The 45,295-nt window shown below is 72.8% G+C and carries 46 protein-coding genes (1 of these 46 cut by a window edge); 24 read left to right on the forward strand and 22 right to left on the reverse strand.

Annotated elements, in window-relative coordinates:
* Window positions 1–523: the 5' portion of a WD40 repeat domain-containing protein gene (locus ACZ7JA_RS21735; RefSeq protein WP_470809822.1), read on the reverse strand. The gene continues 443 nt to the left of window position 1, outside the view; only the first 523 of its 966 coding nucleotides appear in the window; its start codon is at window positions 521–523; its stop codon lies beyond the left edge, outside the window.
* An 88-nt stretch (window positions 524–611) separates the two neighbouring features.
* Here ACZ7JA_RS21735 and ACZ7JA_RS21740 point away from each other — a divergent pair, with 88 nt between their 5' ends.
* The 3 genes from ACZ7JA_RS21740 to ACZ7JA_RS21750 all read left to right on the forward strand — a co-directional run bounded on the left by ACZ7JA_RS21740 (window position 612) and on the right by ACZ7JA_RS21750 (window position 3,020).
* Window positions 612–1,295, forward strand: coding sequence for an SGNH/GDSL hydrolase family protein (locus ACZ7JA_RS21740; protein WP_470809824.1), 684 nt, complete (start codon window positions 612–614; stop codon window positions 1,293–1,295).
* A gap of 88 nt (window positions 1,296–1,383) precedes the next feature.
* Window positions 1,384–1,974, forward strand: a complete 591-nt coding sequence (locus ACZ7JA_RS21745) for a Uma2 family endonuclease (RefSeq protein WP_470809827.1) — start codon at window positions 1,384–1,386, stop codon at window positions 1,972–1,974.
* Window positions 1,975–2,027: 53 nt separating this feature from the next.
* Window positions 2,028–3,020: an aldo/keto reductase gene (locus tag ACZ7JA_RS21750; protein ID WP_351665880.1), complete on the forward strand. Its 993-nt coding sequence runs from the start codon at window positions 2,028–2,030 to the stop codon at window positions 3,018–3,020.
* Between the two features lie 141 nt (window positions 3,021–3,161).
* On the opposite strand, the gene thpR is transcribed toward ACZ7JA_RS21750, so the two are convergent.
* A complete protein-coding gene (gene thpR / locus ACZ7JA_RS21755; RefSeq protein ID WP_404028400.1) occupies window positions 3,162–3,734 on the reverse strand; it encodes an RNA 2',3'-cyclic phosphodiesterase in 573 nt (190 codons plus the stop codon).
* Between the two features lie 102 nt (window positions 3,735–3,836).
* Between thpR and ACZ7JA_RS21760 the strand changes: the two genes are divergently transcribed.
* Complete coding sequence (locus ACZ7JA_RS21760) at window positions 3,837–4,424, forward strand: Uma2 family endonuclease (RefSeq protein ID WP_470809830.1); 588 nt, start codon at window positions 3,837–3,839, stop codon at window positions 4,422–4,424.
* A 19-nt stretch (window positions 4,425–4,443) separates the two neighbouring features.
* Here the strand turns inward: ACZ7JA_RS21760 and ACZ7JA_RS21765 are convergent, their stop codons facing one another.
* Complete coding sequence (locus tag ACZ7JA_RS21765) at window positions 4,444–5,781, reverse strand: MFS transporter (protein ID WP_389303172.1); 1,338 nt, start codon at window positions 5,779–5,781, stop codon at window positions 4,444–4,446.
* A 33-nt stretch (window positions 5,782–5,814) separates the two neighbouring features.
* Window positions 5,815–6,252 carry a MarR family winged helix-turn-helix transcriptional regulator gene (locus ACZ7JA_RS21770; RefSeq protein WP_199210975.1) on the reverse strand — a complete coding sequence of 146 codons (438 nt, stop codon included), beginning with the start codon at window positions 6,250–6,252 and terminating at the stop codon, window positions 5,815–5,817.
* Window positions 6,253–6,406: 154 nt separating this feature from the next.
* On the opposite strand from ACZ7JA_RS21770, the gene ACZ7JA_RS21775 reads away from it, so the two are divergent.
* A complete protein-coding gene (locus tag ACZ7JA_RS21775) occupies window positions 6,407–6,589 on the forward strand; it encodes a ribbon-helix-helix protein, CopG family (RefSeq protein WP_097257380.1) in 183 nt (60 codons plus the stop codon).
* Window positions 6,590–6,599: 10 nt separating this feature from the next.
* Here the strand turns inward: ACZ7JA_RS21775 and ACZ7JA_RS21780 are convergent, their stop codons facing one another.
* Window positions 6,600–8,051 carry an NCS2 family permease gene (locus ACZ7JA_RS21780; protein ID WP_351665889.1) on the reverse strand — a complete coding sequence of 484 codons (1,452 nt, stop codon included), beginning with the start codon at window positions 8,049–8,051 and terminating at the stop codon, window positions 6,600–6,602.
* 150 nt (window positions 8,052–8,201) lie between these two features.
* Here ACZ7JA_RS21780 and ACZ7JA_RS21785 point away from each other — a divergent pair, with 150 nt between their 5' ends.
* Window positions 8,202–8,471: a DUF2530 domain-containing protein gene (locus ACZ7JA_RS21785; RefSeq protein ID WP_199210977.1), complete on the forward strand. Its 270-nt coding sequence runs from the start codon at window positions 8,202–8,204 to the stop codon at window positions 8,469–8,471.
* Window positions 8,472–8,573: 102 nt separating this feature from the next.
* Window positions 8,574–10,970: an HAD-IC family P-type ATPase gene (locus tag ACZ7JA_RS21790; RefSeq protein WP_470809837.1), complete on the forward strand. Its 2,397-nt coding sequence runs from the start codon at window positions 8,574–8,576 to the stop codon at window positions 10,968–10,970.
* Window positions 10,971–10,973: 3 nt separating this feature from the next.
* Here ACZ7JA_RS21790 and ACZ7JA_RS21795 read toward each other — a convergent pair whose 3' ends face one another.
* The 5 genes from ACZ7JA_RS21795 to ACZ7JA_RS21815 form a co-directional block, all read right to left on the reverse strand.
* Window positions 10,974–11,804, reverse strand: coding sequence for a hypothetical protein (locus ACZ7JA_RS21795; RefSeq protein WP_389450134.1), 831 nt, complete (start codon window positions 11,802–11,804; stop codon window positions 10,974–10,976).
* A gap of 224 nt (window positions 11,805–12,028) precedes the next feature.
* Window positions 12,029–12,955, reverse strand: a complete 927-nt coding sequence (locus ACZ7JA_RS21800; protein WP_450752743.1) for a hypothetical protein — start codon at window positions 12,953–12,955, stop codon at window positions 12,029–12,031.
* 146 nt (window positions 12,956–13,101) lie between these two features.
* Window positions 13,102–16,248, reverse strand: coding sequence for a sacsin N-terminal ATP-binding-like domain-containing protein (locus tag ACZ7JA_RS21805; protein ID WP_470809840.1), 3,147 nt, complete (start codon window positions 16,246–16,248; stop codon window positions 13,102–13,104).
* Window positions 16,249–16,317: 69 nt separating this feature from the next.
* Window positions 16,318–16,572: a DUF397 domain-containing protein gene (locus tag ACZ7JA_RS21810; RefSeq protein WP_470809842.1), complete on the reverse strand. Its 255-nt coding sequence runs from the start codon at window positions 16,570–16,572 to the stop codon at window positions 16,318–16,320.
* Window positions 16,569–17,414 (reverse strand): helix-turn-helix domain-containing protein, encoded by an 846-nt coding sequence (locus ACZ7JA_RS21815; RefSeq protein WP_470809844.1) that lies wholly within the window; start codon window positions 17,412–17,414, stop codon window positions 16,569–16,571. Before ACZ7JA_RS21815 ends, ACZ7JA_RS21810 begins: the two co-directional genes overlap by 4 nt.
* A 126-nt stretch (window positions 17,415–17,540) precedes the next feature.
* On the opposite strand from ACZ7JA_RS21815, the gene ACZ7JA_RS21820 reads away from it, so the two are divergent.
* Complete coding sequence (locus ACZ7JA_RS21820; protein WP_470809846.1) at window positions 17,541–18,068, forward strand: ATP-binding protein; 528 nt, start codon at window positions 17,541–17,543, stop codon at window positions 18,066–18,068.
* Window positions 18,069–18,223: 155 nt separating this feature from the next.
* The gene (locus tag ACZ7JA_RS21825) at window positions 18,224–19,132 is read left to right on the forward strand and encodes a helix-turn-helix domain-containing protein (protein WP_470809847.1); all 909 of its coding nucleotides are present in this window, start codon (window positions 18,224–18,226) and stop codon (window positions 19,130–19,132) included.
* A gap of 25 nt (window positions 19,133–19,157) precedes the next feature.
* On the opposite strand, the gene ACZ7JA_RS21830 is transcribed toward ACZ7JA_RS21825, so the two are convergent.
* The gene (locus ACZ7JA_RS21830; protein ID WP_470809849.1) at window positions 19,158–19,613 is read right to left on the reverse strand and encodes a DUF3592 domain-containing protein; all 456 of its coding nucleotides are present in this window, start codon (window positions 19,611–19,613) and stop codon (window positions 19,158–19,160) included.
* A 26-nt stretch (window positions 19,614–19,639) separates the two neighbouring features.
* Window positions 19,640–20,566, reverse strand: coding sequence for a DUF3027 domain-containing protein (locus ACZ7JA_RS21835; protein ID WP_389303144.1), 927 nt, complete (start codon window positions 20,564–20,566; stop codon window positions 19,640–19,642).
* Between the two features lie 405 nt (window positions 20,567–20,971).
* Between ACZ7JA_RS21835 and ACZ7JA_RS21840 the strand changes: the two genes are divergently transcribed.
* From ACZ7JA_RS21840 to ACZ7JA_RS21855, 4 genes are all read left to right on the forward strand, one after another.
* The gene (locus ACZ7JA_RS21840; RefSeq protein WP_351665908.1) at window positions 20,972–22,372 is read left to right on the forward strand and encodes an MFS transporter; all 1,401 of its coding nucleotides are present in this window, start codon (window positions 20,972–20,974) and stop codon (window positions 22,370–22,372) included.
* Window positions 22,373–22,434: 62 nt separating this feature from the next.
* Window positions 22,435–22,935, forward strand: coding sequence for a DUF2771 domain-containing protein (locus ACZ7JA_RS21845; protein ID WP_351665910.1), 501 nt, complete (start codon window positions 22,435–22,437; stop codon window positions 22,933–22,935).
* Window positions 22,905–23,654 (forward strand): futalosine hydrolase, encoded by a 750-nt coding sequence (locus tag ACZ7JA_RS21850; protein ID WP_389450149.1) that lies wholly within the window; start codon window positions 22,905–22,907, stop codon window positions 23,652–23,654. The genes ACZ7JA_RS21845 and ACZ7JA_RS21850 overlap by 31 nt, the downstream gene beginning before the upstream one ends.
* On the forward strand, window positions 23,644–24,492 hold the full coding sequence (locus tag ACZ7JA_RS21855; protein ID WP_389303137.1) for a 1,4-dihydroxy-6-naphthoate synthase: 849 nt from the start codon (window positions 23,644–23,646) through the stop codon (window positions 24,490–24,492). The genes ACZ7JA_RS21850 and ACZ7JA_RS21855 overlap by 11 nt, the downstream gene beginning before the upstream one ends.
* 173 nt (window positions 24,493–24,665) lie before the next feature.
* Here ACZ7JA_RS21855 and ACZ7JA_RS21860 read toward each other — a convergent pair whose 3' ends face one another.
* Window positions 24,666–25,049, reverse strand: a complete 384-nt coding sequence (locus ACZ7JA_RS21860) for a cold-shock protein (protein ID WP_143630994.1) — start codon at window positions 25,047–25,049, stop codon at window positions 24,666–24,668.
* A gap of 163 nt (window positions 25,050–25,212) precedes the next feature.
* Between ACZ7JA_RS21860 and ACZ7JA_RS21865 the strand changes: the two genes are divergently transcribed.
* Window positions 25,213–25,476, forward strand: coding sequence for a hypothetical protein (locus tag ACZ7JA_RS21865; protein ID WP_351665916.1), 264 nt, complete (start codon window positions 25,213–25,215; stop codon window positions 25,474–25,476).
* Here the strand turns inward: ACZ7JA_RS21865 and ACZ7JA_RS21870 are convergent.
* A complete protein-coding gene (locus ACZ7JA_RS21870) occupies window positions 25,440–26,069 on the reverse strand; it encodes an HAD family hydrolase (protein WP_351665918.1) in 630 nt (209 codons plus the stop codon). The two genes, ACZ7JA_RS21865 and ACZ7JA_RS21870, sit on opposite strands and share 37 nt — an antisense overlap.
* A gap of 355 nt (window positions 26,070–26,424) precedes the next feature.
* Complete coding sequence (locus tag ACZ7JA_RS21875) at window positions 26,425–27,408, reverse strand: hypothetical protein (protein WP_450753176.1); 984 nt, start codon at window positions 27,406–27,408, stop codon at window positions 26,425–26,427.
* A 123-nt stretch (window positions 27,409–27,531) separates the two neighbouring features.
* On the opposite strand from ACZ7JA_RS21875, the gene ACZ7JA_RS21880 reads away from it, so the two are divergent.
* Window positions 27,532–30,060 (forward strand): helicase C-terminal domain-containing protein, encoded by a 2,529-nt coding sequence (locus ACZ7JA_RS21880; protein ID WP_470809857.1) that lies wholly within the window; start codon window positions 27,532–27,534, stop codon window positions 30,058–30,060.
* 641 nt (window positions 30,061–30,701) lie between these two features.
* On the opposite strand, the gene ACZ7JA_RS21885 is transcribed toward ACZ7JA_RS21880, so the two are convergent.
* Window positions 30,702–31,268, reverse strand: a complete 567-nt coding sequence (locus ACZ7JA_RS21885) for a hypothetical protein (protein ID WP_470809859.1) — start codon at window positions 31,266–31,268, stop codon at window positions 30,702–30,704.
* A 149-nt stretch (window positions 31,269–31,417) separates the two neighbouring features.
* Here ACZ7JA_RS21885 and ACZ7JA_RS21890 point away from each other — a divergent pair, with 149 nt between their 5' ends.
* Window positions 31,418–33,067, forward strand: a complete 1,650-nt coding sequence (locus tag ACZ7JA_RS21890) for a DNA repair helicase XPB (protein ID WP_351665926.1) — start codon at window positions 31,418–31,420, stop codon at window positions 33,065–33,067.
* Here ACZ7JA_RS21890 and ACZ7JA_RS21895 read toward each other — a convergent pair.
* Both ACZ7JA_RS21895 and ACZ7JA_RS21900 read right to left on the reverse strand, forming a co-directional pair.
* Entirely contained in the window at window positions 33,019–34,251 is a 1,233-nt protein-coding gene (locus ACZ7JA_RS21895) for a glycosyltransferase 87 family protein (RefSeq protein WP_470810040.1), read from the reverse strand. The two genes, ACZ7JA_RS21890 and ACZ7JA_RS21895, sit on opposite strands and share 49 nt — an antisense overlap.
* A gap of 52 nt (window positions 34,252–34,303) precedes the next feature.
* Window positions 34,304–34,486, reverse strand: a complete 183-nt coding sequence (locus ACZ7JA_RS21900) for a hypothetical protein (protein WP_351665928.1) — start codon at window positions 34,484–34,486, stop codon at window positions 34,304–34,306.
* 304 nt (window positions 34,487–34,790) lie between these two features.
* On the opposite strand from ACZ7JA_RS21900, the gene ACZ7JA_RS21905 reads away from it, so the two are divergent.
* Both ACZ7JA_RS21905 and ACZ7JA_RS21910 read left to right on the forward strand, forming a co-directional pair.
* A complete protein-coding gene (locus ACZ7JA_RS21905; protein ID WP_389450163.1) occupies window positions 34,791–36,881 on the forward strand; it encodes a HelD family protein in 2,091 nt (696 codons plus the stop codon).
* Between the two features lie 377 nt (window positions 36,882–37,258).
* On the forward strand, window positions 37,259–37,909 hold the full coding sequence (locus ACZ7JA_RS21910) for an LppU/SCO3897 family protein (RefSeq protein WP_470809863.1): 651 nt from the start codon (window positions 37,259–37,261) through the stop codon (window positions 37,907–37,909).
* 146 nt (window positions 37,910–38,055) lie between these two features.
* On the opposite strand, the gene ACZ7JA_RS21915 is transcribed toward ACZ7JA_RS21910, so the two are convergent.
* Both ACZ7JA_RS21915 and ACZ7JA_RS21920 read right to left on the reverse strand, forming a co-directional pair.
* Entirely contained in the window at window positions 38,056–38,769 is a 714-nt protein-coding gene (locus tag ACZ7JA_RS21915) for a copper homeostasis protein CutC (protein ID WP_470809865.1), read from the reverse strand.
* A gap of 91 nt (window positions 38,770–38,860) precedes the next feature.
* Window positions 38,861–39,538: a maleylpyruvate isomerase family mycothiol-dependent enzyme gene (locus tag ACZ7JA_RS21920; RefSeq protein WP_450743343.1), complete on the reverse strand. Its 678-nt coding sequence runs from the start codon at window positions 39,536–39,538 to the stop codon at window positions 38,861–38,863.
* A 50-nt stretch (window positions 39,539–39,588) separates the two neighbouring features.
* Between ACZ7JA_RS21920 and ACZ7JA_RS21925 the strand changes: the two genes are divergently transcribed.
* The 3 genes from ACZ7JA_RS21925 to ACZ7JA_RS21935 all read left to right on the forward strand — a co-directional run bounded on the left by ACZ7JA_RS21925 (window position 39,589) and on the right by ACZ7JA_RS21935 (window position 41,860).
* Window positions 39,589–40,230, forward strand: coding sequence for an HD domain-containing protein (locus ACZ7JA_RS21925; protein ID WP_470809868.1), 642 nt, complete (start codon window positions 39,589–39,591; stop codon window positions 40,228–40,230).
* 33 nt (window positions 40,231–40,263) lie between these two features.
* Window positions 40,264–40,692, forward strand: a complete 429-nt coding sequence (locus ACZ7JA_RS21930; RefSeq protein WP_351665937.1) for a VOC family protein — start codon at window positions 40,264–40,266, stop codon at window positions 40,690–40,692.
* A 91-nt stretch (window positions 40,693–40,783) separates the two neighbouring features.
* A complete protein-coding gene (locus ACZ7JA_RS21935) occupies window positions 40,784–41,860 on the forward strand; it encodes a GNAT family N-acetyltransferase (protein WP_351665939.1) in 1,077 nt (358 codons plus the stop codon).
* On the opposite strand, the gene ACZ7JA_RS21940 is transcribed toward ACZ7JA_RS21935, so the two are convergent.
* Window positions 41,842–42,120, reverse strand: coding sequence for a DUF4031 domain-containing protein (locus tag ACZ7JA_RS21940; RefSeq protein ID WP_351665941.1), 279 nt, complete (start codon window positions 42,118–42,120; stop codon window positions 41,842–41,844). The two genes, ACZ7JA_RS21935 and ACZ7JA_RS21940, sit on opposite strands and share 19 nt — an antisense overlap.
* 7 nt (window positions 42,121–42,127) lie before the next feature.
* Window positions 42,128–42,511, reverse strand: a complete 384-nt coding sequence (locus tag ACZ7JA_RS21945) for a hypothetical protein (RefSeq protein WP_389450176.1) — start codon at window positions 42,509–42,511, stop codon at window positions 42,128–42,130.
* A 55-nt stretch (window positions 42,512–42,566) separates the two neighbouring features.
* On the opposite strand from ACZ7JA_RS21945, the gene ACZ7JA_RS21950 reads away from it, so the two are divergent.
* From ACZ7JA_RS21950 to ACZ7JA_RS21960, 3 genes are all read left to right on the forward strand, one after another.
* Window positions 42,567–43,472 (forward strand): MurR/RpiR family transcriptional regulator, encoded by a 906-nt coding sequence (locus ACZ7JA_RS21950; protein WP_351665945.1) that lies wholly within the window; start codon window positions 42,567–42,569, stop codon window positions 43,470–43,472.
* Window positions 43,473–43,506: 34 nt separating this feature from the next.
* Window positions 43,507–44,430 (forward strand): N-acetylmuramic acid 6-phosphate etherase, encoded by a 924-nt coding sequence (murQ, locus tag ACZ7JA_RS21955; RefSeq protein WP_403681986.1) that lies wholly within the window; start codon window positions 43,507–43,509, stop codon window positions 44,428–44,430.
* Window positions 44,431–44,746: 316 nt separating this feature from the next.
* A complete protein-coding gene (locus tag ACZ7JA_RS21960) occupies window positions 44,747–45,178 on the forward strand; it encodes a hypothetical protein (protein ID WP_351665949.1) in 432 nt (143 codons plus the stop codon).
* The last annotated feature ends 117 nt before the right edge of the window (window positions 45,179–45,295 follow it).

Genomic DNA, 45,295 nt, shown 5'->3' on the forward strand with positions numbered 1-45,295 from the left:
CGAAGAGGTGCCCGCCGTCCTCCTTCTTGTCGATGATGTACACGCGCCCGGTCTTCGGATGGACGAGGAGCGACTCGGCGTTGCGCGGCCCGTCGGAGTACTTCACCACGTACTGCCGCGCCGTCACCGTCTGGTCCTTCAGCACCTTCGGCTCGGGCAGCCGGTAGATCCACACGTACGGCCATCTGCCGTCGAAGTTGTCCCCGATGTCGCCCACGTAGATCTCGTTGTGCGGGCCGATGGAGATGGACTCCACGTCGCGCGGGGAGCCGATGCCGCGCAGGGTGACGGTCGCGACCGTGTTGCCGGTCCTGCTGTCCACGGCGTAGATGTACGGACCGTCGTCGCTGTCGTTGTGCGTCCAGTAGATGCCGGGGTGCAGCCGGGAGGCGGCCAGACCGCTGGACTCGGTGATCCTCGGGTCCTTGATGGTGAAACCCTGATCACCGTCGGCGGCATGGGCGGGCAGCGCGCAGGCACCCGCGAGCAGGGCCCCGGCAAGCAGGGCGAACGGTCGACGCATGCCCCAAGCCTGCCATTCGCCCCGTGGCTCCGGTGGACGTGTCGGGCCTCACATCCCACCGGCATCGGTGATCGTCCATCATGAGCGGGTGCTCAGGTTCATGCCCGTGGGGGACTCGATGACCATCGGGAGCGCGGGCGAACACACGTGGCGTTACCGTCTGTGGCAGCATCTGCGCGATTCGTACGGCGGCCCGTTCACCCTCGTGGGCCCGCGCGAGGAGCTGTACGACAAGGCGGCCGAGGCACCGGTGTCGCACGCGTACGCGGACCCCGACTTCCCCCGGGCGCATCTGGCCGGCTGGGGCGAGGGCTGGCTGCACATGGCGCCGCTCATAGGCGAGGCGGCGCGCACGCACCGGGCCGACGTGCTGCTGGTCTCCCTGGGCCTGATCGACCTCGGCTTCTACACCAACGCCGAGCAGACGGCGGAGAACGTCCGGGCGTTCGTCACCGGCGCCCGCGAGGCCCGGCCCGGCATCCGCATGGTGCTGCTGCCGGTGATCCCGAACGTCCGCGCCCGGACGGACGAGGAATTCGCGGCCCAGGTCGACCGGTTCAACGAGCTGCTCGCCAAGACGGTGGCCGACCTGGACGAGCCCCGCTCCCCCCTGCTGCTGGCCTCGCCGCCCGAGGCGTACGACATCGACGCGGACACCTACGACGGGACGCACCCCAACGCGCGCGGCGAACACCGGATCGCCCAGGCGTTCGCCGCCGCGATGTGGGAGGCCTGGGGAATCGGACAGGCGTACGCGGCCGGCAGAGGTTGACCTGATTCCGTCGTCTCCCCGTCACCGTGCGTATCGTTGAACCGCGCGGCTGCTTCTGTCCATGGGGCAGCCGGGGAGGAGCGCCACGATGACCGTCCTCGAAGACAGGATCGCGATGGCCGACGCCGACGCCAACACCCAGCGTTTGGACGACTGGTTCGACCGCCTGGAGCGGATGCCCGTCCCCGAGGGATTCCGGGTCGAGATCGTCGGGGGCAACGTCTTCATGACGCCGCAGCGGGGCACTCATTGGCAGATCATCTTCCGTATCGCGGATGCGGTCGCGGGAAAGCACGGGATGGACAGGGTCTTCTCGGACGTACGCATCGACTTTCCCGGACACGAGAACGGCTTCTGCCCTGACGTCGCCCTGCTCAAGGACTCGGCGAAGCCGGACGACACGGGCCACTGGCGGTATCAGGACGTCCAGTTCGTCGCCGAGGTCGTCTCAAGGGGAACGGCCGCGAACGACTACGGCCCCAAGAGGATCGCGTACGCGGACGCCGAGGTTCCCGTGTACGTCATCGCCGATCCGTACCAGGGGCGTTGCCACGTCCACACCGATCCCAAGGAGGGCGACTACGCCCGGGTGACGCGGGTCGACTTCGGCACCGACGTCGACCTGACCGGCACGGTGGTCGACCTCGTCATGAAGACGGACGCCTTCCCCCGCGACTAGCCCGCCGAGCCCCCCTTGCTTCGAGCGCACTCCAAGCCGTTGGCTAGGACACCATGAAGTACACGCAGCTAGGACGCACGGGACTCAAGGTCAGCCGACTCGTCCTCGGCACCATGAACTTCGGCCCGCAGACCGACGAGGCGGACAGCCACGCGATCATGGACGCGGCGCTGGACGCGGGCATCAACTTCTTCGACACGGCCAACGTCTACGGCTGGGGCGAGAACAAGGGCCGTACGGAATCGATCATCGGCAACTGGTTCGCCAAGGGCGGCGACCGCCGGGACAAGGTCGTTCTCGCCACCAAGGTGTACGGCAACATGGGCGCCGAAGGCGCCGCCTGGCCCAACCACGACAAGCTCTCCGCGGTCAACATCCGGCGCGCGGTGGACGCCAGCCTGAAGCGGCTGCGGACCGACTACATCGACCTCTACCAGTTCCACCACGTCGACCGGAACACTCCCTTCGAGGAGATCTGGCAGGCGATCGACGTGCTGGTACAGCAGGGCAAGATCCTCTACGCCGGCTCCTCCAACTTCCCCGGCTACAAGATCGCCCAGGCCAACGAGATCGCCGCCCGGCGCGGCGGCACCATCGGCCTGGTCAGCGAGCAGTGCCTGTACAACCTCGCCGAGCGCCGCGCCGAGATGGAGGTCATCCCGGCCGCGCAGGAGTACGGCCTCGGGGTCATCCCGTGGTCGCCGCTGCACGGCGGTCTCCTGGGCGGAGTCATCAAGAAGGAGGTGCAGGGCGGGCGCCGTGCCTCCGGGCGGGCCGCCGACACCCTCGCCGACCCGGCCGCCCGCGCGCAGATCCAGTCCTACGAGGACCTGCTCGACAAGCACGGCGTGGAGCCCGGCGAGGCCGCCCTGGCCTGGCTGCTGACCCGGCCCGGCGTCACCGGCCCGATCGTCGGACCGCGCACCGCCGAGCAGCTCGAGTCGGCGATCAGGGCCGTGGAGCTGGAGCTGAGCGAGGAGCTGCTGACCGGCCTCGACGAGGTCTTCCCGGGCCCCGGCCCGTCCCCGGAGGCCTTCGCCTGGTGAGCCGCGCCCGCCGCTGACCGCCCGTGCGGCCGCGCCCAGGCCTCACCTGCCGAGCGCGGCCGCCAGGGCGACGACGGCGAACATCAGCACGAGCACAAAGGCCATGATCCGGTTACGGGTCTTCGGGTCCACGTATCGAGGTTAACCGGCCGCGCCCAGTGCCCAGCGGGCGACCGGCTCGTAGCGGGGCTGCTCGCCGGGCACGCCGGACTTCGGCAGGTCGCTGCGGACGAGGACCAGCTCGTCCACCGTCCAGGTGCGGCTGCCGAAGTCGTGCAGCGCCGTCACGTAGGGCCGTACGTCCACCGTGGACCGGCTGCGGGCCACCGTCAGGTGCGCCTGGTAGCGGCGGTGCTCCCCCATCTCGATGCCGCTCCTGCGCGCCGCCGCCTCCGCGCGCCCGGCCAGCAGCCCCAGGGCGCGCAGGTCGCCGTCCGCGCCCGCCCACAGGGCCTTTCCGCGCCCGAACTGGCCGCCGCCGCGCAGCGCCAGCGGAAAGGCCGCCGTACGGCCCGCCGCACGCTCCAGACGCGTGCGCAGCTCCGGTACCAGCTCCTCGTCGACCTCGCCGTAGAAGGCGAGCGTGAAGTGCCAGCCGGGCCGCCCGGTCCAGCGCAGCCCGTCCGCGCCGGGCAGGTCCCGCAGCGCGGCCACCTCCCGGGCGAGCGCGTCGGCCACGTCGTCCGGGGGCAGCAGGGCGGCGAAGAGTCTCATGCCGCCAGTCTCCCGCGCACGCCCCGGCGTGTCCGGATGACCGTGCGTATCGTTGTACCGCGCGGCTGCGCCCGCTCGTGGGGCCCGGGGAGGAGCGCCACGATGACCGTCCTCGAAGACAGGATCGCGATGGCCGAGAGCGACAACACGACCACGCTCGACGAGATGTTCGAGCGGCTCGAGAAGATGCCCGTCCCCGAGGGATACAAGGTCGAGATCGTCGAGGGGACCGTCTTCATGTCGCCGCAGCGGGACACCCACTGGGAGATCATCCTGGACTTCGTCGAACAGTTGCGCGCCAAGTACCCGCGCAAGCGCGTCAAGTCCGATGTACGCATCGACTACCCGGGCCATCTCAACGGCTTCGCGACCGACGTGACGGTGATGTCGGAGGGCGCCGCGAGGACCGAGGACGGCCGCTGGGACTGCGGGGACGTCGAGTTCGTCGCCGAGGTCGTCTCCCGGGGCACCGCCGCCAACGACTACGGGCCCAAGAAGGCCGCCTATGCCGAGGCCGGGGTTCCCGTCTACGTCATCGCCGACCCCTACCGGGGTGAGTGCCACGTCCTCACCCACCCCAAGGACGGCAGGTACGCCCTCGAGGTGAAGGCCGACTTCGGGGAGGAGCTGGACCTCACGGGCACCCCCGTCGGTCTCGTCCTCAAGACCGGCGAGTTCCCCCGCGACTGAGTCCCGCTCCTCCCCTGCGTCAGGCCGCCGGGGCCAGTTGCTCCCGGGGGACGAAGCGGACCTGGGGGTGGCCGCGGTGCCAGCCGACCGCGAGGCGCAGGCCGCCGATGCGGGCCAGGATCAGGCCGATCGTGGCGGCGGCCACGGCCGAGACCACACCGCCGAGGGCGAAGCCGACCCGGGCGCCGTAGGTGTCCGTGATCCAGCCGACCACCGGTGCGCCGAGCGGCGTGCCGCCCATGAAGACCATCATGAACAGGGCCATCACCCGCCCGCGCATGGCCGGGTCGGTGGCCATCTGCACCGCCGTGTTCGCGGTGACGTTGACCGTCAGGCCGAAGACCCCGATCGGGACCATGAGCAGCGCGAACAGCCAGTAGGACGGGGCCAGCGCGGCCACCGTCTCCAACGTGCCGAAGGCCAGCGCGGCGGCGATCAGCAGCCGCAGCCGGGCCGTGCCGCGGCGGGCGGCCAGCAGGGCGCCGCCGAGGGAGCCGACGGCCATCAGGGTGTTGAACAGGCTGTAGGCGCCGGCGCCGGCGTGGAAGACGTCGTCGGCGTAGGCGGAGAGCCACACCGGGAAGTTGAAGCCGAAGGTGCCGATGAAGCCGACGAGGACGATCGGCCAGATCAGCTCGGGGCGCCCGGCGACGTAGCGCAGGCCCTCCCGGAGCTGGCCCTTGCCGCGCGGCGCGCGCTCGACGACGTGCAGCTCGCGGGAGCGCATCAGCAGCAGTCCGGCGATGGGCGCGGCGAAGGACAGGCCGTTGGCGAGGAACGCCCAGCCGGTGCCCACGCCGGTGATCATGAGGCCCGCGACGGCGGGGCCGACCAGCCGGGCGGACTGGAAGTTCGCGGAGTTCAGGCTGACCGCGTTCTGGAGCTGACCGGGGCCGACCATCTCGGAGACGAAGGACTGCCGGGCCGGGTTGTCGACCACCGTGGCGAGTCCGACGGCGAAGGCGGCGACGTAGACGTGCCAGACCTGGACGTGGCCGGAGAGGGTCAGGAAGGCGAGCGCGAGGCCGGTCACGGCCATGGCGGCCTGGGTGACCAGGAGGGTGGGCCGCTTGGGCAGCCGGTCGACCAGGACGCCGCCGTACAGGCCGAACAGCAGCATCGGCAGGAACTGCAGGGCGGTGGTGATGCCGACGGCCGCGGAGGAGCCGGTGAGGCTGAGCACCAGCCAGTCCTGGGCGATGCGCTGCATCCAGGTGCCGGTGTTGGAGACGACCTGGCCGGCGAAGAACAGGCGGTAGTTCCGGACCTTCAGCGAGCTGAACATCGAGGACTTGCGGGCGGTCGGGGTAGTAGTGATCGGTGCGGGGGCGGAAGCTGCTCCGGATCCCGAACTCAAAAGGTTCGCCTCCTCCTGGCGGGGGTGAATGGCTTACAGATGCGCGAGCTTCTCCAGCACCGGGGCGGCGGCGCGCAGTTTGGCCCACTCGTCCTCGTCGAGGGCGTCGACCAGGCCGGCCAGGAACGCGTTGCGCTTGCGGCGGCTCTCCTCGAGCATCGCCTCGGCCTGCTCGGTCCTGGTGACGACCTTCTGGCGACGGTCCTCGGGGTGCGGCTCGAGCCGGACCAGGCCCTTGCCCTCCAACAGCGCGACGATGCGGGTCATCGACGGCGGCTGCACGTGCTCCTTGCGGGCGAGTTCGCCCGGGGTGGCGGTGCCGCAGCGGGAGAGGGTGCCCAGCACCGACATCTCGGTGGGGCTCAGCGACTCGTCGACCCGCTGGTGCTTGAGCCGACGGGACAGCCGCATCACGGCGGAGCGCAGGGAGTTCACGGCGGCGGCGTCGTCGCCATGGTTGAGGTCCGGCATGGTCATTAGCGTAACTCATTACTCTCGCTAAGGACCACCGGAGAAGGGGCCGGACCCCCGTGACGCCCGCCACTCGACCCCACGATCACCCGTAAGAGTGAGTCGTTTCCGAAAAGTGACGCATGAGACGGTCGGTTGTGGCGACCTAGTACACATGGGGACCACTGTGCTCAGCCTGCGGATAGACGGGGAGCTGCTCGAACGGCTCCGCCACCACGCGGCGAGAAGAGGAATGAGCGTGCAGGACTATGTGGTCCGCACGCTCATTCGGGACGACTTCGACGAGCGGTTCCAGGCCGCCGTCGAGGAGACGGAGAAGTTCTACGGCGTCACCTGACGCCCGCGCCTCAGGTGAGGCCCAGGGCCGGCATCAGGTAGTAGAAGGCGAACACCGCGGCGACGACGTACATCGCGACCGGGACCTCGCGGGACCGGCCGGCGGCCAGGCGCAGCACCACGAAGGTGATGAAGCCCATGCCGATGCCGTTGGTGATCGAGTAGGTGAACGGCATCATCATCATGGTCACGAAGGCCGGGATGGCGATGGTGTAGTCCGCCCAGTCGATCTCCTTGACGGAGTTCGAGAGGATCAGGAAGCCCACCGCGACCAGGGCCGGCGTGGCCGCCTGGGACGGGACCATGGTGGCGACCGGGGTGAGGAAGAGGGCCACCGCGAAGAGGGCGCCCGTGACGACGTTCGCGAATCCCGTGCGCGCGCCCTCGCCGACACCCGCCGTGGACTCCACGAAGGCGGTGGTGGCCGAGGACGAGCTGGCGCCGCCCGCCGCGACCGCGATGCCGTCGACGAAGAGGACCTTGTTGATGCCCGGCATGTAGCCCTGGGCGTCGGTCAGCTTGGCCTCGTCGCCGATGCCCATGATCGTGCCCATCGCGTCGAAGAAGCACGACAGCAGGACCGTGAAGACGAAGAGGATGCCGGTCAGCACGCCGACCTTGGAGAAGCCGCCGAAGAGGCTGAACTGGCCGACCAGGCCGAAGTCGGGCGTGGCCAGCGGGTTGCCGGGCCACTTCGGGACCGTCAGGCCCCAGGTGGAGACGTGGGCGACCGAGTTGATGATCAGCGCGAGGACGGTCATCCCGACGATGGAGATCAGGATCGCGCCCGGCACCTTGCGGACGATCAGCGCGAAGGTCAGCAGCGCGCCCAGGACGAAGATCAGCACCGGCCAGCCGTTGAGGTGACCGCCGACGCCGAGCTGCAGCGGGACGGTGGTCTGCGCGGCGTCCGGCATACGGGTGACGAAGCCGGCGTCGACCAGACCGATCAGCATGATGAACAGGCCGATACCGATCGAGATCGCCTTGCGCAGACCGAACGGCACGGCGTTCATCACACGCTCGCGCAGCCCGGTGGCGACCAGCAGCATGACCACGAAGCCGGCGAGCACGACCATGCCCATGGCGTCAGGCCAGGACATCCGGGGGGCGAGCTGCAGCGCGACGACGGAGTTCACACCGAGACCGGCGGCGAGCGCGATCGGCACGTTGCCGATGACGCCCATCAGCAGCGTGGTGAACGCGGCCGTCAGCGCGGTCGCGGTCACCAGCTGACCGTTGTCCAGGTGATGCCCGTACATGTCCTTCGCGCTGCCCAGGATGATCGGGTTCAGCACGATGATGTACGCCATCGCGAAGAAGGTGGCGAGACCGCCGCGGATCTCGCGGCCGAGCGTGCTGCCGCGCTCGGAGATCCGGAAGTAGCGGTCGAGAGCGCCGTAGGCGGGAGTGCCGCCCGGCTGCTCGGGGGCGGGGACCTTGGCAGGTGCCGAGGTGGACATGAGGACCTCATCACCAGCGGGGTTCCCCCGAGCCCCGTTGGAGTTTCATACGAACAGAAGCGGCCAAAGACAAACGGTTTCAGTATGAACGTATGAGCGGTAAATCGCTATCTCCGCGCGTAGACCTGATCGCCTCGTAAGCTGTCCCCCATGACGAAGTGGACCCCGAAGCACGAGGCGCCGGAGCCCCTGGAGGGGCCCGTGGTCGCCACCATCACCGGCGGCACGATCGTGTGGTTCGTCCTCTTCCTGGTCCAGCTCCCCTTCTACGGCTGGTTCGACGACCACGGGCACCTGTGGTGGCTGTGGACCTGCCTGGCCGGCGGCGGTCTCGGCCTGATCGGCGTCTGGTACGTCCGCAGGCGGGACGCGGCGATCAAGCGGGACGCGGCGCTGAAGGCGGCCACCGCGGGCAGGTAGCCGCCGGGCACTCCAACCAGCGCAGGACGCCCCTCCTCCCCAGGTCGGATCTTCCGCCCACTCGGCAGGTGAAGCCGCAGATCCGCACGTACCGTCGAATGCATGACGCACATCGACGCGGGGGCCGAGCTCGACCCGGTGCACCCGGTGGCTCTGCCGGCGGCCGGGTCGGCCGGCCTGACCCGGGCCGAGGTCGCCGAGCGCGTCGCCCGGGGCGAGGTCAACGACGTCCCGGTGCGCAGCAGCCGCTCCATGGGCGAGATCGTCCGCGCCAACGTCTTCACCCGGTTCAACGCGATCATCGGTGTGCTGTGGCTGGTCATGCTGTTCGTCGCGCCGATCCAGGACAGCCTCTTCGGCTTCGTGATCCTCGCCAACACCGGCATCGGCATCGTGCAGGAGTGGCGGGCCAAGCAGACCCTGGACTCGCTCGCCGTGATCGGCGAGGCCCGGCCCACCGTCCGCCGCGACGGAGTGGCCGTCGAAGTGGCCACGAGCGAGATCGTCCTGGACGACCTCGTGGAGACGGGACCCGGCGACAAGATCGTCGTGGACGGGGTGTGCGCGGAGGCCGACGGTCTGGAGATCGACGAGTCGCTGCTCACCGGCGAGGCCGACCCGGTCCACAAACGGCCCGGCGACCAGGTCATGTCCGGCAGCTTCGTCGTGGCCGGCGGCGGCGCGTTCCGGGCGACCAAGGTGGGCCGGGAGGCCTACGCCGCGCAGCTCGCCGAGGAGGCGTCCCGGTTCACGCTCGTCCACTCCGAGCTGCGCACCGGCATCTCCACGATCCTGAAGTACGTGACGTGGATGATGGTCCCGGCCGCGATCGGCCTGGTCATCACCCAGCTCGTGGTGAAGAACGACAACCTCGGGGCCGCGGTCGCCCGCACGGTCGGCGGCATCGTCCCGATGGTTCCCGAGGGGCTGGTGCTGCTCACCTCCGTAGCCTTCGCCATCGGGGTCATCCGGCTCGGGCGCAAGCAGTGCCTGGTGCAGGAGCTGCCCGCCATCGAGGGCCTGGCCCGGGTGGACACCGTCTGCCTGGACAAGACGGGCACGCTGACCGAGGGCGGCATGGACGTCACCGAGCTGCGGGCGCTGAACGGCGCCGACGAGCCGTACGTGCGCAAGGTGCTGGGCGCCCTCGGCGAGTCCGACCCGCACCCCAACGCCTCCCTCCAGGCGATCATCGACGCCTGTCCGGACTGCGAGGAGTGGCGCTGCGTGGAGTCGCTGCCCTTCTCCTCCGCCCGCAAGTACAGCGGCGCCGCGTTCAGCGAGGGCGACGGGGAGGCCAGCACCTGGCTGCTGGGCGCCCCCGACGTACTGCTCACCGAGGACGACCCGGCCCTGGCCGAGACCGAGCGCCTGAACGAGCAGGGGCTGCGGGTCCTGCTGCTGGCCCGCGCCACCCGCGACCTGGACGACCCCGAGCCGGCCCGCGGCGCCCGCCCCACCGCGCTGGTCGTGCTGGAGCAGCGGCTGCGCCCCGACGCCGGCGACACCCTGCGCTACTTCGCCGAGCAGCGGGTGCAGGCGAAGGTCGTCTCCGGGGACAACGCGGTGTCCGTCGGCGCGGTCGCGGCCAAACTGGGGCTGTCCGGTACGGCGGTGGACGCGCGCCGGCTGCCGGACGATCAGCAGGGCATGGCGAAGGCGCTGGACGAGGGGACCGTCTTCGGCCGGGTGACCCCGCAGCAGAAGCGGGACATGGTCGGCGCGCTCCAGTCGGGCGGGCACACGGTCGCCATGACCGGGGACGGCGTGAACGACGTGCTGGCCCTGAAGGACGCGGACATCGGCGTCTCCATGGGCTCGGGCTCGGAGGCGACCCGGGCGGTGGCGCAGATCGTGCTGCTGAACAACAGCTTCGCCACGCTGCCCTCGGTGGTCGCCGAGGGGCGCCGGGTGATCGGCAACATCACGCGCGTGGCGACGCTGTTCCTGGTGAAGACCGTGTACTCGGTGCTGCTGGCGCTGCTGGTGGTGTGCTGGCAGGTGGAGTACCCGTTCCTGCCGCGTCACCTGACCCTGCTGTCCACCCTCACCATCGGCGTCCCGGCCTTCTTCCTGGCCCTGGCCCCCAACACCGAGCGGGCCCACCCCCACTTCGTCCGCCGGGTCATGCGGTACGCGGTGCCCGGCGGGGTGGTGGCGGGAGCGGCGACCTTCGCGACGTACCTGCTGGCCCGGCACTACTACACCGGTCCGGGCTCCCTGGAGGCGGAGACCAGCGCGGCCACCCTGACCCTGTTCCTGATCTCCATGTGGGTCCTGGCGATCATCGCCCGCCCCTACACCTGGTGGCGGATCGCCCTGGTGGCCGCGATGGGCGCGGCCTTCCTGCTGGTCCTCGTCGTGCCGGCCCTGCAGGACTTCTTCGCCCTCAGGCTGGTGGGCGTCACCATGCCGTGGACGGCGGTGGCCGTCGCGGCGGTGGCGGCGGCCGTCCTGGAGTTCCTGTGGAGATGGGTCGGCCGCCGCTTCCCCGCTTGAGGGCTACTTCACGTCGACGTAGTCGCCCGTGGCGCTGACCGCGGGGGTGGTCGAGGTGCCCGCGAAGCTGAAGCGCCAGTAGCCGTCGTAGGAGGCCGTGGTGGTGGTCTTCAGGTTGCCCGAGGAGTCGGAGTAGACCGTCTTGACGGTGGTGTACGTGCTCGTGCCCGCCTTGCGGAACTGGAGCTTGACCGGCTGGCCGGTGTAGCCGTGGTACTGGTGGTCCTCCCAGTTGGCGCGGGAGAGCTTGCCGGTGACCGTGAGGGTCTTGCCCTTGTAGACCGGCTCCGGGGAGGCGTTGGCGGTGAGCTTGGAGTAGCGCTGGACCAGGGTGCTGCCGAGGCCGTCCTGGTCCTTGTAACCGACCTTGCTCATGTCCGGGCTGTCCGGGTTCTGCCCGTTGAAGGCGATGGCCTCGGCGGCCACGGTCCAGGAGCCGGCGTCCGCGTTCGCCAGGTCGCCGTCGGCCGGGTGGACGTCGATCGTGCCGGTGCAGGTGGCGGTGGTCGCCGAGGTGGCGGTGCAGGTCGCCCCGTCGTCGCCGTACAGCTCGGCGCTCGGGTCGGCGAAGGAGCCGCGGTAGAGGAACGCGTCGGTGTAGAAGTCCTGCGCGGTGATGTCGACGTCCGCGCCGTGGGTCAGCGTGTAGGTGTACTTGGTGCTGACCTCGTTGGTGGTGCCGACCTTGATCGCCTTGGCGATCGTGACGCTGGAGAAGCTCGCGTCGAGGGTGTACGGCGTGCCGCTCGTCGTGGCCGCGTGGGCGGCCGGGACGACGAGGGCGGAGAGGGCCAGGGCGCCGGAGACGGCGGCCACGGTGGCACGTATGCGCATGTGCGGTTCCCTTGGAGGGAGAAGTGATCGTGGAGTCGGCTGACTCACGCGATCAGATCCGCGACACCGGGCGCTGGTTGTAGGGCGAGAGCGCCTTCCGGCCAGATTTTTGCTCCCGATTGCCCGCCCGTTACCCGGGTGGGGCGACCGCTTGGCACAAGTGGGGGAAATACTTCCGGCCCCGGAGACAGCGCGTCTCCGGGGCCGGTGCGGTGCGGTGCCGCTTACTTCACGTCGACGTAGTCGCCCGCGGCGTTGACCGCCGGGGTGGTCGAGGTGCCGGCGAACGAGAAGCGGTAGTAACCGTCGGCCGTGGCCGTGGTCGTGGTCTTCAGGTTGCCGGTGGAGTTGGTGGTGATGGTCTTCAGCGTGGTGTAGGTGCTGGAGCTCTTCTTGCGGTACTGCAGCTTCACCGCCTGGCCGGTGTAGCCGTGGTACTGGTGGTCGTCCCAGTTGGCCCGGGACAGCTTGCCGGTGACCGTGATGGTCTTGCCCTTGACGACGGGCTCCGGGGAGGCGTTGACCGTCAGCTTCGAGTAGCGCTGGAGCTTGGTGGTGGCGACGCGGTCCTGGGCCACGTAACCGATCTTGGTCACGTCGCCGGTGTCCGGGTCCTGGCCGTTGAGGGCGACGGCGTAGCCCTCGGCCTTCCAGGTGGTGGCGTCCGCGTTGGTCAGCCCGAGGAACTCGTCCTTCGGGTAGATGTCGATGGTGCCCTTGCAGGTCGCCACCGTCGCCGACGAGTCGGTGCAGACCGGCCAGTCGTCGCCCATCTGCAGGGCGGTCGGGCTGTCGAAGGACCCGCGGTAGATGTCCACGTCCATGAAGAAGTCGTCGGCGTGGATGTCGACGTCCGCGCCGTGCGTGACCGTGTACGTGACCGGCACGGAGACGTGGTTGGTGGTGCCCACGACGATCGGCTTGCCGTTGTTGACCTTCACGGAGGAGAAGGTGAGGTCGAGCGCGTAGGGCTCGTCGGCGGCCGAGGAGCTGAACGCCGACTTGCCGGAAGCGGCGTGGAAGGCGCGGGCGGCCTTCGCCAGGTCGGCGGGCGTGTAAGAGGAGCCGTCGGCCGCCTGCGCGGCCGGCACGACGAAGGCGGAGAGGGCCAGGGCGCCGGTGACGGCGGCCACGGTGGCACGTATGCGCATGCGTTCCCCTGTGTGGAGAGGGTGGGCACTTGCGTGCCCAAATGATCGTGGAGTCAGTCGACTCGTTGATCAGACCCGCCACCCAGGGGAACGGTTGTAGAAAATTTGAAGGTTTTGCGAGTGGCTTACGAAGTTGGCGCCCGGCCTCAGTCGAACCAGCGGTCGCGCGCCAGTTCCTCCGTCCGGGAGGGGTCCTCCAGCAGGGCCGCCACCTCGAAGCGGCGGGGCCACTGGCCGGCCGCCCAGGCGAGGCCCGCCGCGACGCCCTCCAGGGTGGCCGCGTGCAGCGTGCCGTCGTCGGTGAGGCGCCAGTCGATCTCGACGCCGTCCACGACCAGTTCGTCGTGCTCCACATAGGTGCCGGGGGTGCGCGGCCCGAGCAGCACCCGCACCGCGTGCGGTACGTCGTGCTCGGCGCCCTCGGAGTCGACCGACCCGGTGACGGACTCGCTCAGCCGCCGCACCTGGAACAGTTCGGCCAGTTCGGCGGCCCGGGCCGGGGGCACCGGCAGCAGCGGGACCCCGGAGGTGAAGGGAAGCAGGTCCGGGGAGTCCACCACCACCGCGTCGGCCGCGTCCACCACCTCGGTCCGGCCGTCCACGACCGCCCGCAGTTCGTCCGGCAGCGTCACCTGCTCGGGGTCCAGCTCGGCCAGCGCGCCGTAGAGGCCGTGCAACTGGGCCGGGCTCACGGGCCGCTCGGGGTCGGACAGGCGGTCCAGCAGTTCGGCGGCGCCGCCGGGTTCGCCGAGCAGGGCGGCGACGGAGGTACGGACGCCCAGCGCGCGCAGCACCTGCTCGTCCTCGAAGCCGGTCGCGTCGGCCTCGTCGTACAGGCCGTGCAGGAGCGGGTCCCCGCCGGCCGCGAGCAGGCCCGCCGGACGGCGGCCGTCGAGCACCGGGTGGCCGCGCAGCCACCACGCGGTGTACGGGCGCACGACCTCGTGGGTGCCGTCGGGCAGCAGGACGCGCACCGGCTGGGTCAGGGCGTCGCGCAGCGGGGGCTGGGCGAGCAGTGCGAGCGCCTGCGGCCACTTGTCGTCGTCCACCAGGTCGAGGTCGCGGACGGCGACCAGTTCGGTGGCGACCGGCGGCACGGGCGTGTCCGGGAAGCGGTCGAGGATGTCCTCGCTCCACACGTCCACGGCGTCCAGCAGACCCGCGTCGTCCGGCTCGGCGAAGTCGCTCTCCCGCGGCTCCAGTTCGTCCGGGTCGAGGACCACGTCCGTGGCGCGGACCAGCGCGAAGTTCGCGAGCACCCCGCAGGCGGTGAGCGGCTGCTCGCCCCACTTGGCGGCCAGGTCGGGGTCGACGGCGGCCAGCTCGTCCTCGCGGATCACCTGGGCGAACGGGCTGCCGGGCAGCACGAGTTCACCGGCCGGGGCGAGTTCGCCGTCCTCGTCGGGCAGCGCGAGCGCGCCCAGCCAGGGCTCGTCACCGGGTTCGAGGGCGGCGTCGCGGACGAGCGCGAGGACGGTGTCGGCCAGTTCCTCCGCGTCCGGCGCGTCCTCCTCCCACAGCACCCCGCCCTCGTCGTCCAGCGAGGCCGCCACCGCGGCCCGCACCTGCGGGGTGGTCAGCACCGCGCGCGGGGTCGCGGGCAGCGCGCCCAGCTTCTCCAGCAGCGGGTGGACGGCGTCCTCGTGCGCGACCTTCAGCCCGAGCCGGCCGAGCACGTCCGCGTCCAGGGCGGCGGCGTCGGGGCTGGGCAGCAGCACGTGCCGGGGCCCGATGGTGGTGCGCCCTCCTCCGGAACCGGAGGCCCCGGCCAGCGGCACCGGCAGCCCGGAGAGCCGGTCGGGGTCGACCCCGGCGAGGCTGTCGTAGAGCCGCCACCACCAGTCGGGGTCCTTCTCCAGACCGGCGAGCCGGTCGACGGCGTCGGCGAGGGGCAGCCGGGCCACCCCCAGGGTGCGCAGTTCCACCCGGCGCTCCAGCCCGGCGGGCAGCAGGGTGGGCAGCACCTCGGCGAGGACCCGCACGGTGTCCGCCCCGGCGCCCTCCACGATCTCGGCGTCCCTCGGCCGCAGCGCCTCGGGGAGGTCGTCGTCCTCCGTGTGGTCGGCGGCCGGGGGCAGGAACGCGGTGCGCGGCAGCCGCTCCAGGACCGCCTGGCGCAGCGCGCCGTCCAGCTCCCCCTTGCCCAGCGGCCCGGGCACCAGGTCGATGACGCCGTCGGTCACCGGGCGCCAGGCGGCGAGCAGTTCGGTGTACGCGTCCGCCGCCCGCTGCACCAGGAAGTCGGTCAGCGGACCGGGGGCCGCGTGCCGGCGGGTGGTGTCCAGCGGGAAGGACGCGATGAGCAGCGCGGGGACGCCGAGGGGCTCGTCGCTGGGGGTCGGGGCGTGCACCACGCCCGCGGTGCGCGGCCGGACCGGGCGCCCCTGGTCGTCCTCCGGCACGGCCCAGGTCACCGACCAGTGCGGGCGCAGGCGCTCCTCCACCGGCCGGTCGGCGAGCAGGTCGGCGGTGAGCGGTCCGTGCGCGGCGACGGTGCGCCAGCGGGTGACGCCCTCCCGCGAGTCCTCCACGACGGTGACGGCGTCCTCGGTACGGCGGCGCAGGGTGCGCGGGGTCGCGCCGTCGACCTCGATCACGACCTCCGCCAGGCCGGGCAGGGCGAGGAGCAGGGCGTCGTCCACGGCGTCGAGGAGCCGTTCGGCGAGGTCGGCGGCGGCCGCGTCGCGCAGGGGCAGGATGACGGCGGTGTCGTACGGGTCGGGGGCGGAGCCCTCGGCGGCGAACGGCAGCCGCAGCAGCGGCACGTGCCCGTCCCGGCGCCGGACCTCGTCCCCGAGTCCGGGGCTGTGCCGGGCGGTGTCCGCGGCCAGTTCCCTGGCCTCGGCCAGCGACCAGCGGACCCCGCCGTGCCGGCCGACGATGGCCGGCTCGTCGGTGACGGACAGTACGGCGGCGAAGCCCACGCCGAACCGGCCGACGGCGCCGTGGGTGTCGTCGGCGTCCCGCTTGGCGGAGGCCCGCAGGGTGGACAGCGACTCGACACCGGTGGCGTCCAGCCCGGCGCCGGTGTTGGCGGCGACGAGGACGCCGTCGCGGAGAGTGAGACGCAGCCGCCCCGGCACCTTCGCCCGGGCGGCGGCGTCGGCGGCGTTCTGGGCCAGCTCGATGACGAGCCGGTCCCGGTAGCCGCCGAGGACCAGGTCCTCCTCGGCGTTGGCGTCCTCGCGGAACCGGGCGGGGCTGGTGGCCCAGGCGTCGAGGACACCGCGGCGAAGACGGGCGGTGCCGAAGGGGTCGGCGCCCTCGGTCGCCGGCCGCACGTACTTGCTCACGTTCACTCTCCTCGTCTGCGTGAGGACGAAGGTACAGCCCCGTGAGCGGGTGGCCGTCCGGCTCCGGCGTCAGGGCTGGGAGGCGTATGCGACGAAGGTCGCCCAGGTGGCGGGGGTGACGGTCAGCAGGGGGCCGTCGTCCTGCTTGGAGTCGCGTATGTGGATGGTGGCGCGCGTGGGGGCCACTTCGACGCAGGAGTCGCCCTCGCTTCCGCTGCTGTAACTGCTCTTGAACCAGTCCAGGGCGACTTCGACGCAGGAGTCACCCTCGCTGCTGCTGCTGTAACTGCTCTTGAACCACGCCAGATCGGTAGTGCGGATCATGCTGCCCCCAGCAGTCTCTCGAGGAAGGTCGTCGACTCACGTGGTGTGAGCGCCTGCGCGCGAATGATGCCGTACCGCAGCTCAAGGATACGGAGCTGTCTCGGCTCGCCGACGGGACGGCCGTTGGCCACCACGGGGGAGCGCCCCACCGCCGAGCCGTCGGCGAACTTCAGCACCTCGATGCTCCCGTCCACTCCCGCGTGCTCCTCACGGTCCATCGGCATCACCTGAAGCTCGACCTGGCGCAACTCGGCTACCTCCAGAAGATGTGCGAGTTGGCGACGCAGCACCTTCCGGCCCCCTAACGGACGCCGAAGCGTCCACTCCTCCAGAACGAAGCTGATCTCCGGCGAAGGCTCGCGCTCGAAGACGGACTTCCGGCCAACGCGCGCGGCGATGAACCGCTCGATCTCGTCACCGCTGTACGCGGGCCGCCGCATCTCCAGCAGCGCTCGCGCGTACTCCGGCGTCTGCAGCAGCCCGTGGACGTTCAAGGGGTCGTAGAGCTGAAGCTCGACCGCCTTCGCCTCGAGCTGCGCCAGCTCCCGCACCCGCTTCGGATAGCGGACCTTGGCCACGTCCTCCTTCATCGCGGCGAGCAGCCCGCCCGCGCTCAGCACCTCGTCCGCCTTGTCCAGGAACTCCGGGCGCGGGATCCGCCTGCCGCTCTCGACCTTGTAGACCATGTCCTCGCCGTAGCCCACGACCCTGCCGAACTCGGCCGCGCGCAGGCCCACCGCCTCGCGGCGCAGCCTGAGCTGCCGTCCCACGGTGGTGATGACGGCGACTCCCCAGTCGTCGTCCGGGTCGACCTCCCAGCCCGGCTCCTCTTCCTCGCCCATGGCGCGCCCCCTTCCCGTCCCCGCCGTCCCGACAGACCGGACACCGCCAGACACGCTCCGGACAGTGACCGTACGTACCCTCTTCGTCACTGTTCACGGTAGGCGCACGTCGCCACTCTGAGTAACGTGAATCAGCAAATCTCCACCCGTATCCCGAACTTCAGCGTGCGGCTCTCCCCCACGCCGCGCGGCGCCCGGCTGGCCCGGCTGCTCGCCACGGAACAACTCACCTCGTGGGGCGTGCCGTTGGAGCCGGCGGCGCTGATCGTGGCCGAGCTGGCGGCGAACGCGGCCACGCACGGGCGGGTGACGGGCCGGGACTTCCGGCTGACGCTCTACGTCGTCGCGGACGTGCTGCGGATCGAGGTGACCGACACCCGGGGCGACCGGCTCCCCCACGTCGGGACCCCGGAGCCGGACGCCGACTCGGGGCGCGGACTGATGCTGGTCGACGCCCTCGCCGACCGCTGGGGCGTCACTCCGGGTCTCACGCCGCGCAAGACGGTGTGGGCGGAGATCGTGCTGCCACCGCGACCCGGGAACTCGTGCTCCGGTCCGAGTGGCGCCCTTTCCCAAAGGACCACGAGGGAGAAAGAACCCACCCAAGCCCCACCCCTCCCGCCCGCCACGGCGCGCGCTCACTCGCCAGGGTGAACATCGCCAACGCGGCTGGCGTGGCGACCGGTTGATCGCTCTACGCTCGGCGCAGCAAGCACGGCACATGTGGTGAACCGGAAAAAATGACGGCCCCCGGCCGGGAGTAGCGATCCCGATCGAGGGCCTGACCACCAAGGAACAGCACCTTCCCGATGGATACCCAGAACCGTAGCGCGCCCCCGCGCGCCCAGTCCCGAGTTGTCGCCAAGAACCACCCGAACCGGCGGTCGGCCGCCGGCGGGCTGATCCACGACAACACCCGCCACTCCGCCCGCTTCACGGTGATCGGCAACCACCTGGCCCAGCATCCGGAGCTGTCCGGTCTCGCGATCGGGCTCGGGGTGCACATCCAGTCGCTGCCCGCGGGCTCCCGGGTCGACATCAGGACCCTGACCGCCCGCTTCCCCGAGGGCGCGGTCCGGGTCGCCGCCGCGCTGCGGGAGTTGGAGGCCCACGGATACCTGCGGCGCGAGCGCAGGCGCGGGGCGGACGGCCGTATCGTCACGCGCACGGTCTCGTGCAACCAGCCGGGAGGCGACGGGGACGCCCCCTCCGCGCCGCCGCCCCGGAGGAAGAAGCCCGCGAGCAGGGCGCTGCCGGCCGTGCCGCGTCCGGCCCAGGCCTCCCCGGCGCTCGTCCGGCGGGCCACGGACCTGCTCGCGGACCTCCGCCGCCACGACGCCCGCCTGCTGCTGTCGGCCCAGGACACCGCCCACCTGGCGCCGGGAGTCGCCGCCTGGCTGGAACGGGACGCGGCCCCCTCGGTCGTACGGCACGCGCTGACCACGGGCCTTCCGGACGAGCCCCTGTGCCGTCCGGCGGCCCTGCTGGCCCACCGCCTGACGGCCGGGTTGCCCGCACCGCCCCCGTTCCGCGCCCCGACGCCCCCGCCGGCGGTCCGGCACCCGCTCCAGAACTGCGAGGGCTGCGACCACGCCTTCCGCGCGCCGGCCCCGGGACTCTGCTCCGGCTGCCGCCCCCGTCCAGCGGGGGCCACCGGTACCGGCACCGTCCTCACCGCCGTCCACTCCACCCCTGGCGGGCCGCTCCACGGCGACTGATCCGCGCCGGGCCCGCGGCCGGAACTCAGCGGGAGCGGCGCCGTGTCACCAGGGCGACGGTCGTGCCGACGCCGGCGAAGATCAGGCCGATGCCGCCGAAGATCAGCGGCAGCAGCCACAGCGAGGCGAAGCCCTTGACCCGCGCGTCGTCCGGGGAGTCGGCGTCGTAGAGGACCTCGACGTGCTCGCCCTTCTCGTAGGACGGCGGGTTGGAGCCGAAGGAACTCCGGAACGTACGCCGCTCGCCGTCCGCCGAGGTGAACGCGACCACCGGGTACGCCACGGGGCCGTCGTGCGCCCGCTTCCTGCGGGAGCCGCTGTGGTCCTCGCGCCACTCCAGCGCGACCACCGTCCCCCGGGCGTGCTTCGCGCCGGACAGGAACGAGACCGACACGCCCGTGAGGATCAGCCCGACGACCAGGAACAGCGAGCCGAACGCGATCGCCCCGAACGTGATCCACCGGACGGCACGCCCGCTCACCCCCACCCGCACGACGCCCCCCGTCTTCAGGAGTGGCCGAGTTCCGCGGTCTCCGCGTCGCCCGTCTCCGGGACCGAGCCCGAGTCGCGGGCCGGGCGGAGCGGGAAGACGTCGATCCGGGTCTCGTCGACGACCGGCGGGGGCGGCTGCGGGGTCTTCGGCATGACGGCCGCCTCGGAGTGGGCGCCGCAGCCGTAGGACAGAGAGACCACCCGGCCGTCGGCCGGGGAGAACTCGTTCGCGCAGACGCCGAAGGCCTGGCCGAGCGAGCCACCGATCGGGGTGAGGAACCCGCAGGTCGCGCAGGTGGCGGGGGCCGCCTGGGCCATCGGGGTCTGGGGGCCGAACGACTCCTCCCAGCGGTCGGCCGCCATGTGCAGGCCGTACCGGGAGAGCACCCGCGCGCGCCGCATGCCCAGCTCCTCCGCCACCGAGGCGATCGAGCCGCGTACGGGCGTCGTGGGCTGGACGGCCGGGGCGCCGGGGGAGACCTCCGCGTCCTCGGCCTCCGCCAGTTCCGCAATCTCCCCGGACACGATCGAGTTCGGCGGGGGCTCCTCCTCACCCGTGTAGCCGGGCTCCAGACGCAGGTCCTCTTGGTCGGTGGGGAGCAGGTCGCCGGGGCCGAGGTCGCCGGGGCGCAGGCGCTCGCTCCACGGCACCCACTCGGGGGCGAGGAGGGCGTCGGGGCCGGGAAGCAGGACCACCTCGTCCAAGGTCACGATCTTGGCACGGGAGGCGCGGGCGACCGTCGCGGCCCAGCGCCAGCCCCGGTAGCCCATCTCCTTGCACTCGAAGAAGTGCGTGACAACACGGTCGCCCTCGGAAACCAGCCCCACGTGCTCGCCCACCACTCCGGGTGCGGCGGCCTCCTCGGCGGCGGACCGGGCGAGGTCGACGGCCTCGGCGCACAGACGGTCGGGGGTGCGGCTTCGCGTTGTCGCTGCGCTCACAGGTATCGCTTCTCTCCTACGCCGTCTGCAATGAGTGCGGCTGCCTCCGGCGGTTGGGGGGACGGAGCGGACCAGGGGGCCGCATCGACGTCCGCATCCGATCGCGCTCGGGCGCACCTCTGCCATCCATTCTGCGTTATGGCTGAGATACGCACGCTACCCGGTCGTCGGTGGTCGGGGACAGTCCGCCGCTGCCCGGCGATGTTTCCCGACCGGCCGCGCGCGCCGGTTGGCCGAGAACCGGCCCCGGCGAGCGGTCCTGTTGGCCGAAAAAAGACCGGTCCGGGAGCCCGTGTCCGTCATGGGGTGATCGGGTGGCGGGCCGCCCGCCGCCCGGCCGCCGCCGGACGGCCCGCCGACTCGCTTGGATTCAAACCGCACTATCGGGCGGGGTCTCGGGGCACTATGAACGACGTGGCAGCCACGGACAGGGACAGCGTTCGGGGTGGCGGATCGGGCCGGGTCGGCGGTGCCGTCCGCGCGGTCGGCCGTGCCCTGCACTCCCCCGTGACTGGCACCGCGCGGGGCATCCGCAAGGTCACGCACGCCCACGGCGCGGGCGAGTCGGGCCTCGGCAAGCTGATCGAACTGCACGCGGTGAACGGCGCCGGGGACGTCATGATCACGGTCGCGCTGGCGTCGACCGTGTTCTTCTCGGTGCCGACCGACGAGGCCCGCGGGCGTGTCGCGCTCTACCTGGCCATCACGATGGCCCCCTTCACGGTGCTGGCGCCCGTCATCGGGCCCCTGCTGGACCGGCTGCCGCACGGGCGGCGGGCCGCGATGGCCGGGGCGATGCTGACCCGGGCGCTGCTGGCGCTGATCATCTCGGGGGCCGTGGCGAGCGGAAGTCTGGAGCTGTATCCGGCGGCGCTCGGGGTGCTGGTCGCGTCCAAGGCCTACGGAGTGGTCCGCAGCGCGGTCGTGCCCCGGCTGCTGCCACCCGCCTTCTCCCTGGTGAAGGCGAACTCGCGGGTCACGCTGGCCGGGCTGCTGGCCACCGGCGTGGCCGCGCCGATCGGAGCGGGCCTGCACGCCCTCGGTGATCCCTGGCCGCTGTACGGGGCGTTCGTGATCTTCGTCGCAGGGACGTTTCTGTCCTTCTCCCTGCCGCCGAAGGTCGACTCCGCCAAGGGTGAGGACGTGGCGCTGCTCGCGGCCGACGAACAGCATCTGCACGGGCCGCGGCGGCAGCAGGCCAAGCGGCCGGGCCTGCGGACCGTCGGGCCGGCCGTCACGCACGCCCTCGCCGCCAACGCGGCGCTGCGCTGCCTGTCCGGCTTCCTGATCTTCTTCCTCGCGTTCCTGTTGCGCGAGCACCCGCTGACCGGGTCCAGCGCGGCGGTCTCGCTGGGGATAGTGGGCGTCTCGGCCGGGGCGGGGAACGCGCTCGGCACGGCGGTGGGCGCCTGGCTGAAGTCGAAGGCGCCCGAGGTCATCATCGTGACGGTCGTCGCGGTGGCGCTCGGCACGGCCGTGGTGGCCGCCGTGTTCTTCGGGGCGCTGCTGGTGGCCTGCCTGGCCGCCGTCGCGGGGTTCGCCCAGGCGCTGGCCAAGCTGTCGCTGGACGCGCTGATCCAGCGGGACGTGCCGGAGCAGGTGCGCACCTCGGCGTTCGCCCGGTCCGAGACGCTGCTGCAGATGGCGTGGGTGTTCGGCGGCGCGGTCGGCATCGTGATGCCGCTCAACGGCACCCTGGGTCTCGCCGTGGCCGCCGCGTTCGTGGCGGCCGGCTGGCTGGGCACGCTGCGCGGGCTGCTCGCCTCGGCCCGGCACGGCGGCCGGACCAGGGCGCGAGTGGCGTAACGAACCGGGCACGCCGTACCCCACGTGGGCGGACGGCCATGGGCGCCCGATAGCCTTCGGCCATGACCACGCTGCCCCGCGGCGAAGCCGCTGATGTAACACGTGCTGTGCGACGCCGCCGCGCCGTCGCCGCCGCCGGCGCCGTTACCGCCGGACTGCTCGTCCTGTCGGCCTGCGACAAGCCGACGCCCGTCGCGACCGTCACCGTCGGCCGGAACTCGGTCAGCTCGGAGGCGCTCTGCTACAACGACGGCAAGGCGCTGGACGCCAAGTCGCTGGCGAAGTGCTCCAAGAAGGCGAAGGACATCGAGTCCATCGAGGTGGGCCAGGACCAGACGGTCCGCTTCGGCGTCGACCCGAAGATCGCGGACGCCGGCTGGACGATCCTGGTGAACGGCAACCCGTTCTCCGAGTCCAGCAAGCTGACCACGCGCACCCTCCCGTACAACGCCTTCTTCAACCAGCAGTACGGCACCCAGGGCGACACCAACACCGTGTCGATCCAGATGGGCAGCAACCCGCCCAAGGGCCTGTGGTCCTTCAAGGTGAAGAAGGCGAGCTGACCACGCCTTCCGCACGCGTCCTCGTCGCCACCGCCGTCCCGGCCGAACGGGACGCGGTGGCGGGCGCGTTCCCCGGCGAGACGGTCGCCGTACGGCTGCCGGGCGCCGGACTCGTCCGGGTCCAGGACGGCCCCGACCTGCTGGCCGCCGGTGTCGGACCGGCCCTCGCCGCCGCCTCCACGGCCACCGCGCTGACCGCCGCCGCACTCGCCGGGACGCCCTACGACCTGGTGGTCTGCGCCGGGATCGGCGGGGGCTTCGCGCCGGAGGCGCCGCTCGGCTCACTCGTCGTCGCCGACGCGATCACGGTGGCCGACCTGGGCGCGGAGACCGCCGACGGCTTCCTCCCGGTCACCGAACTGGGCTTCGGAACCGTCACCCACCGGCCGCCGGAATCACTCGTACGAGGAATCTCCCAGGCTGCCGGAGCGCGCGCCGGCACCGTGCTCACCGTCTCCACCGTCACCGGCACCGCCGCCCGCGCCGCCGAGCTGCGCGCCCGTCACCCCGGGGTCCTCGCCGAGGGCATGGAGGGGTTCGGCGTGGCCGAGGCGGCCGCCGCGCACGGCGTGCCCGTGCTGGAGATCCGCGCGGTGTCCAACCCGGTCGGCCCGCGCGACCGCGCCGCCTGGCGCATCGGCGAAGCCCTCGCCGCCCTCACCGAGGGCTTCGGGAAGCTCACGCCCGTACTGGAGAGTTGGAACCCGCATGACCGCTGAGCAGCTTCAGATCGCGTACTCGCCCTGCCCGAACGACACCTTCGTCTTCGACGCCCTCGCGCACGGCCGCGTCCCCGGCGCGCCCGCGCTGGACGTGACCTTCGCCGACATCGACATCACCAACGGCATGGCCGAGCGCGGCGAGTTCGACGTGCTGAAGGTGTCGTACGCGGTGCTGCCGTACGTCCTGGAGGACTACGCGCTGCTGCCCTGCGGCGGGGCGCTGGGCCGGGGCTGCGGTCCGCTGGTGCTGACCCGCGAGGCTGGTGCGGACTTGACGGGCCGTACGGTCGCGGTGCCGAGCGAGAGGTCCACCGCCTACCTGCTGTTCCGGCTGTGGGCCGCGGACACCCTGCCCGGCGGCGTCGGCGAGATCGTCGTCATGCCGTTCCACGAGATCATGCCGGCCGTGCGGGACGGCAAGGTCGACGCGGGCCTCGTCATCCACGAGGCGCGCTTCACCTACCAGAACTACGGGCTGCACAAGCTCGCCGACATGGGCGAGCACTGGGAGCGCACGACCGGGCTGCCGATCCCGCTGGGCGCGATCATCGCCAGGCGCTCGCTGGGCGCGGACACGCTGAACCGGCTCGCCGACTCCGTGCGCGCCTCCGTGCAGGCCGCCTGGGACGACCCGGAGGCGTCCAGGCCGTACGTGATGGAGCACGCCCAGGAGATGGACCCGGCCGTCGCCGACCAGCACATCGGGCTATACGTGAACGAGTTCACCGCCGCGCTCGGCGAGGACGGCTACGCCGCGATCCGCGGGCTGCTCACCCGCGCGGCGGCCGAGGGGCTGGTACCGCCCCTCGGTCCGGACGCGCTCGCGTTCCCCTAGGTCGTGTCCGCGAAGTCGCGTCGTCCGCCCGCAGGGCGGGCGTCGCGGCGTCCGGTGCGTGCTCTCGGGGTGCCGGCCGGATGCCCTCGTACTGGGCGTACTCGGGCTTTCGGCCGGTGCGGCGAGAGTGCGTACCGGGCGTCGTGACGCAGACGCGACTTCGCGGACACGGCCTAGACGTCGAGCTGGTCGGCGACGGCGCGCAGCAGGCCGGCGATCTTCTTCCCGGAGGTCTTCTCCGGGTAGCGGCCCCGCTCCAGGCCCGGCGTGATGTTCTCGAGGAGGGTCGTCAGGTCCTGCACGATCGAGGCCAGCTCGTCGGGCTTCTTGCGCTGGGCCGCAGCGACCGAGGGCGCCGGGTCGAGCACGGTCACCGAGAGCGCCTGGTCGCCGCGCTGACCGGCGACGACGCCGAACTCCACACGCTGTCCCGGCTTGAGCGCATCCACTCCGGCGGGCAGAACCGAGGAATGGACGAAGACGTCACCGCCGTCGTCGCGGGAGAGAAAGCCGAAGCCCTTCTCACTGTTGAACCACTTGACTTTGCCGGTGGGCACGTCTGTCCTCGTCCTCGTACTCGTCGGGAAAACTGCTCGGAAAAGGCTTCTGACAGCAGAGAGCGGGTCGACCGTGACCCGCCGCAACCAAGGCTAATGGTCTTCGGGCGGGTGACAAGACGTCCACCGGTTGTTCTCTCGCGCTGGGAACTACCCTGGTCCGGTGCGTGACAAAACCCAACCGAATTCCGCCGGACCCGGTGACCGACTGATCCGCGCCGGTGTCATCGTGTTCTTCGTCGGGGCACTGGCCACTCTCGTCACCGTGGCCCCGCTGCTCCTCGGCACCAAGCCCTTCCCGACGTTCATGTTCGGCCTGAGCATGCTCATGGCCGTCGGCTTCCTGATCGCGGGCGCGGGGATACTGCGCTCCGTCGCCGCCGGGCGCCGTCAGGCCGGGGAGACGGCGCCGGGCGCCTCGCGGTAGCCGGCCAGCCAGGCCGGGAACGCGCCGAGGTCGTCGAGCACGACGTCCGCCCCGGCGGCGCGCAGTTCCTCCCCGTCGCAGGGGCCGGTGGCCACGGCCACGGACAGCGCGCCCGCCGTACGGGCGCCGCGGACGTCACCCACGTGGTCGCCGACGTACACCCGCGCGCCGTGCTCGCGCAGAGCCCGCGCCTTCTGCTCGGCCCACAGGTCGCCGACCACCAGGTCCGGCTCCAGGCCCAGGTGGGCGAGGTGCAGTTTCGCGTTCGGCTCGTACTTCGCCGTCACCACCATCGTCCGCCCGCCGGCCTCCCGCACCGCCTCCATCGCCTGCCTGGCCCCGGCCATGGCGGGGGTCGCGGTGATCGCGATCGCCGGGTACATCTCCCGGTACAGGTCGGCCATCGCGGGGACGTGCTCCGCGGGGAACCAGTTGATCAGCTCCTCCGCGAGAGGCGGGCCCAGGCGGGTCACCGCGAGATCGGCGTCGATGTACGTGCCCGTCCGCTCCGACAGCGCGAGGTAGCAGGCGCGGATGCCGGGGCGGGAGTCGATGAGGGTCATGTCCAGGTCGAAGCCGACGGTGAGAGTCATGGGGGTCATTTTGCCGGGGGGTGGGGGGGCTCTTCTGTGCGGGTGGCTGTGCGGGGGCTTTCTGGCACGGGGGGGTGTGCGGGGGCTTTATGGCCCGGGGGGTGTGCGGTGGTTGTGCGGGTGCGGGTGCGTGGGGGGCACCCGGCCTGCGGCCGGGTCCGGGTTCCCACCCGCACCGCCCGTGCGGGTTTCGTCGTCGGGTGCGGGTGGCCCCTGTGGGGGGCAGTCGCCGTCGGCGGGTGCGGGTGAGTGGGGGGCTGGCCAGCGGGTGCGGGGAGAGCCCCGGGGGGCGGTCGGCGGGTGCGGGATGCGTGAGGGGCGGTCGGCGGGTGCGGGGTGGGTGGGGGGGAGTCGGTCAGCGGGTTCGTTGGGAGCGCCAGACCAGGTACAGGGCTGAGGCGATCGCCGCGCCTCTGACCACCCACGGCCAGGTCTGGGTGAGAGCGTCGTTCATGTGGCCCCGGGCGATGGGGTCGCCCCAGCGGCCGGTGTTCCTGCCCCACAGCCAGACCAGGCCCGCCACCGCCGCCGAGCCGGGCAGGACCAGTACCGCCCACTTGGTCTCGGCCGGGGTCAGGCGCCGGGAGCCGTAGGCGATCAGCCAGCCGAGGAGCAGCGCGAACCAGTTGCCGAGCACGGCGCCCGCGACCAGCGCGGCGGCGGCCAACAGCAGAAGCGGGTTGGTCCAGCCGGCGGCCGGACGGGGCAGCGGGAGGAGACGGCGGCGCACGGGGGCCGGGGCCCCGTCGATCGCCTCCTTCGCCTCCTTCGGCTCGTCCGCGGCGGGTCGTTCCGTCGCCTCGGGGTCCTTCGGAGGGCGTTTGAGCAGGTCGGGGATCTCCACCCCGCCCACGAAGCCCGGAACGGCGTCGCTCGCCGCCGGGCCAAACGGGCTGTCGTCCACCCGCCACCAGTCCGGCCGCGCCGCGCCGTCCCCCAGCTCGTGCGCGGCGGCCAGGTGCGGCGGCGAGGCGCCCGGGGGCGGGGCGGGCCGCTCCGGTTCGGCGGGGCGCGGCCGCGGCACGACCCGGCGCAGCCCCTTGGGCCGCTCCTCCGGCTCCGGCTCGCGCTGCACGGGCACGGCGGTGACCGGCGGCTGCGGGACCGCCGCGGCGCCGCCCGCGGCCTCGACCACCTCGTCCGGCGTGCCGAGCCGGTCCAGGATGCGGCGCACGGCGGCCGGACTGTCCACCGCCGTCCGGGCGCGGTGCCGGTCGATCTCGTCGCGCAGCCGCGACACCAGCCGCATCCGGGTGGACGACGGCAACTGACGCTGCTGAGCGACGTCCCCGACGCGGCTCAGATACTCGTAGACGACCTGGTCGCTCTCGATCCCCACGGAACCCCTCCGGGGCGACGCCGATGAAACCCCTTGCCGATGAAACCCGTTGAGGAAGGTAGCGCAGACCGGCACCGAACTGCCCGCCCGGCGTTCGGCACGGCACCCGCTAACGTGGGTCAGATGAGCCCCGAGGCCAACTCAGCCCCCCGTTCCCTCGCCGAATCGCTCCGCATGAGGGACGACGCCTCGCTGGCCGCGCTGCTGCGCAGCCGCCCCGACCTCATCACCCCCGTACCCACCGACCTCACCCAGCTCGCCACCCGCGCCGGCACCCGCGCCTCGGTGCTGCGGGCACTGGAACGGCTGGACCGGTTCGCCCTGCAGACGGCGGAGGCGCTGGCGGTGGCCCCGGACCCGGCGTCGTACGGGACGCTGCTCGGCCTGATGGCGGGGGACGCGGGCGACTCGGCGGTGGCCGCCGCGCTGCCCCGCGCCGTCGCCGTCCTGCGCGAACAGGCGCTGGTCTGGGGCGACGACGACCGGCTGCGGCTGGTGCGCACCGCACAGGAGCTGCTGGCGCCCTCCGCGCAGCACCCCTCCCCCACCGGGCTCGGCCCCAGCGTGCAGGAGGCCACCTCGGGCATGTCGCCGGGGCGGATCCAGGAGATCGTCGCCTGCGCCGGACTGCCGTCCACGCACGACTCGGTCTCCGCGGTCACCGCGCTGACCGCCCTGTTCACCGACCGCAGGAAGATGTCCAAGCTGCTCGCGCAGGCGCCGGACGCCTCCCGGGAGGTGCTGTCCCGGCTGGTGTGGGGGCCGCCGTACGGGCAGGTCACCCCGGAACCGGCGGCGCACCTGCGCTGGCTGCTGGACCGCGGCCTGCTGCTGCCGACCGCGCCCGGCACCGTGGTGCTGCCCCGCGAGGTGGCGCTGCACCTGCGCGAGGGCCGCGCCCACCGCGCGCCCGAGCCGCGGCCGCCCGCCGTGGAGCCCGCCGCCACGCACGGGGCGCAGGTGGTGGACGCCACCGCGGCCGGGCAGGCGTACACCGCGCTGGCCACCGTCGAGGAGCTGCTGAAGGACTGGGACGAGGGCGGCCCGGCGGTGCTGCGGGCCGGCGGTCTCAGCGTGCGGGACCTGAAGCGGACGGCCGTCGCCCTCGACGTGTCCGAGCCGGTCGCCGCCTTCTGGATCGAGCTGGCCTACGCGGCCGGGCTGCTCGCCTCCGACGGCGAGGCCGACGAGCGGTACGCGGCCACGCCCGCCCACGACGAATGGCTCGATCAGCCCCCCGCCGAGCGTTGGGCCCGGCTGGCCCAGGCCTGGCTGACGGCCACCCGGACGCCGGGGCTGATCGGCGGCCGGGACGCCAAGGACCGCACGCTGTCCGCGCTGGGGCCGGGGCTCGACCGGTCCGCCGCGCCCGAGGTGCGGCACCGGGTGCTGACCCTGCTGGCGGGGCTCCCGGCGGGCGGGGCGCCGGCGGCCGAGGCGGTCCTGGCCCGGCTGCGCTGGGAGCGGCCGCTGCGCGGGCCCCGGCCGGACGACGGGGAGGACCTGCGCTCCCGGCTCGCCCGCTGGACCCTCGCGGAGGCGGAACTGCTCGGCGTCACCGGGCGCGGTGCGCTGTCCGCGCACGGCCGGGCGCTGCTGGGCGCGGCCGTGGCCGGGCACGCGGCGGGGGCGGAGTCCTCCGGCCCCGGAGACAAGCTGCCCGTCCACCACCGCCCGGCCGCACCGGCCGAGCCGCTGACCGCCGCCGAGCAGGCCGTCGCCGCCGGCGCCGCGGCCCGGCTCCTCGCGCCGCTGCTGCCCGAGCCCCTGGACCACGTGCTGCTCCAGGCCGACCTGACGGCGGTGGCCCCGGGCCCGCTGCGGCGGCCGCTGGCCGAGACGCTCGGGGTCCTGGCGGACGTCGAGTCCAAGGGCGGGGCGACCGTCTACCGCTTCACCCCGGCCTCGGTCCGCCGCGCGCTGGACGCCGGTCGGACCGCGACCGACCTGCACGCCTTCCTCACCGCGCACTCCCGCACGCCGGTCCCGCAGCCGCTGGCCTACCTCATCGACGACGTGGCCCGCAGGCACGGCCACCTGCGGGTGGGGGCGGCCTCGGCGTACGTCCGCTGCGACGACGACGCCCTGCTGAACGAGATCCTCGCCGACAAGCGGTCGGCCGCGCTGCGGCTGCGCCGGCTGGCGCCGACCGTCCTCGCCACCCAGGCGGACCCGGCCGCGCTGCTGGAGGGGCTGCGCGCGATGGGGTACGCGCCGGCGGCGGAGTCCGCCGAGGGGGACGTGCTGATCGCCCGCGCCCACGCCCACCGCACGCCGCCGCGCACCGCGCCCGAGCCGGTGCCGGACGGCCCGCCGCCGCCGGACGCCACGCTGCTCACGGCGGCGATCCGGGCGATCCGGGCGGGCGACCTGGCCGCCACCACGCCGCGCAAGGCCACCGGCGCCGCGCCGGCCCCGGGCGAGCTGCCGCGCACCGGCTCCGCCGAGACCCTGGCCACCGTCCAGGCCGCCGTGCTGACCGGCGAGGCCCTGTGGATCGGCTACGTCAACGCCGAGGGCAGCGCCAGCCAGCGGGTGATCGCCCCGATCCGCGTCGAGGGCGGCTTCGTCACGGCCTACGACCACACGGCCGACGAGGTACGGACCTACCCCCTGCACCGCATCACGGGCGTAGCCGAACTGGAGGAGTAACCGGCGACACCGACAACCGAAATCGGCCCCCCACCGCACCCGGTCGCTCCACCCCCCGCTCAACAGCCCCGCACCGGCATGTTCGCGGGCAGGCCGAAGTGGGCGGTCGATCGACTCGGACGCTGTTCCACGGCGCCCGCGGCCCGGCGAAGCAGCCGCGCACCGGCGCGTTCGCGGACGCGGCGGCTTCGGCGGGCGGCCAGTCGACACGGGGGTGGCCCGCGGAGGCCGCGAGTCGGCGGAGCAGGCCGTCAACAGCCCCGCACCGGCGCGTTCGCGGGCAGGCCGAAGTGGGTGCGGGCGGTGGCTTCCAGGGGGATGGCCGGCGGTGTGTCGGCGGCGGTGTCCGCGCTGACGCCGATGCCGGGTGGACGCCCGGGCAGACCCGCTCGGAGCCGCCGCCGGGCTCGCGCCGACCGCACCCGGCCAAGCGGCGCCGGCTCTCGGCGGCCACCGATCCGCGCCGGTGCCCAGCCGGCCGGTCGACGCGGGCGTCGGCCCACCGAGGCCGCGAGCCGGCGAGGCAGCCCCGGGCCGCTCGGCAGCCCCGCACCGGCGCGTTCGCGGACGCGGCGGCTTCGGCGGGCGGCCGGTCGACACGGGGGTGGCCCGCGGAGGCCGCGAGTCGGCGGAGCAGGCCGTCAGCAGTCCCGCACCGGCGCGTTCGCGGGCAGGCCGAAGTGGGTGCGGGCGGTGGCTTGCAGGGGGGTGGCCGGCGGTGTGTCGGCGGCGGTGTCCGCCTGGTGGGCGAAGTGGGCGTCCACCCACTGGGCGTAGCCAGCGCCGTCCGGCGGGGTCTGCGCCGACAGCACGCGGTAGCCGCCGGCCGCGCCGGCGTCCCGCCGCAGCCGCAGCACCTGGGGGCCCTGCGCGCCGCCGCACTCCAGCAGCGCGCCCGCCCGTACCCCGTACTCCAGGCACAGCGTGCTCACGCCCGCCCGTACCAGGCCGTCGTGCTCCGCGAGGTCCCGTGCCTGCGCCCGGCAGAACCAGCGCGCCCGGAGCCCGGGCACCGCCTCCCCGTACCCGCCGCCCCGGGAATCGGCCACCAGCCGGGCCTCGATCACCGGCCGCACCTCGCTCCACAGGCGCCCGTCGACGCCGGCCCGCCCCGGAGCACCGCCGGCGCCCGGCCCCATCGCCCACGCCCCGGTCGCCACCAGCACCCCCGTGGCCGCCAGACCGGCCCCCCACCTGCCCACAGTCATCGCCCCGACCTCCTCACCGGGCCGCGCCCCCGCGCCGCACCCGCAACGGAAGACCCACGGCGGCCGCGGGGGGTTGCAGGCGGCCCCGCCGTGATCAGCCGCCGGTAGGGCACACTGGACGTTTGGCCGTGCGGAAGGGAAGTGCGTAGGTGAACGGACCGCTTATCGTCCAGTCGGACAAAACCCTGCTCCTGGAAGTCGACCACGAGCGGGCCGACGAGTGCCGTCGGGCCATCGCGCCCTTCGCCGAGCTGGAGCGGGCCCCCGAGCACATCCACACCTACCGGGTCACCCCGCTCGGCCTGTGGAACGCGCGGGCCGCGGGGCACGACGCCGAGCAGGTCGTGGACGCGCTGGTGCAGTACAGCCGCTACCCGGTGCCGCACGCGCTGCTCGTGGACATCGCCGAGACGATGGACCGGTACGGCCGCCTCACCCTCTCCAAGCACCCCGCGCACGGCCTCGTGCTCACCACCACCGACCGGCCGGTGCTGGAGGAGGTGCTGAAGTCCAAGCGGATCGCCCCGCTGGTCGGCGCCCGCATCGACCCGGACAGCGTGATCGTGCATCCCTCCGAGCGCGGGCAGATCAAGCAGACCCTGCTGAAGCTGGGCTGGCCGGCCGAGGACCTCGCCGGGTACGTGGACGGCGAGGCGCACCCGATCGAGCTGCGCGAGGACACCTGGGCGCTGCGCCCGTACCAGAAGCAGGCCGTGGAGAACTTCTGGCACGGCGGCAGCGGTGTGGTCGTGCTGCCCTGCGGCGCGGGGAAGACGCTGGTCGGCGCCGGCTCGATGGCGCAGGCGAAGTCCACCACGCTGATCCTGGTCACCAACACCGTCTCGGCGCGCCAGTGGAAGCACGAGCTGGTGAAGCGGACCTCGCTGACCGAGGACGAGATCGGCGAGTACAGCGGGACCAGGAAGGAGATCCGCCCGGTCACCATCGCGACCTACCAGGTGCTGACCACCCGGCGGAAGGGCGTCTACCCGCACCTGGAGCTGTTCGACTCCCGGGACTGGGGGCTCATCGTCTACGACGAGGTGCACCTGCTGCCCGCCCCCGTCTTCAAGTTCACCGCCGATCTCCAGGCCCGGCGGCGGCTGGGTCTCACCGCGACCCTGGTGCGCGAGGACGGACGCGAGTCCGACGTGTTCTCGCTCATCGGACCCAAGAGGTTCGACGCGCCCTGGAAGGAGATCGAGGCGCAGGGCTACATCGCGCCGGCCGACTGCGTCGAGGTCCGCGTCAACCTGACCGACTCCGAGCGGCTGGCGTACGCGACCGCCGAGACGGAGGAGAAGTACCGCTTCTGCGCCACCACCGCGACCAAGCGGAAGGTCACGGAGGCGATCGTGCGCCGGTTCGCCGGGCAGCAGATCCTCGTCATCGGCCAGTACATCGACCAGCTCGACGAGCTGGGCGAGCACCTGGGCGCCCCGGTCATCAAGGGCGAGACCTCCAACGCCCAGCGCGAGAAGCTCTTCGACGCCTTCCGCGAGGGCGAGATCAGCGTGCTGGTCGTCTCCAAGGTCGCCAACTTCTCCATCGACCTGCCCGAGGCCACGGTCGCCATCCAGGTGTCCGGCACCTTCGGCTCCCGCCAGGAGGAGGCCCAGCGCCTCGGCCGCGTGCTGCGTCCCAAGGCCGACGGCCACCAGGCCCACTTCTACTCGGTCGTCGCCCGCGACACCATCGACCAGGACTTCGCCGCCCACCGCCAGCGGTTCCTGGCGGAACAGGGCTACTCCTACCGGATCGTGGACGCCGACGAGATCCTGGCCGAGGGCACCGGCTGAGCGGCGGTCAGCGCCGCGCCCGCCAGTAGCGCGAGCCCCAGCAGCGGGTACGGCGAGGCCAGCGGCTGCTGCCACCAGGACAGGCGCAGATCGCCCTCGCCCTGGTGCGGGACCAGCCAGAGCGTGCGGGCGGTGAAGACGGCCGCCGTCACGGCCGCGAGCCGCGGCCGGCCGTCGGCCAGCAGCACCGCGAGCAGCGGCACGCACCACACCCAGTGGTGCGACCAGCTGATCGGGGAGATCAGCAGGGCCGTGAGCGCGGTCAGCAGGACGCCGTGGCGGTCGTGCCGGGCGCGGGCCGCCAGGTACAGGCCGGCCACGCCGACGGCCGCCGCCGTGAGGAACCAGCAGGCCCCGGGCGCAGGGTCGTGCAGCGCGCGGGCGAGCAGCCCCTGCAGGGACTGGTTGTCCACGATCCACGCCTTGCCCACCCGGCCCGTCTGCCACAGCCGCCGCGTCCAGTAGTCGGTGCTCGCGGCGGGAAGCAGCAGGGTGCCGAGCGCGACGGTGGCGGTGAGGGCGGCCGTCGCCGTGGCCGCCTCACGGGTGCGGCCCCTCAGCAGCAGGTAGGCGATGAAGATCGCGGGGGTGAGCTTGACGCCGGCCGCCAGTCCCAGGGCCAGGCCTCTTCCCCGGGCGCCCGGGGGGCGGGTGAGGTCCCACAGAACCAGGCAGGCGACGGCGAGGTTGATCTGGCCGAAGAGGACGGTCTGGAAGACCGGTTCGAGCCAGAGGGCCAGGGCGGTGGCCGTGCAGAGCAGGGGCAGAGGGAGGGGCCACCGGAGCCGCTGGTGCGAGGAGGCCCGTGCCGCAGGGCCCGGGGGGCGCTGGGCGCGGTGTGGTGGCAGGGGTGGAGGGTGGGAGGCGAGCCGGGCGGAGAGGGCGACGAGTCCGGCGAGCAGAAGCGCGTTGCCCGCGAGGAACACCGCCTTCAGGGCCGCCAGCGGAATCCAGGTCGTAGGGACGAACAGAGCCGCCGCGAAGGGCGGGTAGGTCGCCGGCAGCCGCCAGTGGGTGGCCGTCAGTCCGTACAGGTCGCCGCCGTGGGAGGCGGCGGTGCCCTCGGCCCGGTAGACCAGCAGATCGGCCATCGGGGCGCGCTGCAGCAGGCACAGGACGGCGAAGGAGCAGAGGGAGACCGCCAGGAGAAGCGGGGGGAGCAACGGGGGGAGGCGAGGTGACAGGGCAGGGAGCAGGGGCTTCACCGTCCGTTTCCGCACGGTGTGACCCTATGTGTCACTTACGGCGTATGCCCGCCTCCTCGCCGTACTCGCCGAGGATCACGACCCCGAACGCGGCCTCCAGGAACACCTTGACGGCACGCAGGGCGTTGCCGAGGGGATGGTGATGGGGGCCGTCCATGGCCGTTGCGCCGGACGGTGGACGGACAGGGGCTGAAGAGAAAGTCGCTGCGCTCATGTCTCCATGGTGGAACTTCGGGCGCGCGTCCGGAATCGGTCTCCGGGTCCAATTCCCTGGAGCGTGCGTAGCCCTCCGGGTGGAGCGCTCCCCTACACCGGACGGACCCCGTCCCTTAGGGGCAGAATTCGGGGAGGTCAAAATCCATTGGCTTCATCCCGCCGCCCTCACCTAAAATCTCCGCTCTTGCCCGCCTCCCTCTCGGAGTGCCGCCATCCGGCCGGAAACCGGACGGCATCGTCGCCGGCCCGAAACCGACGGCATTCGTCGTAGCCACGCAGCAGGCCCATCCGGAGGCACCCCCTTGTCCACGCCCGCCCACGAACAGCTCGACGGCCCACTCGACGGCTCGCCGGACGCCCCGCTCCACGACCCGCTGGCCCGGGAGCGGTCCCACCTGGCCTCGTCCCGGTCGGCCCTGCGCGCCATGCGCGAGGACGTCGAGGCGCTGGACATCAGCGACGTCACCGCGAACTGGGTCAACGCCGCGGTGCTCGCGCACCAGATCGACGAGCGCATCAAGGCGCTGGCCGACCTCAAGGACACCCCGCTGTTCTTCGGCCGGCTCGACTACCTGCACGCCCCGGGGGCCGCGCAGGCCGAGGGCGCGGAGGGCGAGCAGTTCTACATCGGGCGGCGGCACGTGCACGACGCCGACGGCGACCCGATGGTCATCGACTGGCGCGCCCCGGTCTCGCAGCCGTTCTACCGCGCGTCCAAGAAGGACCCGATGGACATCGCGCTGCGCCGCCGCTTCGGCTACACCGGCGGCGACCTCACCGCGTACGAGGACGAGCACCTGTCCGACCCGGCCGAGGCGGCCACCACCAGCAAACTGCTCCAGCAGGAGATCGAGCGGCCGCGCGTCGGCCCGATGCGCGACATCGTGGCCACCATCCAGCCCGAGCAGGACGAGATCGTCCGCAGCGGGCTCGGCGGGACCGTCTGTGTGCAGGGAGGACCGGGCACCGGAAAGACCGCCGTCGGCCTGCACCGGGTCGCCTACCTCCTCTACGCCCACCGGGAGCGGCTCGCGCGCACCGGCACGCTGGTCATCGGCCCGAACCGGTCGTTCCTGCACTACATCGAGCAGGTCCTGCCGGCGCTCGGCGAGCTGAGCGTGCGGCAGGCGACCGTGGACGACCTGGTCGCGCAGGTGGAGGTGCGCGGCACGGACGACGCGGCCGCCGCCGTGGTCAAGGGCGACGCCCGTCTCGCCGAGGTGCTGCGCCGGGCCCTGTACTCCCACGTGAGCATGCCCACCGAGCCGGTCGTGGTGGTGCGCGGCTCGCGACGCTGGCGGGTCCCGGCGTACGAACTGGAGGAGCTGGTCCGCGAGTTGCTGGACCGGGACATCCGCTACGGCGCCGCGCGCGAGGCGCTGCCGCAGCGGATCGCGCACGCGGTGCTGGTGCAGATGGAGCGGGCCGGGGAGGCCCCGGACGACCGGGTGCAGGACGCGGTCGCCCGCAACAGCGCGGTGAAGGCCGCCGTGAAGGCGGTCTGGCCGGCCGTGGAACCGGCGAAGCTGGTCCTGCGGCTGCTGACCGACCCCGGCTTCCTCGCCGAACACGCCGAGGGGATCCTGGACGAGGACGAGCAGAAGACGATCCTGTGGGCCAAGCCGGTGCGCAGTGTGAAGTCGGCGAAGTGGTCGGCGGCGGACGCGGTGCTGATCGACGAGGCGACGGACCTGATCCAGCGCACGCACTCGCTGGGCCATGTCGTCCTGGACGAGGCGCAGGACCTGTCCCCCATGCAGTACCGGGCCGTCGGGCGCCGCTGCACCACCGGCAGCGCGACCGTCCTCGGCGACCTGGCGCAGGGCACCACGCCGTGGGCGACCCGGAGCTGGGACGAGGCGCTGGCCCATCTCGGCAAGCGCGAGGGGGTCGTCGAGGAGCTGACGGCCGGTTTCCGCGTCCCCACGGACGTCATCACGTACGCCTCCCGGCTGCTCCCGCACATCGCTCCGGGCCTCACCCCGGTCGCCTCGGTCCGGGAGAACCCGGGCTTCTTCGAGGTCCGCGCGATCGCCGAGCCGGCCGAAGTGGTCGCCGCCTGCGAGGAGTCGCTGCGGCACGAGGGCTCGACGGGCCTGATCGCCGCGGACGCCCGCGTCCCGGTCCTCGCCGAGGCGCTGGCCGCGGCCGGGATCGCGTATCTCGCCCCGGGCGAGGAGACCACCCGGGAGACCCGCCTCACCCTGGTACCGGCCTCGCTCGCCAAGGGCCTGGAGTACGACTACGTCGTCCTCGACGAACCGCAGGCGGTGGTGGACGGCGAACCCGACGAACGGACCGGCCTGCGCCGCCTGTACGTGTCCCTGACCCGTGCGGTGTCCGGCCTGATCGTGACGCACACCGCCCCGCTGCCCGGGCAGCTCGCCGACTAGGCTCCTGTGCCGTCCCGCTCCGTCAGGATCCCCCGGAAGGCGCCCAGTTGAGCACCCCACCGCCGTCGCACCCCGCCCACCAGCAGGCGCCGGGGCCCCATCCGCCGGCGCCGGGACCGTACGCGCCGGCGGGTCCGGGGCCGTACGCGCCGGCGGGTCCGGGGCCGTACGGGCAGCCCGCCGGTTCGTACGGGCACCCGTCAGGGCCGTACGCGCAGCCCGCCGGGCCGTACGGGCAGCCGTCGGGGCCGTACGGGCAGCCTCAGCCGGCGTCTGTGGCCCAGCAGCCGGTTGCAGGTGTGTACCCGCAGGCGCCGGGGCCGTATCCGCAGGCGCCCGGTCCGCACCCCGGCGGAGGGCAGGCGGCGGGGTGCCAGATGTGCGGGGCGGCTCCCGCGGCGCCGGTGACGGTGCGCGGCCACCAGGGCATGCTGGTGGTCATGCGGTTCCTGCGCCGCCAGGGCGTGTTCTGCCACACCTGCGCGCTGGCCGTCTTCCGGGACATGCAGGCGGACACTCTGGTCATGGGCTGGTGGGGCCCGCTGTCGGTGTTCATCACGCCCTTCACCCTGCTGGCCAACCTCAGCGCCCTGTCCGGCATCCGGCGGATCCCGGCGCCGGGCACGCCCGGTTGGCGGCCGCCGCTGGATCCGGGCCGGCCGGTCTTCCGGCGCCCGGCCGGCATCCTCGCCCTCATCCCGCTCGCCCTACTGGGCCTGCTGGTCCTCGCCGTCACGGCCCTCCTCGTCATCGGCCTGGTGGCGGGACCGAGCGACGGCGACGGCAGCGGCGGCACGGACACGGGGAGCGTGGGCGCGACCCTGGACGCCGGCTCGTGCGCGCGCAACGACGCCTCATGGCCCGCGCAGGATTTGAAGCCCGTGGACTGCGGTTCACCGGACGCCCGGTACCGCGTCATCGACCCGAAGAGCGGCTCCTGCGCGTCCGGGGACTACGCCGCCTACCCGCAGTACAGCGACGACGGCACCTCCTTCTGCCTGCGCCCGCTGAAGGGCCAGGCGCCCTGAGCGAGAGCCGGGCGCCCCGGTTGGAGAGCCGGGCGGCCCGGTTGGAGAGCCAGGCGGGCCCGGTTGGAGAGCCAGGCGGGCCCGGTTGGAGAGCCAGGCGGGCCCGGTTGGAGAGCCGGGCGGGCCCGGTCGGAGGGCCGGGCGCCCTAGGAGCGGGCGGCCAGGGCCACGTCCTCGTCGAGCACGGACCGCCACTGCTCGACCGCCGCCGCAGAGACGGGCCCGAGCCATCCGCCGGGGCGGGCCGCCCCGCCGATGTGGAACGCCTCGATCCCGGCGGCGCGCAGCCGCGGCACATGGTCCAGGCGCAGGCCGCCGCCCACCATGATCTGCTGCTCGTAGCCGGGCTGCCCGCCGAGCGCCGCCTCGGCGACCAGCGTCGCCAGCCCCTCGTCCACGCCGGCCGAGGATCCGGCCGTCAGATACGTGTCCAGACCGGGCAGGCCGGCGACCCGGCGGCGCAGGGCGTCGCGGTCGGCGGTGCGGTCGATCGCCCGGTGGAAGGTCCAGCGGCAGCCGTCCAGCGCGGCCACCAGCCGCTCCACCGCGGCCAGGTCCACCCCGCCCGCCGCGTCGAGGAACCCGAGCACGAACTGGTCGGCGCCCGCGTCCCGCATCTCCTGCGCGACCCGGACCAGCCGGTCCACGTCGCCGGCCGCGAAGCCGTCCGCCAGCCGCAGCATCACGCGCAGGTCGATGTCCACGGCGGCCCGGATGCCGGCGACGGTGGCGGCCGGCGGGGTGAGTCCGTCGGCCGCCATCTCCGTGACCAGCTCCAGGCGGTCCGCGCCTCCGGCCTGGGCGGCGACCGCGTCCTCGATGTCGAGGGCGATCACCTCCAGGACTGCACGCTTGCTCATGGCACCCCATTCGTCGGCGGTATGCGTCGGCGGTTCATCGACGGCTACAGGTCTAGTCCAATCCAAGACTACGCCGATCCGGGGACGCCCATCATCCGAAGATGTTCAGCTCCGCCTCCCGCGCCCCCGCCAGCTCGTACGTCGTCCCGGACACCGGCCGCCCGGAGTAGAGCCGGACGAGGGTGGGGGCGTCGCCGATGTACCGCGCGGGCGGGGCCTCTCCCGCGACCGCGCCCAGCCGCAGCGGCTCGTCCATGTCGTCGAGGTCCGCGTGCAGCGAGAGGTGCTTCTTCTCCCGTGTGACGTGGGCCAGCAGCGCCAGGGCGTCCGGCAGCCCGGCGCCCGCGTAGGCCCCCGGCTCGCCCAGGGCCTCGCGCACGTCCCCGCCGTGCACCCACTCCCCGAGCGCGATCATGTCCAGCACCCCGCCGGCCTTGGCGATCGCCGGTCCCGCCTCGGTCATCCCGCGCTCCAGCTCGTCCACGACCTGGGCGTTCGTCCACTGGGCGCGTTCGGCGACGTCCCGGTCGTTGGACTCGGGTGAGAACACGCCCTTCTCGAACCGGCTCTCCACCACCCGCGCCAACGCGGCGGAACAGTGCGCGAGCACGTCCCGCACCGTCCACCCCGGGCACGCGGCGGCCGGCAACGCGAAGTCCGCGTCGGGCCGGGACCGCAGCAGCGGTATCAACACGTCCCGCTCGGCGGCGAGCAGCCGGCCGGGCAGTTCGGGGTCTCGTACGTCGTGCACATCCGCAGGAGTCGTCATGGATGTCACGCTAGGGGGCCGACCGGCACACGTCACGGAACAATGGGCGTATGGCCGACCTCGACGCCCTGCGTGCCCGATTCGCCCGCGCCCTGGAAGGGGCCCGCGGCCCCGGCGGCGGCCCCGACCCGGCGCCGTACGCCGACAACCTGCTGGCCCGCTGGCAGGAGCCCCAGCGCCGCTACCACACGCTGACCCACCTCACGACGGTCCTGGACCACGTCGACACGCTGGAGAAGTACGCGGCCGACCCGGACGCGGTCCGCCTGGCGGCCTGGTTCCACGACGCGGTCTACCTGCCCGACCGCTCCGAGAACGAGGAGCGCTCCGCGTCTCTGGCGGAACGCGCCCTGACCGAGGCGGGGGTGCCTGCGCCGAGAACGGCCGAGGTCGTCCGCCTGATCCGCCTCACCGTCACCCACGCCCCCGCGGACGACGACCCCGACGGCCAGGTCCTCTGCGACGCGGACCTGGCGATCCTCGCCTCGCCGCCGTCGGCGTACGCCCACTACACGGCCGAGGTCCGCGAGGAGTACCACTTCATCCCCAACGAGGCCTTCCGCGAGGGCCGAGCCGCCATCCTGCGCCAACTCCTCGACCTGCCCCGCCTGTTCCACACCCCGCACGGCCAGAAGCACTGGGAACGCACGGCTCGCTACAACCTCAGGGCCGAACTGGAGATGCTGTCGTAGTGAACCCTCGCAGCCCCTTGCTATGGTGCGCCGATGCCGTCGATCAAGCAGTTCCAAGTCACCTTCGACTGCGCTGAACCGGAGCGTGTCGCTCGTTTCTGGTGCGAGGTGCTGGGGTACGTCGAGCCGCAGCCACCGGGCGGGTTCGCCTCCTGGGACGAGTACCGGCGCTCGCTGCCGCCTGAGGAGCAGGGTTCCTGGTTCGCATGCGTCGACCCTTCCGGCGCGGGCCCGCGCCTGTTCTTCCAGCGCGTTCCCGAGGGGAAGGTCGCCAAGAACCGGGTGCACCTCGACGTGCGGGTCGCCACCGGGCTCGTGGGTGAAGAGCGCCTCGCCGCACTCGAGGCCGAACGCGCACGACTGGCGCCGCTCGGCGCGGTACACGTGCAGACGCTGTACGACGGCCATGACGCGTGCATCGCCATGCAGGACATCGAGGGCAACGAGTTCTGCCTCGACTGAGCTTCGGGCGAGCGTCCGGAGATGAGTCACATCTCCTCCACCGCCGGAAATACTGTCGCCCCCCGCCCACCACCCCCCTAGGGTTCGCCCCATGCGAGCTATGAGCGGGGACGACGTGTTGAAGGCCGTCGACGGGTGCCTGGCGGCGCTCGGGCCGGTGGCGGGGCGGGACTGGGAGGGGGTGCGCGCGGCCGGGCTGGAGTGGAGCTGCCGGGAGACCGTCGAGCACATCGCGGGTGATCTGATCGCCTACGCCGGGCAGTTGGCCGGAAGGCCGCAGGACTCCTATGTCCCGTTCGAGATCAAGCTCGACGACGGCACCGACAACGCCGGCCTGCTGGACGTCGTGCGGGCGACCGGTGCGCTGCTCGACGCCGCCGTCCGCACCACCCCGCCCCACGTCCGGGCCTTCCACCCCTACCCCTTCCGCGGCGCCGACCGCCAGGGCTTCGCGGCGATGGGCGTCGCCGAGGTGGTGCTGCACACGCACGACGTCACCCGGGCGCTCGGCGTCGAGTACACGCCGGAGGACGGCCTCGCCGAGGCCGTGCTCGGCTGGCTGTTCCCGCATGTGCAGCCCGGTCCGGCGGCCTGGCCGACCCTGCTGTGGGCGACCGGCCGGGGCGAGCTGCCGGGGCGGGCGCCGGTCACCGAGTGGCGCTGGCGCAACAACCTCGTCATCCCCGCCGAGCGGATCGATCTGGTCGGGCTGCGGCCGGTCGTCGCCCGCGACATCCGGCTGGGCGGCGACGGAGGCCTGGACTGGATCGAGGGCGGCCCCTACGAGGGCACCCGGGAGGCGGCCGGCTTCCTGGTGAAGGCGTACGAAGGGGGCGTGCACCGCCCGGAGTTCGGGGTCTTCGCCCTCGTACGGAAGGAGGACGGCCGCGCGGTCGGCGGCATCGGCTTCCACAGCGCGCCGGACGAGGACGGCCGGGTGGAGATCGGCTACGACCTGGTGGAGGGCGCCCGCGGGCAGGGCTACATCACCGAGGCCGTGCGCGCGCTGGCGGACTGGGCGCTGGCCCGGGACGACGTCCACGCCCTATTCGCGACCGTCGAGCGGGAGAACACCGCCTCCCAGGCCGTGCTGGGCCGGGCCGGCTTCACGCGGGTGAGCGAGGAGGACGGCAGCGGCGCCGAGCTGGCCTACGAGCTGCGGCGCTGAGCGAGCCCCTTGGGCCGGCGCAGCCCGGAGGCGCGCAGCAGCCGCACCACCTCGCGGCTGCTGACCCGCAGCGCCCCGGCGGCCACCGCGTCCGCGTACCGGTGCGACGGAAGGTCGTAGTGGTCGCGTTCGAAGGCGCGCCGGGGCACGCCCAGGGCCGCGGCGAACGCGTGCAGTTCGTCGTAGGACACGTCGCTGACCAGGTGCGACCACATGCGGCCGTGGCCGGGCCAGGACGGCGGGTCGATGTAGACGGTCACGGGCGGCTCACGAGGACTGCGCTCCGCCCATGGCCCGGCCCAGCGAACCCACCGGGGCGACCTGGACGCCCGCCTTGTGGCACACCCAGTGCGGGTCGGGCCCCAGTTCCGGCTCCACGTCCAGGGCGTGCGGGTCGCCCGATCCGCACACCGGGCACAACGGCCAGCGGCCGTACCGCTCCAGCAGCGCGTCCTGGACGTCCTGCGCGACCAGCCCGGGCAGGAAGGGCGCGCCGTCCGGCCACTGCTCGACCCACCAGCGCCGTTCGGCGACGGAGTCCTCCACCAGTGAGACCACGTCGGCCTCGGCCACCCGGCCGGCGACCAGGTCGGCGAGCACCAGGGCGCGGGCCGCGTGCAGCGCCTGCTCGAGTGGGGTCAGTGGCTCCATGGTCCCATTGTGCGCACTCTTGACCGCGGGACCGAACCGAAAATATCTTTCATTGGTGACCCAGGACGTGAAGGAAATTTTCGGCGGTCCGGGCGGCTCCCTCGCCGCGAAGGTGCGGACCCTCGCCCCCTCGATGACCCGTTCCATGCAGCGCGTCGCCGAGGCCGTCGCGAGCGATCCGGCCGGCTGCGCCGCCCTCACGGTCACCGGCCTCGCCGAACTGACCGGCACCAGCGAGGCGACGGTCGTCCGCACGGCCCGGCTGCTCGGCTACCCGGGCTACCGCGATCTGCGCCTGGCCCTCGCCGGCCTCGCCGCCCAGCAGCAGTCGGGCCGCGCGCCCGCGATCACGACGGACATCGCGGTGGACGACCCCATCGCCGACGTCGTGGCCAAGCTCGCCTACGAGGAGCAGCAGACCCTCGCGGACACCGCCGCCGGGCTCGACACCGCGCAGCTCGGCGCGGCCGTCACCGCGCTCGCGGGCGCCCGCCGCACCGATGTGTACGGCATCGGCGCCTCCGGCCTGGTCGCCCAGGACCTCACCCAGAAGCTGCTGCGGATAGGGCTCATAGCCCACGCGCACAGCGATCCGCATCTGGCCGTGACCAACGCGGTGCAGCTGCGCTCGGGTGATGTGGCGATCGCCATCACCCACTCGGGTTCCACCGGCGACGTCATCGAGCCGCTCCGGGTCGCGTTCGACCGCGGGGCGACCACCGTAGCCATCACCGGCAGGCCCGACTCGCCGGTGACGCAGTACGCCGACCACGTGCTGACGACGTCCACGTCACGGGAGACGGAGCTGCGGCCCGCCGCGATGTCCTCCCGGACGAGTCAGCTGCTGGTGGTGGACTGCCTGTTCGTCGGGGTGGCACAGCGGACGTACGACAGTGCGGCGCCCGCGCTGGCCGCGTCCTACGAGGCGCTGGCGCACCGGCACCGCTCCACCCCCAGGTGAGTGCAAGCACGCGAATCGGAGAGAGCCACCCCCCATGACCTCCCATGACCTGCGCAATCAGTTGGAGTCCCTCACCACCGAAGCCTTCCGGCCGGAGCTCGCGGAGATCGACCGGATGCCCACCCTCGACATCGCGCGCCTCATGAACGGCGAGGACGCGGGCGTGCCCGCCGCCGTCGCCGCGCGGCTGCCGCAGATCGCCGCCGCCATCGACGCCGTGGCCGAGCGCATGGCCCGCGGCGGGCGCCTGGTGTACGCCGGCGCGGGCACCGCCGGGCGGCTCGGCGTCCTCGACGCCTCCGAGTGCCCGCCCACCTTCAACACCGAGCCCGGTCAGGTCGCCGGCCTGATCGCGGGCGGCCCCGAGGCGATGGTCACCTCGGTCGAGGGCGCCGAGGACTCGGCGGAACTGGCCCGCGAGGACCTGGACGCGCTGAAGATCCGGCCCGAGGACACGGTGGTCGGCGTCTCCGCGTCCGGCCGCACCCCGTACGCCGTCGGCGCGGTCGAGCACGCCCGCTCGCTCGGCGCCCTGACCGTCGGCCTGTCCTGCAACGAACACAGCGCGCTCGCGGCCGCCGCCGAGCACGGCATCGAGGTCGTCGTCGGGCCCGAACTGCTCACCGGTTCGACCCGGTTGAAGGCCGGCACGGCCCAGAAGCTGGTGCTCAACATGCTGTCGACGATCACGATGATCCGGCTGGGGAAGACGTACGGGAACCTGATGGTCGACGTCCGCGCCTCCAACGCCAAGCTGCGGGCCCGCTCCCGGCGCATCGTGTCCCTGGCCACCGGGGCCCCCGACGAGGAGATCGAGCGGGCGCTGACCGAGGCGGGCGGCGAGGTGAAGAACGCGATCCTGATCGTCCTCGCCGGTGTCGACGGCCCCATGGCCGCCCGTCTGCTGGAGGAGTCCGGCGGCCACCTGCGCGCCGCACTCGCCGGCACGGCCGACTGAGGTCACGCTACGCGTCCGCAACGCGCACCCCCGTGCTGGGGCCCGGGGCGCCGGTGACGGCCGGGGCGAGCCATCACGGGGGAGGCGGGACCGGCCTCACCACCGCCGGCCCGGTTGCTTGTAACTGCCATTTGCATAAGCGGTGTTGAGTCGCAGGTCAGGCCGTTGCACTCATCCGCCGAACCAGGCGAAGGTCAAGAACAAGCCTCGCTGGCCGAAAGTTGACGTAAAGATCATTTAAACAGTACGTTCCCGCAGTTCCACCCGGAAGTGATCATGCACAGCGTGACGCCGGGCGGAAGACTGGGGAACCCGTATGCCGGGCATTTCAACCAAGCGTGTCTCCACCGTGGCCGGCCTGGCCGCCGCCGCCGTTCTCGCGTCGGCGCCGGGCGCCTGGGCCAACTGGTCCAGCCACATCACCTCCTGGACGGACGGCGGCACCTCCCGGACCTGGGCCGACGAGAGCTACAGCCAGATCCAGTTCACCGGGTGCACGGCTCAGTACGCCACCACCAAGCAGGTGGTCGTCCAGCTGTGGGACTACGACGCGCTGTCGTCCAACGACTACTACGGGTCCAAGACCTACACCGCCTGCTTCAACGGCGGCACGAGCAACGGTGAGTGGACCGGGCTGCCCACCGAGCCGGACTTCTACTTCGAGACCTCGAAGATCGGCCAGGGCGGGAGCTGCTGCCTCCTCAACGTGAGTTCGGTCTACGTCGACACCACCAAGGCCGACAGCTGACCTTCGGTTCCGAGGCGCGGGGGGGCCCACCCGGGCAGGGAGGGAGGCAGACAGCCCCCAACCCAAGAAAGGAAACCCGAGACACGCCGATCCCACCCTCTCCAGCAGCGCTGCCGT

The organism is Streptomyces sp. NPDC038135, from assembly GCF_055601245.1.

Excerpts from the sequence above, each read along its gene's own strand:
- ACZ7JA_RS21745 (WP_470809827.1), top strand. The coding sequence starts at position 1,384 with ATGACCGTCCTCGAAGACAGGATCGCGATGGCCGACGCCGACGCCAAC.
- ACZ7JA_RS21750 (WP_351665880.1), top strand. The coding sequence starts at position 2,028 with ATGAAGTACACGCAGCTAGGACGCACGGGACTCAAGGTCAGCCGACTC.
- thpR (WP_404028400.1), bottom strand. The coding sequence starts at position 3,734 with ATGAGACTCTTCGCCGCCCTGCTGCCCCCGGACGACGTGGCCGACGCG.
- ACZ7JA_RS21760 (WP_470809830.1), top strand. The coding sequence starts at position 3,837 with ATGACCGTCCTCGAAGACAGGATCGCGATGGCCGAGAGCGACAACACG.
- ACZ7JA_RS21770 (WP_199210975.1), bottom strand. The coding sequence starts at position 6,252 with ATGCCGGACCTCAACCATGGCGACGACGCCGCCGCCGTGAACTCCCTG.
- ACZ7JA_RS21775 (WP_097257380.1), top strand. The coding sequence starts at position 6,407 with ATGGGGACCACTGTGCTCAGCCTGCGGATAGACGGGGAGCTGCTCGAA.
- ACZ7JA_RS21780 (WP_351665889.1), bottom strand. The coding sequence starts at position 8,051 with ATGTCCACCTCGGCACCTGCCAAGGTCCCCGCCCCCGAGCAGCCGGGC.
- ACZ7JA_RS21785 (WP_199210977.1), top strand. The coding sequence starts at position 8,202 with ATGACGAAGTGGACCCCGAAGCACGAGGCGCCGGAGCCCCTGGAGGGG.
- ACZ7JA_RS21790 (WP_470809837.1), top strand. The coding sequence starts at position 8,574 with ATGACGCACATCGACGCGGGGGCCGAGCTCGACCCGGTGCACCCGGTG.
- ACZ7JA_RS21795 (WP_389450134.1), bottom strand. The coding sequence starts at position 11,804 with ATGCGCATACGTGCCACCGTGGCCGCCGTCTCCGGCGCCCTGGCCCTC.
- ACZ7JA_RS21800 (WP_450752743.1), bottom strand. The coding sequence starts at position 12,955 with ATGCGCATACGTGCCACCGTGGCCGCCGTCACCGGCGCCCTGGCCCTC.
- ACZ7JA_RS21810 (WP_470809842.1), bottom strand. The coding sequence starts at position 16,572 with ATGATCCGCACTACCGATCTGGCGTGGTTCAAGAGCAGTTACAGCAGC.
- ACZ7JA_RS21815 (WP_470809844.1), bottom strand. The coding sequence starts at position 17,414 with ATGGGCGAGGAAGAGGAGCCGGGCTGGGAGGTCGACCCGGACGACGAC.
- ACZ7JA_RS21825 (WP_470809847.1), top strand. The coding sequence starts at position 18,224 with ATGGATACCCAGAACCGTAGCGCGCCCCCGCGCGCCCAGTCCCGAGTT.
- ACZ7JA_RS21840 (WP_351665908.1), top strand. The coding sequence starts at position 20,972 with ATGAACGACGTGGCAGCCACGGACAGGGACAGCGTTCGGGGTGGCGGA.
- ACZ7JA_RS21845 (WP_351665910.1), top strand. The coding sequence starts at position 22,435 with ATGACCACGCTGCCCCGCGGCGAAGCCGCTGATGTAACACGTGCTGTG.
- ACZ7JA_RS21855 (WP_389303137.1), top strand. The coding sequence starts at position 23,644 with ATGACCGCTGAGCAGCTTCAGATCGCGTACTCGCCCTGCCCGAACGAC.
- ACZ7JA_RS21870 (WP_351665918.1), bottom strand. The coding sequence starts at position 26,069 with ATGACTCTCACCGTCGGCTTCGACCTGGACATGACCCTCATCGACTCC.
- ACZ7JA_RS21880 (WP_470809857.1), top strand. The coding sequence starts at position 27,532 with ATGAGCCCCGAGGCCAACTCAGCCCCCCGTTCCCTCGCCGAATCGCTC.
- ACZ7JA_RS21885 (WP_470809859.1), bottom strand. The coding sequence starts at position 31,268 with ATGACTGTGGGCAGGTGGGGGGCCGGTCTGGCGGCCACGGGGGTGCTG.
- ACZ7JA_RS21900 (WP_351665928.1), bottom strand. The coding sequence starts at position 34,486 with ATGAGCGCAGCGACTTTCTCTTCAGCCCCTGTCCGTCCACCGTCCGGC.
- ACZ7JA_RS21910 (WP_470809863.1), top strand. The coding sequence starts at position 37,259 with ATGTGCGGGGCGGCTCCCGCGGCGCCGGTGACGGTGCGCGGCCACCAG.
- ACZ7JA_RS21915 (WP_470809865.1), bottom strand. The coding sequence starts at position 38,769 with ATGAGCAAGCGTGCAGTCCTGGAGGTGATCGCCCTCGACATCGAGGAC.
- ACZ7JA_RS21920 (WP_450743343.1), bottom strand. The coding sequence starts at position 39,538 with ATGACGACTCCTGCGGATGTGCACGACGTACGAGACCCCGAACTGCCC.
- ACZ7JA_RS21925 (WP_470809868.1), top strand. The coding sequence starts at position 39,589 with ATGGCCGACCTCGACGCCCTGCGTGCCCGATTCGCCCGCGCCCTGGAA.
- ACZ7JA_RS21930 (WP_351665937.1), top strand. The coding sequence starts at position 40,264 with ATGCCGTCGATCAAGCAGTTCCAAGTCACCTTCGACTGCGCTGAACCG.
- ACZ7JA_RS21935 (WP_351665939.1), top strand. The coding sequence starts at position 40,784 with ATGCGAGCTATGAGCGGGGACGACGTGTTGAAGGCCGTCGACGGGTGC.
- ACZ7JA_RS21945 (WP_389450176.1), bottom strand. The coding sequence starts at position 42,511 with ATGGAGCCACTGACCCCACTCGAGCAGGCGCTGCACGCGGCCCGCGCC.
- murQ (WP_403681986.1), top strand. The coding sequence starts at position 43,507 with ATGACCTCCCATGACCTGCGCAATCAGTTGGAGTCCCTCACCACCGAA.
- ACZ7JA_RS21960 (WP_351665949.1), top strand. The coding sequence starts at position 44,747 with ATGCCGGGCATTTCAACCAAGCGTGTCTCCACCGTGGCCGGCCTGGCC.